The organism is Sphingopyxis sp. CR5 (assembly GCF_059693785.1).
Window position 1 is genome coordinate 1 of record NZ_JCATIE010000009.1, and the last position, 55672, is coordinate 55672.

Consider the following 55672-nt stretch of genomic DNA (forward strand, 5'->3'; position numbering starts at 1 on the left):
TGTTCAACAAACTCAAGAATTGGCGCAGGGTCGCCACCCGCTACGACAAAACCAAGGAATCCTACCTCGGCTTCGTCGCGCTCGCCTCAGTTAAACTCTGGATACCCTTTGTCCACGAAGCCTAGATTGAAAATCTTTGTCGTCGTGCGTCGTAAATAGAGTATGGCCCGCATCAGTGCGGTTATTATCGTTATCTATAATACCAAGGAATTTCAAGGTGTTGATAACATATCCCTCGTTGCTGGGAGCTATTCCGAGTTTCTTGAGCGTCCCGGCATCGACGCTGGGCGGAATTGATTTTCGAAATTGGTTAATCGCCTGCTGAAAAATCCCGCCACTTGGCAAATAAGGATAGGCCATCCTAACTCTCTCCCTCTTTCAATTAATGATTCAACAGTCTTTCCAATCTGTCAAATGCCCCGTCCTAGCGATAACTTACTAAATCCCCACACCATGCTACACTCCCACCCATGCGCGCCCGGAACCCCCTCTACATCATGGCCAAGCCGCCGCCGGAGGTTCAGGCGGCGATCGCCGCGCTGCCGCGCAACGATCCCCGGCGCGGCCCCGACCTGCTCCATGTCACGCTCATCTCGCTCTATGACTTGCATTATGCGCCGCCCGGGTGGCTGCCCGCGACCATCGCCGCGCTGGACGGCTTCGCCGCAGCGCCCTTTCCGCTGCGTTTCGACCGGATCGAGAACCGCAAGGCGGTGACCTTGCGCACCCGCGATCCGCTGGCCGAGGCGCGGGCGTTCCAGAAGGCACTCGTCAACCATCTGCTGCGCGAAAAGGCGCCGATCATGGACGGCACCACCCCCGAACCGCACATCACGATCAACTATCGCGGCGACCGGCTGGGTTCGCAGACATTCGGCGCGCTGAAACGGCCGCCGATCGGCTGGACGGTGGACGAGATCATCCTGACCGAAAGCATCGTCGGCCGGACCACCCATGTCGAACACGGCCGCTGGCCGCTCCGCGCCGGCGCCTGAGTCCGGGCGCGCTTCTCCGCGGCTAACTCGCCAGCGCCATCCGGTCGCGGCCGCCGTCCTTCGCCGCATAGAGCGCGGCGTCCGCGCGCGAGAGCAGGGCGTCGAGCCCTTCGCCCGCCTGTGCCACCGCGACGCCGAAACTGCACGTCATGCGGTGCAGCCCGGCCGCGGCGGGGACGGGCATGTGCGCCAGGTCGTCGGCGATGCGCGCGACCAGCGCCGCCGCGTCGGTTTCGGCGGGAACCAGCAGCGCGAATTCCTCGCCGCCGATCCGCGCCACCAGCCCGCCCTCGGGCGCGGCGCGCGCCAGGACGGCGGCGGCGTGGGTCAGCGCCAGGTCGCCCGCGGCATGGCCCATGCTGTCGTTGATCCGCTTGAAATGGTCGATGTCGGCAATCAGCAGCTGCACCGGCGCGCCCGCCGCCAGCCGCTCGCGCGCCGCCTCGACAAAGGCGCGGCGGTTCGCCAGCCCGGTCATCGCGTCGCACCGCGCCAGCGTCTCCAGCGTCGCATTCGCCCGGTGCAATCGCCAGCTCAGCCACGCAATCCAGCCATAGGCGGGGGGCGCCACCAGCAACGGCACGATCGCCGCCGCCCACATCGCGTGGGAATATTCAAGGTCGCCGAACTGCGTAAAACTCAGGTGGGTGAACAGCATCGACGCCGCGACCGAAAAGCCGACGACCAGCAGCCCGCCCAGGATCAGGCGCAGGGCGGGGTTGACACGGCGGGCGGCGCGATGCGGCATGGCCCGGTTATAACGGCGCCCGGTAAAAACATCTTAAGCAAAATGCCGCCGATGACGCGCATCCCCGCCTTGGCGCCGTGCTATCGCCCGCAGCGGTCCGGCAGACCGAAGGCGGCGCGCGCCGCGGCGGATAGCACCGGAATGCACGCGATCGCGGTGGCCTTCGCGGCGCGGCGGCCTATGATCGCGCGCGGTGGCCGGCCGCCAGGGCAAAGGGGAGGAACGAATGTTCGAGGAAATGGCATCCCATGACGACGATCGCGGCGCGCTGGCCGACTTCGTCGCGCGGGTTTTCGACCTGATCGCCGCGATCGCGTACGACGAATATTTCGAACGCTTCGAATATCCGGGCGACCCGATCCGCTTCGAGGACGACGATCTGGCGCTGTACCGCGCCGCGGTCGACGAGTTTCGGGACAGCGGCTATCTCGACCGGCTGTTCGGCCTGATCGCCGAAATGTCGACCGACGTCATCGTGCTGCACGGGCTGGGCGGGCGGCAGTTGCAGGCAAAGCGGGTGATGGTGCAGCGCGGCGAGCAACGCTTTCTCGCGCGGCCGTCGGGGCGGCTGTTCCGCCGCTTCCTCCAGGGGATCGACGTGCTGCTCGACAGCCTGCTCAGCGCGGTACCCGCGGGGACCGCGCTCAGCGAGCTCAAGGACATGGCCGGGCTGTTGCCGCGCGGCGATTGACCGCTGCCGCAGGGGCACCGGGCGTGAGGAGCGGGGAGCGGCGCGCGGTCAGCGCGCCCCCTGCTCCGGCTCGGGCGGACACAGCGCGACCGTCCGCGTGCGCTGGTCGATCAACAGCGCGACACGCTGCAGCGCGTGGGCGCCGACCAGCAGCTCGGGATAGCGGTCGGACACGCGCACCTCGACGTCGGACAGGGTCGCCGCGCCGATGCGAACCGGGCCGGCCAGCGTCGCGCGGCCCATCTCGATGCGCCCATTGGTCAGCCGCGCGCTGCCCGCCGCCTCGACCGCCGCGCCGCCGCCGACGCGGTCGAACAGCGGCTGCGGCACGACGAAGGCGATATTCGCACCGGTGTCCAGATGGCCCTCGGTCTCGACCCGCCCGATCGCGACCGGGACGCGAAAGGCGCGGTTATAGGTCAGCACGCCGTCGGCGCCGCGTGCCAGCCCGGAGCGCCGCGTGAAGCTCAGCCGGCGGTGCGGATAGTCGATGACGAGCAGGCCGTCGGCAAAGAAGCCGCGCCCGACGATGCCCGCGAACCTCGCCTCCGGCGCCGCCTTGCCGCTATAGTCGCGGGCGATGACCTCCAGGTCGCGGCGCACGAAGCCGCCGAGGTCGATCGACTCGATCCTGACCGTGTCGGCGATCGCGGTCGTGACCCCGTCCGACGTCTCGCGCGTCCCGTGGACGGACAGGCCGAGCGCGGCGACCAGGCTTGCGTCGGCGCGGCCCATGCCGCTCGCGCCGGTGTCGACGGCAAAGGTGAAGGGGCCGGCGCCGTTCACCCGGGCCTCGACATAGATGCGCCCGTCGACGGTGCGGAACGGCACGCTGAACAGCGCGCCTGCGGGTGCGCGCGCGACAAGATCGCAGACCGCCGGAGCGGCGGGCGGGGGGACGGGCGCAGCAGCGTGCGCGCCGACGGGAAGGGCGGCGAAGGTGGCGGCCGACGCCGCGGCGATCGCGGCGGCGCAGGCGCGCCCGGCGGTGTCGGACATGTGGAATCCCCTGGCTAACTGTATTATATCAATAATACAGACCGGTGAGGACCGATGTCAACCGCCGCGCGCGCGCCGGCTCAGCGCTCGTCCTTGTAAAAGGGCCGGTCGCCCGCGATCGTCACCCGCTCCATGCGCCGCACCGCGGGGAAATAGTCCGACGCCGCATAATGCTGCGCGGCGCGATTGTCCCAGAAGGCGATCGAATTCGCCTCCCAGCGAAAGCGGCACTGATATTCGGGCACCGCGGCCTGCGCATAGAGATGTTGCAGCAGCGCCGCGCTCTCCGTCGCGCTCAGCCCGTCGATGTGGCTGGTGAAGGCGGTGTTGACATAGAGCGCCTGTTCGCCCGTTTCGGGGTGGGTCCGCACGACGGGGTGCGACTGCGGCGGATATGTGTCGTGCAACTCTTCGGGCCGTTTGCCGAGCCGCTTGGCAAAGACGCGCGCGATGTCGTGCGTCGCGGTCAGGCTGCGACACCATGTCTGCATCGCCGGCGACAGGCCGCGGAACGCCGCGCCCATGTCGGCGAACAGCGTGTCGCCGCCGACGGGGGGCACCTCGACCGCGCGCAAGATCGACCCGAGCGACGGCTCGGCGCGCCAGGTGACGTCCGAATGCCAGAAATTCTCCTGCCCCTTCGATGCGGGACCGTGCGCGATGTGCAGCACCTCGCGATGTGGCTGATCCTGCGGTGTCGCGGGGTGGATCTCCAGCGTGCCGAATCGCCGGGCAAAGGCGATATGCTGCTCCGCGGTCAGCGGCTGGTCGCGAAAGAAGATGACCTTGTGCGCCAACAGCGCGGCGCGGATTTCGGCGATCGTGTCGTCGTCCTGCTCCTCGCGCAGGTCGACCCCCGCGATTTCGGCGCCGATCTGCGGCGTCATCGGTGCGACCTGCAGCCGCGTGAAACTCGCCTGCGCTGCGGCAATATTCATGGCATCGCTCTCCTGCGTCTCTTTTGCGCGGACATTAGGAGGCCGCGGATGCCGCGAGTCAAGCGCCGCCCTCGATCTCGGCGGTCGCGGCCCGCTCGATCGCGGTGCGCCAGTGCGGCCGCACGGCAAGGCCGAAATGCTCGGACAGCGCCGCCTCTATCCCGTCGGCGGTCAGATAGCGGCGCTCGCTCGCCCCGTCGGCGCGCCGGATCGTCAGGCGGTTGTCGCGCAGCGCATAGCGCGCACCAGCGGTGGTTCGCGCGGCGATCAGGCGATGGCGGAAATGCGAGGCGGGGTGGGTCGCGGTGTACCAGTTGGCCACCTCGTAATCGATCGCGGGCGGCGGCGCGTCGTCGATCACATAGACGGGCCGCCATTCGCCGTCGACGTCGGCCCGCACCGACCATTGCGCGCCGTGCCGCGCGATCCGATAGGCTTCGTGCGCGGTCGGCTGCGCCGCCTCGCTGTCCATCGCGAGCGGCTGGGGCGGCACCGCCGAGCCGAAACCGACGTCGACCAGCCAGGGGCGGCCGTCGAGCCGCACCCGGATCACCATATGGCTGCGCGGTCCCGGCGGGGCGTCGGGCGGCTGCATCCAGCGCACCCGACCGAGCAGCCCCTCGGCCGCAAAGCCGATCGCGCGCAAGACCCGCAGAAACAGCCCGTTCTGTTCGAAGCAATAGCCGCCGCGGCGTTCGCCGATCAGCTTCGCCGCCACCGCGTCGGCGCCGATATCGACATGGCCATCGACCAGCGCGTCGAACGTCTCGAACGGGATGGCGGCGATATGGGCCGCCTGTAGCGCGCGCAGCACCGCCAGGCTCGGCTCGACCGGCCCCGCATGGCCGACGCGCGCGAAATACCGCGGCAGCAGCGCGTCGTCGGCGGCGGGCCCGGGGCCGGGCGCAGCCGGGAAGGCGTCGGAAATCGGGCGATACAACATGGGCAGCTCTCCGTCTGGCGACTCGTCTGCCCCGCTTATGAAAGCTCGACCTTGGTTGAGGTCAAGCGGCGATGGCAGGGGAACCCCACCGCCGCTCGCGGGTCTATACACCAGATGGTTTCGACCCAGGAGAACAGACATGACCCGCTTGCTCATCGCCCCGCTCGCCGCCGCCACCCTGCTCGCGGGCGGCTGCGCCTCGACCGGCTATGGCTATGGCGACGGCTATCGCGACGATTATCGCAGCGGCGGAGGCTGGTACGCCGACGATCATTATCGCGACGGCAATTATCGCGAACGGCGGGTCAATCGCGACGAGCGGATTTATCGCGGCCGCGACGGGCGCTATTATTGCAAGCGGTCCGATGGCACCACCGGTCTGATCATCGGCGGTATCGCCGGCGGCGCGCTAGGCAATGTGATCGCACCGGGCGATTCCAAGACGCTGGGCACCGTGCTCGGCGCGATCGGCGGCGCGGTTGCGGGCCGGGCGATCGACAAGGGCGGCGACGACGACGTCCGCTGCCGCTGACGCCCGCCCGAACGGGCTTTCGACACTGCGGCGGCCGTGGCATGATATCCGGCGAAGGGAGATTGCCATGACCGACCGCCATTCGCCCCGCACCCTGCTGCTCGGCGCCGCCTTGCTGCTGGCGGCGTGCGGCCAACAGGCCAGTGACCGCGCAGACGATGCAAAGCCGCAGCCTGCACAGGCCGCGGGTGGCGCGACCGAACAACCGGCCGCGGACACCGGGCTCGCCGCCTATGCCGGCAAATATCCGTTCGATAAGGTAAACGGCGTCGCGTGGAACGATCATCCCGCGGTCAAGTCGGGCATTGCCGCGACGGTCACCGATGCAAAGATCCGCACGACAATCGAGACGACGGCCGGCCCCGCGGCGCCGATCGAGGAGTGGCAGGGCAGGATGATGGCGTGGGCGTGCGAGGCGCATAATTGCGGTCCGCACCAATGGGCGGTGCTGATCGCCCCGGCGGGGGGCGCCGCCGACGTCTGCTATTATGACGAGAGCGTCGACACGGGTCGCGCCCACTGGTTCCTCGCCGCGGGCAAGGAGGAATGGCGCGACGGCAATTGCCAGCTTGGGCAGGGCGAAAGCTGATCCGCCGCGGCGCGGAGGCGCGCCCTGGGGCCGACCCTGAAGCCTGACCTGTTTCGGTGGAATAAAGCCCCTCCCCTTCAGGGGAGGGGTTGGGGGTGGGGCCATCGGCCTTGCTCAAGGTTTCGAGCCCTCAACCGCTCCCTTGAAGGGGAAGGGGTTTAAAATGGCTCAGCCTGAACAGGCCAGACTCTCTAGTTTTCCAGGCTGTGGTCGAGCGTGATCTCGCAGTTCAGCAGCTTCGAAATCGGGCAATTCGCTTTCGCCCCGGCCGCGATCGCCGCAAATTCGTCGGCTTCGATACCCGAGACGCGGGCGGTGAGTGTCAGCGCCGATCTGGTGACGGTAAAGCCGTCGCCATCCTTGTCCAGCGTCACGTCGGCGGCGGTATCGAGCTGGCCGTCGGCGTGCCCCGCTGCCGCAAGCGCGAAGGACAGCGCCATGGTAAAGCAGGCGGCGTGTGCGGCGGCGATCAGTTCCTCGGGATTGGTGCCCGGACCGTCCTCGAAGCGCGAGGCAAACCCATAGGGCTGCGCGTCCAGCGCGCCTCGCTTGGTCCAGATATGTCCCTTGCCGTCCTTGCCGAATCCTTCGTAGCGGGCGCGGGCGCTGTTTACCGTCATGCTCTGTCTCCTTGTCTCGATATGCTTGCCGGGGGCTCTGACCTTAACGGCAGGGGGCGCTCCCCGGTTCCGTTCAGGCCAGCGCCGGCGCGGCCGGCCCCGCCGCGCCGGCGCGCGCCCACGCGCGTTCGTGGAAGAAAAAGGCCACCGCGTTGACGCACGGTTCGACCAGCGCAATGCCGCCCGCGACATGCGCCGACCCGGTCATCGCATAGGCAACGCCGAACCCGATCGTCAGGTGCAGCGACAAATAGGTCAGGGTCTTGGTCAAATCACGCGGCATCGCCCGTCTCCATCAGCGAACAGGCGTCTTTATTAAGAATGATTCGCAACAATCGCCAGCGCAGCGTATCGCTTACTCTGATCGATTCCGGGCCTCGTTACCTTCCGCGCGCGACCCCGGCGCGGTCGAGCTCGGGACCCAGCCGCCCGGTCAGCCACAGCGCCCACATCCTGAAATCGGCGGCCAGGCTCCACAGCGGATAGGTGAAGGTCGCGGGCCGGTTCTTTTCGACCCCGAAATGCGCGACCCAGGCAAAGGCATAGCCCGCCACGGGCAGCGCCGCGAGCCACCACCAGCGCCCGGTCGCGATCGCCGCAACCGCGATCGCCACGACCAGGCTGGTCCCGACATAATGCAGCGCCCGCGTCCGCACCTTGCTGTGCTCGCGCAGGTAAAAGGGCCAGAAATCGGCGAAACTCGTATAGGCGCGCGCCATGCGCCGACGATGCGCCCGGCGTGCTTTCGCGTCAAGACCGGCGCCCGTCCGCGCCGCCTTCGACGGTCCCGCTGGCGGGACGCGCCCTATCCGAAGCCCACGCGCCCACCCTGTCTCCCTGGGTATGTCGGCCAGATCCCGGCCTTCGCCGGGATGACGATGGCTAGCGCGTCTCCGCCGCCAGCCGCGACATCAGGATGGCCGCGCGCGTCGCCTGCCGCGCGATGCTCGGCAATTCGACGGTTTCCTCGGGGCCGTGGTCGCCGGTCGAATAGGTGCCGAGTCCCGCGAGCGCGTCGATGTCGGGCGCGACGAAGCTGATGTCGGCGGCGCCGCGCTTGATCGGGTCGAGCGCCGCCATCTCGGGCAGGCCGAGGTCGCGGTTCACCGCGTTGAGCCGCGTCAGCAGCGCGCGATTGCCTGTCGTCGGCGCCATCGCGGGATAGCCGCCGGGATCGAATGCCAGCGCCGCGTCGGTGCCCGGCGCATGGTCGGCGACGATCGCCGTCATCTTCGCCTTTACCCGCGCCGCCTGCTCGCCCGACAGCGTGCGCAGGTCGCCGCGCGCGATCGCGATCGCGGCGACGATGTTGGTCTTGCCGCTCGCGGTCGCGCGGATCTTGCCCTCGTCGAGGCTCGCCTGCTCGCCGCCCGCGATCAGCCCGACGTTGAAGGTCAGGTTCGGCTCGGGCAGTTCGGTGCGGAAGCGATGGAGGATGCGCGCGAGTTCATAGATTGCGCCGTCGCCCTGTTCGGGGGTGAAGATGCCCGAACTATGCCCGGTCTTGCCGCTCGCGGTGACGGTCCAGCTTTCGGACGAGCGCCGCGCGACCGAACTCATGTCGGCGCCGCCGTCGCGCACCAGCCCCTCGAAGCCGAGCGCGACGTCGCTGCGCTTGCCCGCGGCGATCAGCGCGGCGCGCGCCGTTTCGATCGGGTCGCCCGCATCCTCCTCGTCGCCGGTCAGGTGGATTTCGATATTCGCGCCCTCGAGCGTCCCGGCCGCCTTCATCGCGCGCAGCGCCGCGACGATCACCGTCATCCCGCCCTTGTCGTCGCCCGCCCCCGGTCCCTTCGCCTTGTCGCCCATGCGCTCGAAGCGCTGGAAGGGCGAATCGGGTTCGAACACCGTGTCGAGATGGCCGATGAGGAGCAGCCGCTTGGCGTCGGCCCGGCCCTTGTGCACCGCGACCAGATGCCCCGCGCGGCCCGTCTCGGGCATCGGGGTCCAGGTGACGGCAAAGCCGAGCGGTTCGAGTTCGGCGCGCATCATCGCGCCGACCTTTTCGACGCCGGCAAGGTTCAGCGTGCCGCTGTTCTGGTTCACCAGCCGCTCGAGCAGCGCGACGTTGCGCTCCTGTTCGGCCGCGACCGTCCTGGCGATCACTTGCTCCGCGGGCGACAGTTTCGCCTGCGCCGGGAGGGCGAGGGCAAGCGGGAGAGCGAGCAGAGCGGCAAGCGATTTCATGGGCGGGGAACTCCTTTGCCTCCCTTGTGGCCGCCCGGCCGCGACGGGGCAAGCGATCAGGCTGCGTCGTCGACCGCGTCGAAATCGTCGAGCCTGTCGAGCGCCTCATAGGCGACGCGGCGAAGCTTGCCGCTGTTCACCGCGAGTCCTTCGGTATCGTGCCCCGACAATTTGTCGACGGTGAAGGCGACCCGCGTCCGGTCGGGCGCCAACTCTTCGAAGGTGAATTTCAGGCCGGTCGCCAGGGCGCCATCGTCGACGCTGTAGATCAGATGCGCCTCGCGCGGGATTTCCATCGCGACCGCGATCTTGACCTTATAGGCGTCGGGTCGCAGCTTCGGCGCGATCTGCTCGAACCCGGGCTCGCCCTTTTCGACGACCAGTTCATAAAGCCGCGTCGAGCCGCCATTGGTGACGAGCGGCAAGCTGGCGAAAGTCCCGTCATCACCGAACATCCTTGCGAACACGTCCTCGCGCGGCGCGGCGACGGTTCGGGTCTGGTTGACGAGTTCGATCGCCTTGCCGCACCCGCCGACCAACGTCAGTGCAGCGACCAGGAATAGGTGACGCAGCATGGAAAGCCCCCCAATCTGCGCCGTGTATAGCCGCTCGGACTTACCAAAGCGTAATCGACCTCCCGATGTGTGTGTCAAGAGTTCTTGACACCCCTTCGCACGGACCTGTAAAGAGCTCTTGACACAAACAGAGGTGGCAATTGGAAAATCGGGTGCGCGATCATCGGGAGGCGGCGGGCTGGAGCCAGGGCGAACTCGCCCGGCGCCTCGGCGTGTCGCGACAGACGATCAACGCGGTCGAAACCGACAAATATGACCCCAGCCTGCCGCTTGCCTTGCGGATGGCGCGCCTGTTCGGGCGCGAAGTACGCGAGCTGTTCATCGACCATTGGACCCCGGAGGATAAAGGATGATCATGGCTATGACCGAAGAGCGGACGCGCGGGTTGAAGAAAACGGCGCTGGGCGCGCTGGTCGGAATGATCGCCGGCGCCGGCGCAATGACCCTTTTCCTGAACGCGGCGGGTGACAGCCTGCTCGATGCGATGGGCGGGTCGCGGATCGCGCTGGCCGGCGTCGGAATCGTCTATTTGCTGGTCGGGCTTTTCGTCGCATTCGGTGTGGCGGCTCCCGGCGCGGGGGCACGGGTGCTGAATGTCGCCGATGCCGAGGAACTGCGCGACGGCCGCTCCAGCCTTCTGCTCTCTTCGCTGACAATGGGCTTGCTCGGCCTTGTCCTGTCCCTGCTCGCGATCGCCCGCGGTCCCGATTTCCCCGATGGGCCGGTTCCCGCTGGCGCAGCGATTGCCGCGCTGGTGCTGTTGCTTGCGGCGGGCGGGTGGATGGTGGTCCGCTATGACTCGCTGGTCGACGAACTCAATCACCAACTCGGGCTGGAGGGTGCGGCTTGGGCGTTCGGCCTCAGCTGGTTGGCGCTGACGCTGTGGGCCGCCGCCGACATGCTCGGTTTCGGGGCGAGGTTGACCGCGGTCGATGCCGTCACCGTGCCGGCCGCGATGTTGCTTGTCGGATCGTTCGTCGCGATCGGCCGGCGCGGGATGATGGTTCGCTGAAACGAAAAGGGGCGTCCGGTCCCCCCAGACCGGACGCCCCATACGCGTCGCTGATCGTTGACGATCAGGCGCTGTAGTACATGTCGAACTCGACCGGGCTCGGCGTCTGCTCAAAGGCATAGACCTCGTCCCACTTGAGTTCGATATAGGCTTCGATCTGGTCCTTCGAGAACACGTCGCCTTTCAGCAGGAAGTCGTGATCGGCGGTCAGGCTGTCGAGCGCTTCGCGAAGCGAACCGCAGACGGTCGGGACGTCGGCCAGTTCCTCGGGCGGCAGGTCATAGAGATTCTTGTCCATCGCGTCGCCGGGGTGGATCTTGTTCTGGATGCCGTCGAGACCCGCCATCAGCAGCGCGGCATAGGCGAGATAGGGGTTCGCCATCGCGTCGGGGAAGCGGAATTCGACGCGCTTCGCCTTGGCGCCCGCGCCATAGGGGATGCGGCACGAGGCCGAGCGGTTGCGGCTCGAATAGGCGAGCAGCACCGGGGCTTCGAAGCCGGGGACGAGGCGCTTGTAGCTGTTGGTCGTCGGGTTGGTGAAGGCGTTCAATGCCTTCGCATGCTTGACGACGCCGCCGATGAAATAAAGGCACATGTCCGACAGCCCGGCATAGCCGTTGCCGGCAAAGCTCGGCTTGCCCTTTTCCCAGATCGACATGTGGGTGTGCATGCCGCTGCCATTGTCGTCCTTGATCGGCTTCGGCATGAAGGTCGCGGTCTTGCCATAGGCATGGGCGACCTGGTGCACGACATATTTGTAGATCTGCATGCGGTCGGCGGTTTCGGTGAGCGTGCCGAAGGTCAGGCCCAGCTCGTGCTGCGCCGCGGCGACTTCATGGTGATGCTTGTCGCAGGGCAGGCCCATTTCGAGCATCGTCGAAACCATCTCGCCGCGGATGTCGACCGCGCTGTCGACCGGTGCGACCGGGAAGTAACCGCCCTTGGCGCGCGGACGGTGTGCAAGGTTGCCGCCTTCATAGCTGCGGCCGGTGTTGGTCGGCAGCTCGATATCGTCGATCTCGAAGCCCGACTTGTTATAGCCGGTTTCGAAGCGGACGTCGTCGAACATGAAGAATTCGGCTTCGGGCCCCACATAGACGGTGTCGCCGATGCCGGTCGAGGCCAGATAGGCCTCGGCGCGCTTCGCGGTCGTGCGCGGGTCGCGGGCATAGCCTTCGCCGGTCGAGGGCTCGACGATGTCGCAGAAGATGACGAGCATCGGCGTCGCCGAGAAGGGATCGTCGTACACCGCGTCGAGGTCGGGCTTCAGGATCATGTCGCTCTCGTTGATCGCTTTCCAGCCCGCGATCGACGAGCCGTCGAACATCAGGCCGTCCTCGAGCGCGTCCTCGTCGATGACGCCGGCGCACATCGTCAGATGCTGCCATTTGCCCTTGGGGTCGGTAAAGCGCAGATCGACCCACTCGATGTCGTTATCCTTGATCCGGGCGATGATGTCCTTGGGCTTGGTGGCCATGGTCGTAAACTTCCTTCTTGCGATGAAATCCCGGCGGTCCGGGGATGTTGAACTGGGCTGGGTCTAGAGCGCGTCTTCGTTGCGCTCGCCGGTGCGGATACGCAGCGCGGTTTCGACGGGAATGACGAAGATCTTGCCGTCGCCGATGCGGCCGGTCTGCGCCGCGGCGGCGATCGCTTCCACGACGCGTTCGGCCAGATTGTCGTCGACGATGACCTCCAGCTTCACCTTCGGCAGGAAATCGACGACATATTCGGCGCCGCGATACAGTTCGGTGTGCCCCTTCTGGCGGCCAAAGCCCTTGGCTTCGGTGACGGTGATGCCGCTCACCCCGACCTCGTGCAGCGCTTCCTTCACCTCGTCCAGCTTGAACGGTTTGATGATCGCCTCAATCTTCTTCACTTACGTCTTCCCCCTTTGGGCTCGTCACCGCGGTTCGCAGTCAATGCCGAACCAGGCGCGCCTGATCCGGTCCCCCGTCGAGTCGGTGCGGTGTGCCGCCATCTTGCATCAATCAAGAGCCGTGCCAATTGGCGAATCGCAAGCTTTCGGTAAGATTTTTGGCACGAAGTTGCGCCATTGCCCGGTCTTTGGGCAATGGCGCGACGTGCATGCTCAAAATTTAAGCAGTCATCGTCCGACGGGGGCCGCGGCGTCGGGCAGATTCTTCTTTGTCCAATTCGATCGTTCGATCACATAGGCGCGGATCGCTTCGGCGTCGGCGGGCGTCAGGACCTTGGCAAAGCTCACCATGCCGCGATCCTTCAGCGCGCCGTCGAGCAAGACGCTCTTCCACGCGTCGGCGCTTGCCAGCGTGCCCGAAACCCGCAGGTCGGGGGTGAAGCCGTTTCCGATCGCGCTATCCCCGTGACAGACCTGGCAATAGCGGCCGAAATGCGCCTTGCCCGCCGCGATCTGTGCGGGCGTCCCGATGGGCGCGGGCGGGTTCCAGGCGAGCTTGGTCGCCGGCGCCGCGGGAAGGGTAACCGCGCCGCCCAGCTTGAGCACGACGAGGCGCGGGATGTTCGGGATTTTTCGCGTCGCGCCGCCGGCGATCCCCGCTGCAAGCGGAAAGGCGCCGCCCTTGCTCGTCATGAAGGCGACATATTGCACCCCGCCGACGCGGAAGGTCGAGGGCGCGCTGACGATACCCGACTGCATGTCGAGGTCGAGGAGTTGCTTGCCGGTGTCGGCCGCATAGGCGCGGAAGCGGCCGAGGCTGGTGCCCTGGAAGACGAGGTTGCCCGCGGTCGTCATCGTGCCGCCGTTCCATGCGGCGGGATAATCGACGCTCCAGGCGACCGTGCCGGCGCGCGGATCGAAGGCGACGAGCCGGCCGGTGGTCGCCGCGATCGCGGCCTTGAACGCGGCGGCATCATCGGGAAGCATCGTACCGGCAAGCGAGGTCCCGACGTTGAAGCCGAGCACCTTTCGCTTGTCGAGTTCGGTCATGTCCTGAAGATAGCCCTGCGGGACTTGCTGCGCGGGGATATAGACGAGACCGGTATTCGGATTGTAGCTCATCGGATGCCAGTTGTGGGCGCCCAGCGCACCGGGAATCGCGATAAAGGGCTTGCCGGTCCTGTAGAAGCGCGCGTCCGGATTTTCGATCGGACGACCGGTCGCCATGTCATAGCCGGTCGCCCAGTTGATCCCGTCGACGAAGGGCTTGGCACCGAGCAGCTTGCCGGTCGTGCGGTCGATGGTGAAGAAGAAGCCGTTTTTGGGGGCATGATACAGCACCTTGGCGGGCCTGCCGTCCACCGACTGCTCGGCGAGGATGATCGGTTGCGTCGCCGTATAGTCCCAGCTTTCGGCCGGGGTTTCCTGATAGTGCCATTTATAGGCGCCGGTATTCGCATCGAGCGCGACGATCGAGGACAGGAACAAATTGTCGCCTTCGCCGTTCGACCGGGTGCCGTGGTTCCACGGGTTGCCGTTGCCGACGCCAAGATAGATCTGGTCCAGATCCTTGTCATAGACGATCGCGTCCCACACGGTGCCGCCGCCGCCCGATTCCTTCCATTCGCCCTTGTCCGACCAGGTCGCGTTCGCCTTCGACGCCAGGATATCGTCGCTGGCGGCATTGTCGGCACGGCCGTCGGGGTTGGGGACCGTGTAGAAACGCCATTTCTGCTTGCCGGTGTCGGCGTCATAGGCGGTGACATAGCCGCGAACGCCGAATTCGGCGCCGCCGCTGCCGATCAGCACCATGTCCTTCACGACGCGCGGTGCGCCGGTGATCGTATAGGGCTGGCGGACGTCGAAGGTCTGGGTCGACCAAAGCTCTTTGCCCGTTTTCTTGTCGAGCGCGATCAGCCGGCCGTCGAGCGCGCCGACGAAGACCTTGTCGCCCCACACCGCGACGCCGCGGTTGACGACGTCGCAGCAGGCATTGACCGCGCGGTCGCCCGGAACCTGCGGGTCGAACGCCCACAGCTTTTTGCCGGTCGCGACATTCCACGCGTCGACCTTTGACCAGGCATGGCTGACGTACAGGATGCCGTCGACGACCACGGGCGTCGCCTCCTGGCCGCGCGCATCGTCGAGGTCGGCGTACCAGGCGATCCCCAGATCGCCGACATTCTTGTCGTTGATGTCGGTCAGCGGGCTGAAGCGTTGCTCGTCATAGCCGTAACCGATGCCGGCCCAATCGTCGCCATTGCCGCCGGTCTTGAGCAGTGCTTCGCTGGCCTGCTCGGCGGGATCGAGGGTCGAAACGCTGCTCGCGGCGTCGCCATCGCCGCTCGTCGACGCGTTGCATGCCGCCAGCACCAGTGCCGCGCTGCCCATCAGCGCGGCGGTCCACACCCGTTTCGCCATGTCTCTCTCCCTCCGCCTTGCTTGACGTTAACGTCAAGTCTGCTCGCAAAGGGACGGGGGTGCAAGGGGGAATCGGTTCCGCCTACTGCCAGGGCGGCGCGTTCAATCCCTGCGGGCTCGCGGTGAAAATTTCGCATCCGTCCTCGGTGATGCCGATGCTGTGCTCGAACTGGGCCGACAGCGACCGGTCGCGCGTCACCGCGGTCCAGCCGTCGGAGAGCATCTTGACCGCATATTTGCCGGTGTTGATCATCGGCTCGATCGTGAAGAACATGCCGGGCTTCAGTTCCGGGCCGGTGCCCGGACGTCCGGCGTGAACGACTTCGGGCGCATCGTGGAACATTTGGCCGAGGCCGTGGCCGCAGAAGTCGCGGACCACCGAATAGCGGTGACGCTCGGCATGGGTCTGGATCGCGTGCGCGACGTCGCCCATCGTGTTGCCGGGTTTCGCCTGCTCGATGCCGAGCATCAGGCATTCATAGGTCACATCGACCAGTCGCCGCGCCTTGATCGGAACGTCGCCGACCAGATACATCCGGCTGGTGTCGCCATGCCAGCCATCGATGATGCTGGTGACGTCGACATTGACGATGTCGCCTTCGCGGAGCGGCCGATCGTCGGGAATGCCGTGGCACACGACATGGTTGATGCTGGTGCAGCAGCTATGCGTGAAGCCGCGATAGCCGAGCGTCGCGGGAATGCCGCCGCCTTCGAGCATTCGTTCGCGCACGAGGTCGTCGATCGCCCCGGTGGTGACGCCGGGCTGGATGAACGACACCAGCTCATCGAGAATGCCGGCCGACAATTGCCCAGCCTTGCGCATGCCCGCGAAGCCCGTCGCATCGTGCAGCTTGATCGTGCCGTCGCGCACGGCAGCGGGGGCGCCGGCGTCGTCGGCGGTCACGGAGATATAATTATACATGGGGGCGATATAGGCGAAGTGGCGTCGGAATGCGAGGGGCGAGGACTCCGATCGCCTTCAAGAAAAGGTGTGCTCCCGCGAAGGCGGGAGCCCATCTCCGGCCGGTGCCAGCTGCAACTGGCGGGTAATGGGTCCCCGCCTTCGCGGGGACACACATGTGCCAGAATGCCTTGAGGGGGTTACTCCGCCGCCTTCTCGGCCTTCGGCTTTGCCTTGCCTTTGCCCTTGCCGCCCTTGGGCGGAGCGGGGGTGATTTCGAAGGTCAACGGGTTGCCGACCTTGGCATCCTCGCCCGCCTTCATCTTCACCTTCACCTCGCCGCCGTGGACGAGTTTGCCGAAGAGCAGTTCCTCGGCGAGCGGCTGCTTGATCTTTTCCTGGATCAGGCGGCCCATCGGACGCGCGCCATAGAGTTTGTCATAGCCCTTCGACGTCAGCCACTGGCGTGCGGCATCGTCGAGCTGGATATGAACATTCCGATCGGCGAGTTGCAGCTCGAGTTCGAGGATGAACTTGTCGACGACGCGTGCGACGACCTCGGGCGGCAGATAGCCGAAGGGCACGATCGCATCGAGGCGGTTGCGGAATTCGGGGGTGAACATGCGCTTCACCGCTTCTTCCTGCACATCCTCGCGAGTCTGCTGGCCGAAACCGATCGATTCGCGCGCCATGTCGCTCGCGCCCGCATTGGTCGTCATGATCAGGATGACGTTGCGGAAGTCGACCGTCTTGCCGTGGTGGTCGGTCAGGCGGCCGTTGTCCATCACCTGGAGCAGGATGTTGAACAGGTCGGGATGCGCCTTCTCGATCTCGTCGAGCAGCAGCACGCAATGCGGGTTCTGGTCGATCGCATCGGTGAGCAGCCCGCCCTGGTCGTAGCCGACATAGCCCGGGGGCGCACCGATCAGGCGGCTCACCGAATGCCGCTCCATATATTCGGACATGTCGAAGCGCTGGAGCGGGATACCGAGCAGGCTTGCGAGCTGCTTCGCCACCTCGGTCTTGCCGACGCCGGTCGGGCCGCTGAACAGATAGTTGCCGATCGGCTTTTCGGGATCGCGCAGCCCTGCGCGCGACAGCTTGATCGCCGACGCGAGCACCTCGATCGCGGTATTCTGTCCGAACACCACGCGCTTGAGGTCGGTCTCGAGCGTTTCGAGCACCTTCTTGTCGTCGCTCGACACCGATTTGGGCGGGATGCGCGCCATCGTCGCGATCACCGCCTCGATCTCCTTGGCGGTGATCGTCTTGCGGCGCTTCGACGGCGGCACGAGCATCTGCATCGCGCCGACCTCGTCGATCACGTCGATCGCCTTGTCGGGCAATTTGCGGTCGTTGATATAGCGTGACGACAGCTCGACCGCCGCGTTGATCGCATCGGCGGTATATTTGACATTGTGATGGCTCTCGAAAGCTTCGCGCAGCCCGGCGAGGATCTTCTTCGTATCCTCGATACTCGGCTCGATCACGTCGATCTTCTGGAACCGTCGCAGCAGCGCACGGTCCTTTTCGAAGTGATTGCGAAACTCCTTGTACGTGGTCGATCCGATGCAGCGGATGACGCCGCCGGAGAGGGCGGGCTTGAGCAGGTTCGACGCATCCATCGCGCCGCCGCTGGTCGCGCCGGCGCCGATCACCGTATGGATCTCGTCGATGAACAAGATCGCGTGCGGCAGTCCTTCGAGTTCGGAGACGACCTGCTTCAGCCGCTCCTCGAAATCGCCGCGATAACGCGTACCGGCGAGCAGTGCGCCCATGTCGAGCGAATAGATCACCGCTTCCTTCAGAACCTCGGGCACGTCGCCCTCGACGATCTTGCGTGCGAGCCCCTCCGCGATCGCCGTCTTGCCGACGCCCGGATCGCCGACATAGAGCGGGTTGTTCTTGCTGCGGCGGCAGAGGATCTGGATCGTGCGGTCGACCTCGGCCGAGCGGCCGATCAGCGGATCGACCTTGCCGCCCTTCGCCTTTTCGTTGAGGTTGACGGTGAACTGATCGAGGGCGGTCTCTTTCTTGTTCTTGCCGTCCGACTTTTCCTTCGCCTCTTCCTTTTCCTCGGGCTCGGCCTGCGGCGAGGGCTTGCCGCCCTTGCCGACGCCGTGGCTAAGGTAGGACACCGCGTCGAGCCGCGTCAGATCCTGCTGCTGCAGGAAATAGACGGCATAGGATTCGCGTTCGGAAAACAGCGCGACGAGGACGTTGGCGCCCGTCACCTCGTCCTTGCCCGACGACTGGACGTGCAGGATCGCGCGCTGGACGACGCGCTGGAAACCGCTGGTCGGAGAGGGGTCGCTGTGGCCCTCTACCTTCAGACTGTCGAGTTCGGTGTCGAGATAGTGGACCACCGCCGATTGCAGATCGCCCAGGGCGACGCCGCACGCCCGCATCACCTCCGCGGCATGTTCGTCGTCGATCAGCGCAAAGAGCAGATGCTCGAGCGTCGCATATTCATGGTGCCGCTCCGACGCGGCTTTCAGCGCATTGTGCAGGGTCTTTTCGAGCGATTCCGAAAAGGACGGCATGGGTCGTTCTCCTTGCGGGACCCGCCGGGGAGAGGCGGCCCCCTTAGGATGACAAGGTGGCGATGCCGCCGCCTCACCGCAAGGGAAAAGCGGTCGGCCGTATGAAATTACCATGACAGCCCTGCGTCATGGTTAGGGTCAGGACCCATTAATTGTACGATCGAGGTTTGAAGCGATTTTGTTCAGTGCGAGGCGGAAAGGCGAAGGAATATGTCGATATTTCCAGTCTTTCCAACGACGCAATGGACAAAATCGGTCAAATCCCGAAGGGACGTCGAAATGGCTTCGATATCGGGCCCGCGCGGCCTTGCGGGTAGCGATGCTACCCGCTGCGCCCGCCCGAACCCGATATCTTCGCCATTTCGACGCCTCGATCGTGCAATTAATGGGTCCTGACCCTAACGGAGCGGTTGCAAAATTCTGCATCGACCGGGAGCGGCGAGATGCCCGTTCATCAAATCGAAATGATCGGCGTGGTTAAGCGCCGGCGCCCCGCTCCTCTCTCCCTACGTCTCACCGGAGCGGGGCACTCCTATCCCTTTTTGAACAGCGCCTCGGCGTTCGCCTTGAAGCTGCCGGCGGCGGCCATATGCGCCCTGGTGCGCGCCATCTCGGCGTCGAGGACCGCTATACGGTCTTTCAGCTCCTCGAGGGACAGCGGGTCGAGCGACTGCTTGGTCAGCGCGGCGAGAATATCGTCGCGGCGGCGGGGAAGGTCATCGTCGTCCATCCAAAACATCCTTTCGCGGCGCGCAACTGTTGACCCGTGCCGCCGCGCTGTCAATAAGGCGGCCCGAGTGGGATTTCGGTATATATGGGGGACTTAGCGTGACCAAGCTGCCAGCGACGATGACCGCCATCGCGATCCGCGAACCGGGCGGGCCCGAGGTGCTGGTGCCCGAGCAGCGCCCGGTGCCGCAGCCGGGGGCCGGCGAATTGCTTGTCAGGGTCGCCGCCGCAGGGGTCAACCGGCCCGACGTCCTTCAGCGCATGGGATTCTATCCGCCGCCGCCGGGGGCATCCGACCTGCCGGGACTCGAGGTTGCCGGCACGGTGGCCGCGGTCGGGCCGGGGGTCGATCCCGAATGTCTGGGCCAGTCGGTTTGCGCGCTCGTCGCGGGCGGCGGCTATGCCGAATATTGCGTCGCGCCGGCCGGCAGCGTCCTGCCGGTGCCGTCCGGCTTTTCGATGGCCGAGGCCGCGGCGCTTCCGGAAACCGTGTTCACCGTGTGGCACAATCTGTTCGAGCGAGGCTGGATCAAGGAGGGCGAAACCGCCCTTGTGCATGGCGGCACCAGCGGGATCGGGACGACCGCGATCGGCCTGTGCAAGCTGTTCGACATCCGTATCGCCGTGACCTGCGGCAGCGCGGACAAGTGCGATGCGGCGCGCGCGCTCGGCGCCGACCTTGCGATCGATTATTCGGCGGAGGATTATGTCGAGGCGGTCAAGGCCTTTACCGGCGGTGCGGGGGTCGACGTGGTCCTCGACATGGTGGGCGGCGATTATGTGCCGCGCAACCTCGCCTGCCTGGCCGACGACGGCCGCCATGTCACCATCGCCTTTCAGCGCGGTGCGACGGCGGAGGTCGACATGTCGCAGCTCATGCGTCGCCGCCTGACGATGACCGGCTCGACGCTGCGGGCGCGCAGCGCCGATTTCAAGGCGGCGCTCGCCGACGAGATCCACAAGACGCTCTGGCCCCGGCTTGGCGAAGGCGGGTGGAAGCCGGCGATGGACCAGAACTTTCCCCTCGCCGAAGCCGCCGCCGCCCACGCGCGCATGCAGGCGGGCGCCCACGTCGGAAAGATCGTGCTGACGGTCGAATGACGGCTCGCGGCCGATTGCGGACATATTCTTTATCGTCACCCCGGACTTGATCCGGGGTCCATTAGGCGCAGCGTCGGGGGAGTGGATCCCGGATCAAGTCCGGGATGACGAAAAAGGCGGACGTCCGCTCCCCATCCCAAATCGGACATCCGCCCCGAAAAAAAGCTGTCCTACATTATCCGGCTGTGCCAGCCTTCGTCCCGGCTCTTTCGACAGGCGGGAGCCGGCCCTGCCTGTTCGCCGAACGCGACCCATCGGCGGCCGCACAGGGCTGAACTTTACTGAACTTTGAAATGACAGCGCGGATCCGGCCCGCGACAGCCGAAGACGGCAAGGGCAACGGGCCACCCCGAAGGCGCCCCGCAATCCCCGCTCTTGCCCCGTTCGCCAAACCGGCATATAGCCGCCACCGATATCCGGCCGCCCCGCGAGGGGCGGCCCTTATTTTTTCCGCCCATGGAGATAGCGTCATGGCCAATGCCAATCCGACCCCGCTGATGCCGCATGCGACCGCCGCCTGGCTGGTCGACAACACCGGACTAACCTTTGTCCAGATCGCCGATTATTGCGGTATCCACATTCTGGAAGTGCAGGCGATCGCCGACGAGACCGCGGCGACCAAATATACGGGCCGCGATCCGGTCCGCGCGCACGAACTGTCGCTCGAAGAAATCGAGAAGGGCCAGAAGGATCCGAACTACAAGCTCAAGATGAGCGTGCAGGCGCAGGATACGATCCGCCGCACCCGCGGCCCGCGCTACACGCCGGTCAGCAAGCGCCAGGACAAGCCCGACGGCATCGCCTGGATCCTGAAGAACCATCCCGAAGTGTCGGACGGCGCGATCGGCAAGCTGATCGGTACCACGCGCAACACGATCGGTGCGATCCGCGACCGTAGCCACTGGAACAGTGCGAATATCGTGCCCAAGGATCCGGTGACGCTCGGCCTCTGTTCGCAGCGCGAACTCGACGCGATCGTTGCCAAGGCGGCGAAGAAGGCCGGGATCAAGGCGCCCGAGGACAGTCGCCTCGAGGGTGATCGCGAGGCGCTGCTCGAAGAGCTGCGTGCCGAGCGCACCGCGGCGGCCGAAGCCCGTGCCGCCGAGGAAGCCGCAGGCGGCGACGAGGATTGACGCATGGCTGGGGACGGCGAAGACGATGGCATTCCGGCCGGTTCGGGCTCGCCCGACGCTTCGCTGACCCAGGACGACAGCTTTACCGCGACGAGCCATGCCGGCCTGACCTACCCTTGGGGTGACTCCGCGCCCGGCGCGGGCGAGACGTTTCGGATCGCCGACGGAATCAGCTGGGCGCGCATCCCGATGCCCGGCTCGCTTGGTCACATCAACAGCTGGCTGCTCGACGACGATGGCGCGGACACGCACGGCGTCGCGGTCGTCGACACCGGGGTATGCCTGACGCTCTGTTCGGACGCGTGGAAGGCCCTGTATGCCGGTGCGCTGTCGGATGCGCGCATCACCCGGGTGATCGGCACCCACCTCCATCCCGACCATATCGGGCTCGCCGGCTGGATCGCGAAGAAGCGCGGGGTCAAGCTGTGGATGACGCGCGGCGAGATGCTCACCGCGCGCACGATCGTCGGCGACACCAGCGACACCGTGCCCGACGAGGTGCTCGTTCAGTCGCGCGCCGCCGGATGGAGCGAGGAGGCGATCGAGCGCCAGCGCAGTGAGGGCTGGGGCCGCTTCGCGGCGATGATTTTTGCTTTGCCGCGCAGCTATGTGCGGATCAAGGACGGCGACGTGCTCGACATGGGGGCGCACAAATGGCGCGTCGTTACCGGATCGGGGCACAGTCCCGAACATGCGTGCCTGTGGAACGAGCACACGGGCGTGCTGGTGTCGGGCGATCAGGTGCTGCCGCGGATCAGCTCGAACGTGTCGGTCAACATCACCGAACCCGACGCCGACCCGCTGGGCGAATGGCTGGCGTCGATCGACAAGTTGCTCGCCACCGTGCCCGCCGACGTGCTGACCTGTCCGGCGCACGGCGAACCCTTCAAGGGGCTGCATGTCCGCCTGACCGCGCTGCGCGACGAGCATCGCATGCGCCTCTATAAGCTCGCCGAAGCGGCGAGCGAGGCGCCGATGCGCGCCGTCGACACCTTTCCGTTGCTTTTCAACCGGCCGATCGGCGCGCATAATCAGGGGCTCGCGACCGGGGAGGCGCTCGCGCATCTCAAGCGGCTCGAAGTCGAGGGGCGGGTGACCAAAGAGGATCGCGACGGCGTCTGGTGGTACCGCGCCGTCGCGTGAAGACGCGAAACCAGCCTGGACGATGACGGACCCCGCGGCATCGCCCGGAAAGTTCAAACTAGCCCGCATAACAGATTCTCTTGCGGCGGCAGGGGTGGCGTTGCCGCCCAACTTATGCTTATGCGGCGCCGCATATCTCCCGTTTCCAGAGTCGAAAGGCCCGGCAGAGCTCATGAACATCCACGAATATCAGGCGAAAGAATTGCTCGCGAAACATGGCGTCGCGGTGCCCAAGGGCATTGCCGCGATGAGCGTCGAAGAGGCGGTTGCCGCCGCGAAGCAGCTTCCCGGACCGCTCTATGTCGTCAAGGCGCAGATCCACGCGGGCGGCCGCGGCAAGGGCAAATTCAAGGAACTCGGACCCGATGCAAAGGGCGGCGTGCGCCTGGCCAAGTCGATCGAAGACGTCGAAGCTGCCGCAAAGGACATGCTCGGCAACACGCTGGTGACGATTCAGACCGGCGAAGCCGGCAAGCAGGTCAACCGCCTCTACATCACCGACGGCGCGGACATCAAAAAGGAATATTATCTCGCGCTCCTCGTCGACCGTGCCACCAGCCGCATCGCGGTGGTCGCCTCGACCGAAGGCGGGATGGATATCGAGACCGTGGCGCACAATACGCCCGACAAGATCCACACGATCGTGATCGACCCCGCCACCGGGTTGATGCCGCACCATGGGCGCAGCGTTGCTGCGGCGCTCGAGCTGGAGGGCGACCTCGCCAAGCAGGCGGCAAAGGTTCTCGCGGGCCTCTACAGCGCTTTCCTCGCGACCGACGCGGAGCAGATCGAGATCAACCCCCTCGCGGTCTGCGAAGGTGCGAATGGCGACGAACTGCTCGTTCTCGACGCCAAGCTCGGCTTCGACGGAAACGCGATGTTCCGCCACAAGGACATCGCCGAACTGCGCGACCTGACCGAGGAAGACCCGGCCGAAGTCGAGGCGAGCGAATATGACCTCGCCTACATCAAGCTCGACGGTAATATCGGCTGCATGGTCAACGGCGCCGGCCTTGCGATGGCGACGATGGATATCATCAAGCTCAACGGCGCCTTCCCGGCGAACTTCCTCGACGTCGGGGGCGGCGCATCGACGGAAAAGGTGACCGCGGCGTTCAAGATCATCCTGAAGGATCCGGCGGTGCAGGGCATCCTGGTCAACATCTTCGGCGGCATCATGAAGTGCGACATCATCGCCGAGGGCATCGTCGCCGCGGCGAAGGAAGTGAACCTTTCGGTCCCGCTCGTCGTTCGCCTGGAAGGGACGAACGTCGAGCAGGGCAAGGAAATCCTGGCCAGCAGCGGCCTGGCGATCGTTCCCGCCAACGATCTGGGCGACGCGGCGAAGAAGATCGTCGCCGAGGTCGGCAAGGCCGCGTGACGAGTTTCCCTCTCGCCTTGGGGGAGAGGGTTGCGCAGACTTGCCAGCCTGCTGGCTAGTCGAAGCTGGGTGAGGGGTATGCGAGCCACAGGCTCGCGCGGAGCGCCGCTCCGCCCACCCTCATCCAAGGTCGCCTGATCGCCTTCGGCGATAAGGCTCCCTATCCTTCTCCCATCTAGGGAGAAGGGATGAACGGGTTCGATTGGTTGACGTTTACGTAAACGCCAATTATGGCGCAGTGCAACATTCTCGAGAGGAGCTGAAGAGCCATGAAAATCCTCGTCCCCGTGAAGCGGGTGCTCGATTACAACGTGAAGCCGCGGGTGAAATCCGACGGCACGGGCGTCGATCTGGCGAACGTCAAGATGTCGATGAACCCGTTCGACGAGATCGGCGTCGAAGAGGCGATTCGCCTCAAGGAAAAGGGCGTCGCGACCGAGGTCGTCGCCGTGTCCGTCGGTCCGGCAAAGGCGCAGGAAACGCTGCGCACCGCGCTGGCGATGGGCGCCGACCGCGCGATCCTCGTCCAGACCGACGATGCCGTCGAGCCGCTTGCGCTCGCGAAGATCTTCAAGGCGATCGCCGAGGCCGAGCAGCCCGGCCTCGTCATCCTCGGCAAGCAGGCGATCGACGACGACAACAACCAGACCGGCCAGATGCTCGCCGCGCTGACCGACTGGGCGCAGGGCACCTTTGCCAGCAAGGTCGAGGTCGAAGGCGAGCAGGTCAGCGTCACGCGTGAGGTCGATGGCGGGCTCGAGACGGTGAAGCTGAAGCTCCCCGCGATCGTCACCACCGACCTTCGCCTCAACGAGCCGCGCTATGCGAGCCTCCCCAACATAATGAAGGCGAAGTCGAAGCCGCTCGATACCAAGTCGCCCGCCGATTACGGCGTCGACACCAGCCCGCGCGTCAAGGTGCTCAAGGTCGGCGAACCCCCGGTTCGCCAGGCGGGCATCAAGGTCGCCGACGTCGACGAACTGGTCGCCAAGCTGAAAGCGATTGGCGTCCACAGCTGAAATATTCCACCCCCGTTCGCCCTGAGCTTGTCGAAGGGCCGTTCTTTTCGGGAACGTCACAAGAAAGGGCAGGCCCCGGATCGGGTCCGGGGTCAGCCCGAACGGAATTGAGGGACATTAGGTATGAAAACTCTGGTTTGGGTCGAACATGACGGCAGCGCCGTCAAGGACGCCACGCTCGCCGCGGTGACCGCCGCCGCGAAGCTTGGCGAAGTCCATCTGCTCGTCGCCGGCGAAGGCGTCGACGGCGTCGCCAAGGCGGCCGCGGAAATCGCGGGCGTCGGCAAGGTCCATGTCGCCGACAACGCGGCTTTTGGTCACAATTTGCCTGAAAATGTCGCGCCGATGATCGCCGAACTGATGGCGAGCCACGATGCGTTCGTTGCGCCCGCAACGACCACGGGCAAGAATATCGCGCCGCGCGTCGCCGCGCTGCTCGACGTCATGCAGATCAGCGACATTCTGTCGGTCGAGGGCGACAAGAGCTTCACCCGCCCGATCTACGCCGGCAACGCGATTGCGACCGTTGAAAGCTCGGACGCCAAGCTCGTCCTGACCGTGCGCGGCACCGCGTTTGAGAAAGCGGCGTCCAGCGGCGGCTCGGGTGCGATCGAAGCGGTGGGTGGCGGCAGCGACGCCGGCATCTCGAGCTTCGTCGGCGCCGAAATCGCCAAGTCGGAGCGCCCCGAACTCACCTCGGCAAAGATCATCGTCTCGGGCGGCCGCGCGCTCGGTTCGAGCGAAAAATATGAAGAGGTCATCGTCCCGCTCGCCGACAAGCTCGGCGCGGCGCTCGGTGCGTCGCGCGCCGCGGTCGACGCGGGCTATGTCCCCAACGACTATCAGGTCGGCCAGACCGGCAAGATCGTCGCGCCGGAAGTCTATTTCGCGATCGGCATCTCGGGCGCGATCCAGCACCTTGCGGGCATGAAGGATTCGAAGACGATCGTCGCGATCAACAAGGACGAGGATGCGCCGATCTTCCAGGTCGCCGACCTCGGCCTCGTTGCCGATCTCTTCAACGCGGTGCCCGAGCTGACCGGCAAGATCTGATCGGGTACACAGCATAAATGCGACAGAGGGCGGCCCTGCGGGGTCGCCCTTTTCGTTTGCTCGGCCGGCCAGCTTCGCGCAGAATTGCGCCGTCACGAGAAAAACGACGGGGAGAGATCATGCGCCGAACCTTTTTCGCTCTGGCGGTTGCCGCGATGCCGCTGGTCGCGGTCCCGACCGCCGCTCCCGCCAAGACGGCCGCCGCTGCCCCCGCGCTCACGATCGACAAGGCGCGCATCGACGCGACGCTCGCCGCGATGGTCGAGAGCGGGCGCGCCGCGGGCGCCTCGGCGCTCGTCTGGCAGGATGGGCGCGAGGTCTATTTTGGCGCCGCGGGCTTGGCCGACCGCGCCGCGGGCAAGCCGATGCGCCGCGACACGATCGCGCAAATCTATTCGATGACAAAGCCCGTCACCGGCGTCGCGCTGATGCAATTGTGGGAGGCGGGCAAGTTCCGGCTCGACGACCCGCTCGCCAAATATCTTCCCGAATATGCGCAGATGCGCGTCTATGCGGGGAAGGACGATGCGGGGGCGCCGCGCTACGTGCCCGCCGACCGGCCGGTGACGGTCCGTGACATCATGCGCCACACCGCGGGCTTCGCCTATGGCGCGGGACCGACGCCGGCGCACGACGCCTTCGTCGCCGCCGACCCGCTCGCACTCACCAATAGCCTGGCCGAGGCAAGCCGGCGCATCGCCGGTGTGCCGCTGCTGTTCCAGCCGGGCGCCGAGTGGAGCTATAGCGCGGCGGTCACCGTGCAGGCGGCGCTCGTCGAGAAAATCGCCGGCGAACCCTTCGCCGATTATGTCCGCGCGCATATCTTCGAGCCGCTCGGGATGACTGATACGGCGTGGCGTCAGCCCGAGGCCGGGTTCGCCCGGCTGTCGGCGATGTACATGATGAAGGATGGCAAGCTCGTTCAGCAGGACGCGGCCGAGACGCGCAAGCTCAATTTTCGGGACAATGCGCTGACCCCGGGCGGCTTCGGCCTCGCCTCGACCCTCGACGATTATCAGCGGTTCGCCCGGATGCTGCTGGGTGAAGGCGAACTCGATGGCGTCCGCATTCTCAAACCATCGACCGTGCGGCTGATGGCGACCGACCAGCTCGATCCAGCAGTCACCGAGCGATCGTTCCTGCCCGGCAAGGGCGCGATGGGCTTCGGTCTCGACTTTGCGGTCCGCAAGGCGAGGCCGCAGACGGCGCAGGAGAATCGCGGTGCGGTGGGCGAATTTTTCTGGGACGGCGCGGCCTCGACGCTGTTCTGGGTCGATCCGGTCAACCGCATGACCGCCGTCTTCTTTGTCCAGACGATGCCGTTCGACGGCACGCTGCACCACGACATACGCGCCGCGATTTACGGCCCCGACTATATGGGGCCGGCCGGCGACTGACGCGTGTCATGCCTTTGTCATCGCCGGCGCGTTGATCGCGACGATCAACCGAAGGAGGACCGCCATGACCCAGCTCGACAAGCGGGCGCTGCTCGCCGAAGGCCTCGCCACCGGCGCCGATGACGCCGTGCTTCACGCGCGGCTGGTCGCGGCGGGCGTTTCGGCGGCGACGGCAAAATATGAGGTCGCGCGACTGGCGAAAGATCCGATGGCGGCGATGCTGCGGCGCCAGGCGGCACGGATGGCGAAGCAGGGCTGGCTGCTCGCGAACCTCGACCGGCTCGCGCGCGAGGCCGATGAGGGGTTCGCGCTCGACACACTCGACGCGCCCGCGCCCGATATATTTTATTGCCACTATTACCAGATGAACCGGCCGGCGAAGCTGACGGGAATCGTCGATCATTGGCCGGCGCTGACGCGCTGGTCGCTCGACCATTTCGGCGCAACCTGCGGCGCCGCCACGGTCGAGGCGCAGGTCGGGCGCGAAAGCGATGGCGACTATGAACTCGCCAAGGATGCGCACCGGCGCCTCGTCCGCTTCGCCGAGCTGATCGACTGGCTGCGCAAGGACGAGGCGAGCAACGACATCTATCTGACCGCGTATAACAGCGGCACCAACGCCCAGGCGCTTGGCGCGCTGTGGGACGATCTGGCGCCGATCGACCTGCTCGACGCGCGCGGGGATCGCGACGGCTTCTTCTGGCTCGGTCCGCGCGGGACGCTGACCCCCTGGCACCACGACCTCACCAATAATCTGCTCGTGCAGGTGGTAGGGCGCAAGCGCGTCCGCATGGCGCCGCCGTGGGCGTTTGCACGGATGAAGAACAGCCGCCACTGTTTTTCCGACTGGGCGAACGAGCCGCTCGCCGCCGGGCCCGGCGATGTCGATACGCCGCCGGTCCTCGAAACGGTGATCGGGCCGGGCGAGGGCATATTCCTCCCCGTCGGATGGTGGCACCAGGTCGAGGCACTCGACCTGTCGGCGAGTATGAGCTTTACCAACTTCCGCCGCCCCAATGCGCATGTCGAAGATTATGCCTGTTATGGAGAAGTCGCCTGATGTCCCTTGTTCTCGTCTCGCGCGACGATGCCGTCGCCACGGTCACGCTCAATCGCCCCCAGGCGATGAATGCGCTCTCGCGCGCGCTCCGCGCCGAATTGGCCGCGGCGATGCGTGCGCTCGCCGCCGATGACGGCGTGCGCGCGATCGTCCTGACCGGGGCGGGCGAGCGGGCGTTCACCGCCGGACTCGACCTCAAGGAACTCGGCGCCGACACGAGCAATCTGGGTGCCGCCAACGCGACCGGCGCCGACGAAAATCCGGTCAAGGCGATAGAGCTGTGCCCGCAGCCGGTGATCGGCGCGATCAACGGGGTCGCGATCACCGGCGGGTTCGAGGTCGCACTCGCCTGCGACATATTGATCGCTTCGACGAACGCGCGCTTCGCCGACACCCATGCGCGCGTTGGGATCATGCCCGGCTGGGGATTGTCGCAGAAATTGGCGCGGATGATCGGCATTTCGCGCGCCAAGGAATTGTCGCTGACCGGCAATTTCCTGGGTGCGGAGGCGGCGCACGACTGGGGCCTCGTCAACCGCGTCGTCGCGCCCGATGAACTGTTGCCCGCAGCGCAGGCGCTCGCACGCGACATCGCGAGCGCCGACCCCGCGATGGTGCAGGCATACAAGCGATTGATCGACGACGGCTATGCGCTGCCCTTCGGCGACGGCCTCGCGCTGGAGCAGGCACGCTCGACCGCCGCGAACCGGGCGGTAAGTGCCGAGGAGGTCGAGGCGCGACGGCAGGCGGTGATGGCGCGCGGGCGCGAACGGGCGGGGTGAGCCTGCCCATTTGTGCTGGCGTGAGCGGTTTGGTCTTGCAGCGAGCAAAAATACTTAGCATCATTAAGTAATGACCGATCTTGCCGAACCGCTCTCCGCCTTCATGTCGCGCATAGCCGGACCCGGCACCCTGTCGAACCTTGGCCGTCTGTCGGGCGGCGCGAATATGGAGAGCTGGGCGTTCGACTGGGCGGGGCCGGCGGAAACGGGCGCTTATGTGCTGCGCCGCGCGCCCTCGGCCGAATATATGGCGGACCGTCCCTATGGCCATCCGGTCGAGGCGGCCTTGGTCAAGGCGGCGCATGCCGGCGGCGTGAAGGCACCCGAAGTGGTCGGGGTGCTGGCGGACGGCGACGGTATGGGAACGGGCTATGTGATGCGCCGCATCGTCGCCGAGGTGAACCCCGCAAAGATATTGCCCGCCCCGCCGCCGTCGCTCGTCGCCGATCTGGGGCGCGAGCTGGCGCATATCCACGCGTTGCCGCGCGCGGCGATCCCCGACGGCATCCCGGTGATGGACGCCGCGGCGGCGCTGGCGGAACTCAAGGCGCGGTTTCTGACCTATGGCGGCGACCGTCCGGCGATCGCACTCGCGGTCAAATGGTGCGAGGATCATTTGCCCGAGCCCGCCGAGCCGGTACTCGTCCACGGCGATTACCGGATGGGCAATGTGATGGTCGATGCGGGCGGTCTCGCCGCGGTGCTCGATTGGGAACTCGCGCATCTCGGCGACGCGCACGAGGACCTGGCGTTCGGCTGTATGACGGTCTGGCGCTTCGGCCAGCTCGACAAGCCCGCTTTCGGCGTCGGCAGCCTCGAGGATTATTTTGCCGCCTATGAAACCGCGGGGGGGTGCCCTGTCGACCGCGAGCGGTTCCGCTTCTGGCTCGTCTATCGCACGCTGTGGTGGGCGCTCGGCTGCCTGCAGATGGGGCAGGCGTGGCGGAGCGGCGCCGATACGACGGTCGAGCGCGTCGTCGTCGGGCGGCGCACCGCCGAGCAGGAACTCGACCTCGTTCGGCTCCTCGAAAGCGAAGCGCCCGAGGCCGAGCGCGCGCGCCGCTTGCCGCCGGCGCCCGCCATGCCCGATATGCCGGTGGGCGAACCGACGAACCGCGAGATGGTTCAGGCGGTGCGCGACTGGCTGGGCGAGGCGATCAAGCCGGGCGCCGAGGGGCACGGCAAATTCCAGGTCGTCGTCGCGATGAACGCGCTCGGCATCGTCATGCGCGACCTCGACGCCGGGGTGCGCGCCGAGGATGCGGCGCTTGCGGCGGCCCTGATGGGCGGCGAGACGACGCTGGCGGAGCCGGGGCTGCTGGCAAGGCTGCGCCGCGCCGTGCTCGACAAATGTGCGGTCGACAGCCCGAAATATGCCGCGCTTGCGCGGGCGCGGGAGGATTGGGACGGGTGATCGTCACCAACGTCGCGCATATCGACGAGATCAATATGGCCTGATATTATCAGATATGATAATTGGCGGCGGACAATGTGGAGGGAAGAGGATCAATGGATTTTGCGATTGCACCCGATTTGCAGGCCTATCTCGACGCGCTCGATGCGTTCATCGAGGCGGAGATCAAGCCGCTCGAAATGGCCGACGACAATATCCGCTTCTTCGACCATCGCCGCGAACATGCGCGCACCGACTGGGACAATCAGGGCCTGCCGCGGCACGAGTGGGAGGCGCTGCTGAAACAGGCGACGCGCAAAGCCGACGCCGCGGGGCACTGGCGCTTTTCGGCGCCGAAGAAATATGGCGGCAAGGACGGGTCGAACCTGTGGATGGCGGTGATCCGCGAGCATTTCGCGGCAAAGGGGCTGGGCCTGCACAACGACCTGCAGAACGAGCATAGCATCGTCGGCAATTTTCCCTTCGTCGAGATGTTCGAGCAGTTCGCGACCAGCGACGAGCAGAAGGCGGAGTTCATCCTTGGCGGCTTCGAGGGCAAGCGCCGGACGGCGTTCGGCCTGACCGAGCCCGAGCATGGCAGCGACGCGACGCATATGGAAACGCGCGCGGTCAGGGAAACCCGCGACGGGGTCGACGGCTGGCGGATCAACGGCGCGAAGATGTGGACGACGGGGATGCACGTCGCGACGCACTGCGCGACCTTTTGCCGTACCAGCGGCGAAGACGGCGATGCCAAAGGCATCACTTGCCTGCTTGTTCCCAACCCGTCGCCGGGCCTCAGAATCGAGGAATATCTGTGGACCTTCAACATGCCGACCGACCATCCGCGCGTCAGCTTCACCGACGTGTGGGTGCCCGACAGCGCGCGGCTGGGCCCGGAGGGCGGCGGCCTGTCGATCGCGCAGAGCTTCGTCCACCAGAACCGTATCCGCCAGGCGGCCTCGTCGCTCGGCGCCGCGGTCTATTGCATCGAAGAGAGCGTGCGCTACGCGCGGGAGCGCAAGCCCTTCGGCGAGGCGCTCGCGAAGAATCAGGCGATCCAGTTCCCGCTCGTCGAACTGGCGACGCAGGCCGAAATGCTCCGCCTCCTGATCCGCAAGACCGCGTGGGATATGGACAATACGCCGCACAAGGAGATCGAGCGCACCCTTTCCGACAAGGTGAGCATGTGCAATTACTGGGCGAACCGCCTCGTCTGCGAGGCCGCCGACCGCGCGATGCAGGTGCACGGCGGGATCGGCTATTCGCGGCACAAGCCGTTCGAGCATATCTATCGCCACCACCGCCGCTACCGGATCACCGAGGGCGCGGAAGAGATCCAGATGCGCAAAGTGGCGGCCTATCTGTTCGGCTATCTGGGGCCGCGCAGGGAGACCCTGGGGAAGATCTGATCTCCGGCGGGCGCCGGCTCCATCGTCATTGCGAGGAGCCGAAGGCGACGCGGCAATCTCCAGCTATCGTCCTGCCGGTCGATGGCTGGAGATTGCTTCGTCGCTACGCTCCTCGCAATGACGTTTTCCTGCATCACCCCGGCTTCTTGAACCGCAGCGCGAACTGGTCGGTCTTGCTGCGGATCGCGGCGTCGAAGACGTTCGCGGTGCGCGGGTCGTCGGGGTTGGCGTAGAGGTCGTTTTCGGCGTCGAGCACGAAGCCCGCCTTCGTCAGCGCGTCGACGACCGCGGCCTTGTCGATCCGGTGCAGGCTGTCCGACAGCGTCGTGCCGCTGCCGCTCGCGGCGGCGTGGTCGACGACGACGAGCGTGCCGCCGGGCTTCAGTGCCGCGAACAGCGCCGCGCTCGCCTTTGCGCCGGTGTCGGCGGGGAAGGGCTTTAGGTACAGGTCGTGGAAATTCTGCACCGTGACGATCGTGTCGAGCGGCACCGGAAAGGCGGGCGCGGCGAAGGGGCCGGCGACGGCGTCGACATTGTCGTAGGCCGCGGCGACCGTTTGCTGGTCGGTGCCGTATTGCGCCTTGAACGCGATGAATTCCTGGGGCTGAAAGGCATAGACATGGCCCTCCGGCCCGACGACGCCGGCAAGGATGCGGGTGACATAGCCGCCGCCCATCACGAAATCGCCGACGCTTTCGCCGCGCGCGACCTGCGCGAAGTCCATCAGGCGCGCCGGCATCCTGGCGGCGTCGCGCGCGCGGTCGGCGTCGGGACGTGTCGGATCGGCAAGGATCGCGGCGTAGTTTACGGCCATTGGCGCGGGCGCGGCCGAAGCGGCGGTCGCCTCGCCTTCGCCGCTGCCGGTCCCGGTGCAGCCGGCGAGCAGCGCGAGCGCCACCCCGGCGGTGAGCGTAATGCGGATCATTCGGGTCTCTCCCATCCTGTTGCCGCGCCATCATAGCGCCTTGCCGCGGCGCTGGCGCGACAATTTGCATCGCGCGATTTTGATGATAGGTTTTGCGTTGAAACCAAATACGGGAGAGAGAGATGTACGATCTGGTGATTCGCGGCGGAACCGTCGTCGACGGTTCGGGCAGCGAGCCTTTCGTGGCCGATGTGGCGGTTGAGGGCGATCGCATCGTCGCGGTGGGATCGGACATCGGCGCCGGGCGCGAAGAGATCGACGCGGCGGGCAAGATCGTCACCCCGGGCTTCGTCGACGTCCACACCCATTATGACGGGCAGGCGACGTGGGACCAGGAAATGGCGCCGTCGAGCTGGCACGGGGTCACGACCGTCGTCATGGGCAATTGCGGCGTCGGCTTTGCCCCGGCGCGGCCCGACCGCCACGACTGGCTGATCGGCCTGATGGAAGGCGTCGAGGACATTCCGGGCACCGCCCTCGCCGAAGGGATGAGCTGGGAGTGGGAGACCTTCCCCGAATATATGGACGCGCTCGACAAGCTGCCGCGCACGGTCGACGTTGCGTGTCATGTCCCGCACGGGGCGGTGCGTGCCTATGTGCTCGGCGACCGCGAGCAGCCCGGCGCGGTGCCCACCGCCGCGGACATCGCCGAAATGTCGCGCATCGTCGAGGACGGGGTACGCGCGGGCGCGCTCGGCTTTTCGACCAGCCGCACGGTGATCCACAAGTCGATCGATGGCGAGGTCGTCCCCGGAACCACCGCGACCGCCGAGGAACTGATCGAGATCGGCCGGGCGATGGGGCGCGTCGGCTATGGCGTGTTCGAAATGGCGAGCGACCTCAACCGCGAGTGGAACGAGTTCGACTGGATGGGCAAGCTGAGCCGCGAGACGGGGCTGCCGGTGACGTTCGCCGCGCTCCAGTCGATCGCCAAGGAATTGCCGCTCGACGAACAGATTGCGACGATGCGCGCCGAAAATGCGAAAGGCGCGAATATCGTCGCGCAAATCGCGCTGCGCGGCAACGGCATCATCATGGCGTGGCGCGGCACGGTGCATCCGTTCCGGTTCCGGCCATCGTGGCGTGCGATCGAGAACCTGTCGTGGGACGAACAGAAGGCAAAGCTGCTCGATCCGGCGTTCAAGGCGCAGATGCTGTCCGAGGACAATGATTTCAGCGAGGCGCCCCAGGACATCATGGGGCTGCTGATGGTCGTCGCGGGCGGCTGGCCGATGCAGTTCGAGATGGACGAGGATTTCGATTACGAGCCGGGCCCCGAGGCGAGCATCGCCGCGCGCGCCGCTGCGGCGGGGGTCGATCCCGCCGAATATGCCTATGACCTGCTCTGCCGCGACGATGCGGGCGGCTTCGCCTATCTGCCGATCCTCAACTATGCCGACGGCAACCTCGACTTCCTGGAACGGTTGCAGGATGCCGACGACACGGTGAACAGCCTGTCCGACGGCGGCGCGCATTGCGGGACGATTTGCGACGCGGCCTCGCCGACCTTCATGCTCCAGCATTGGGTGCGCGATCGCAAGCGCGGCGGCCGCATTCCGCTGGCGCGCGCGATCAAGCGCCAGTGCCGCGACACGGCGGTGCTCTATGGGCTCGAGGATCGCGGGCTCGTCGCGCCGGGCTATCTCGCCGATTTGAACGTCATCGACATGGACAAGCTGAAGCTCGGCAAGCCGTGGCTCGCGTTCGACCTGCCCGCCGGCGGCAAGCGCCTGCTGCAAAAGGCCGACGGCTATGTCGCGACGGTGAAGTCGGGGCAGGTGACCTTCAAGGGCGGTGAAGGGCAGGGCGTCTATCCCGGCGGCGTCATCCGCGGTCCGCAGCGTGTCGAAATGGCGATGGCGGCCGAATGATGCGCAGCGTCCGGCTTCGCGCCCCCGCTTCGCTCGACAATCTGATTGCCACCGACCTGTCCGACCCCGGCCAGCCGGGGCCGGGCGAGATCCGGGTGCGGCTGTCGGCCTCGTCGCTCAACTATCACGATTATGCGGTGGTCGCGGGAATGATCCCCGCCGCCGACGGGCGCATCCCGATGTCCGACGGCGCCGGGACGGTCGAGGCGGTTGGCGAGGGCGTGACCGGCTTTGCGCCGGGCGACCTCGCGGTGTCGCTCTTCTTTCCCGACTGGATCGACGGCGCGCCGCCGGCGAGCGCCTTTACCCGCGTGCCGGGCGACGGGCTTGACGGCTATGCGCGTGAGGCGGTGGTCGTGCCCGAACATTGGTTCACGCGTGTGCCGCAGGGCTATTCGGCGGCGGAGGCGGCGACGCTGGCCTGTGCCGGGCTGACCGCGTGGCGTGCGCTGTTCGTCGACGGTGACGTGCGCCCCGGATCGACGGTGCTGGTGCAGGGGTCGGGCGGGGTGTCGATCTTTGCGCTGCAATTCGCCAAGGCAGCGGGCGCGCGGGTGATCGCGACAAGCTCGTCGGACGACAAGCTCGCGCGACTGAAGGCGCTCGGCGCCGACGAGCTGATCAATTACAAGGAGGTGCCCGCGTGGGGGGCGCGGGCGATGGACCTGACCGGCGGGCGCGGGGTCGATACCGTCGTCGAAATCGGCGGCGCCGGCACGCTCGACCAGTCGATGATTGCGACGCGGGTCGGCGGCCATGTCGCGCTGATCGGCGTGCTAGCGGGGTTCGCGGGGCCGGTGCAGACGGCGTTGCTGATGGCGAAGAATCTGCGCGTGCAGGGGCTGACCGTCGGCAGCCGGGCGCAGCAGCTCGCCATGATCGCGGGGATCGAGGCGAATGCGATCAAACCGGTTATCAGCGATCATTTCGCGCTCGAAAACCTTGCCGATGCCTTTCGGCATCAGGTCGCGAACAAGCATTTCGGCAAGATCGTGGTCGATATCTAGGGTCAGGACCCTGGCCCTTGTCCTTGCGAGCGACGCGACAATCCGGAGTGGGCTTAAGCGCCCTGGATGCTTGGCTATGCTTGCAATGACGGCGAAGAGAGGGCGTTCGCCGTTCGCTCGACGTCCGCGACGCCGCTATAGGCGTGGAACGACAGCCGCATCACCGTCCCGCGAAAATCGGCCTTGATGCCGTGCGCGTCGAGCGCCGCCGCAACGCGCGGCTGGTCGGCGCCGGTGTCGATGCACAGCGTTCCGCCGATGGCGCCCGTCGGCCAGCGCCATTGCGGGGTCTTCGCCTCCAGCGCGTCGCGGAGCATCGCCTGGAGCGCGAGATTGTGCGCGCGGATTTGCTCGACGCCAAGCGCCGCGACCTCGGCGATGCCCGCGGTCGACAGGATGAAGGGCGCGACGTCGGGGGTGCCGCCCCACCAGCGCCGCGCGTCGGGGGCGTAGCGGAAATCGGCGATGTCCATCGCGAACGGGTCTTCGTGGCTCCACCAGCCACGTTCGGCGGGGGCAAGCGCGGTACGGTCGTGCGGGGCGACCCACAGCCACGCGGCGCCGGGGCCGCCGCACAGCCATTTGACGCTGGTGCCGAGCAGCGCATCGACGCCCCATAGGCCGGGCGTCACCGGCACGACGCCCACCGCCTGCGCACTGTCGGCGATGCAGCGCGCGCCCGCGGCGTGCGCGGCGGCGGCGATGCCCGCAATGTCGGCGAGCGCGCCGCTGTTCGAGCTGACGTGCATCGCGATCACCAGCGCGATCTCGTCGTCGAGCGCGGCGGCCCAGCTGTCGGGATTGCGCACGTCGGCGCCCGCGGGCAAATAGCGCGCGGTCCAGCCCTCGGCGGCGAGCCCGCTCACGACATAGCCGATCGTCGGAAAGGCGCTCGGCGCGAGCAGGATCGTGCGCCGCCGCGTCGCGTCGCCGAGCGCCGAGATATAGCGCGACAGGCCCGCGCTGACATTGGTCGCGGGGCACAGGTCGCGCGGCTCGACGCCAAGCAGGCCGGCGAGCGCGGCCCGCCAGTCGTCGATCGCCTCCAGCCAGTGCGGCCACGCCTCGCCCGTCTCGACCCAGGGCGTCAGCAGCTTGTCGCGCAGCAGCGCCTCGGCGGCGCGCGGCTGACAGCCGACGCTGTGGCTCTTGAGATAGGTGACGCCGGGCGGCAGGCGGAAGCGCCCGGCGACGCTTTCGGGCAGCAGCGCGCCGCTCACAGCCCGCTGCCGTGGCCGGGCGTGCCGTGGTGGCCCGGCGCCCCGCCGCCGCTGATGCTGTCGCGCTTGACGCCATATTCGGCGCCCCAGCGGTCGGTCATCTCGGCGCGAATGTCCCACAGCTCGGGGAAGAAGCGGTGGCGCGCCCCGGCGTTCAGCAGTTCGACCGGACGCCCCTTCAGCGACTTCGACCCCATGCCGATAGAGCGGTGGATCAGCTGGATATGGTGCGAGCGGAAGAGCTGGAACAATTCGTCGAACTCGATCAGCGCCTCGGCGACCATATAGGCGTCGTCGTGCCGGTAGCCCGTGTCGTACACGTCGGCGATGCTGCGGCCGTCGGGTTCAAGATAGGCGGCCCTGTAGCGCGCCCACAAGGGCTGCGGCAGGGTGAGGAGGAGCTGGAAGCCGGGGCTTTCCTGTCCCGAGCCGTTGCCGAGCTGGAGCCGGATCGATTGATAATCGAACGGACTCATCGTTTCGAGCAGCGCCAGCTGATCGGTCATCATCCGCATCAGCCGGTGGACGCGATCGAACAGCGTCAGCACGCGCATCGTCTCGCGCGCCGCCATATGACCGTCGATCTCGGTCAGGGTGAAGGCGATCAGCTTCATCCACAGCTCCTCGACCTGGTGGACGATCTGGAACTGCAACTCGTCGGGGGTACAGAGGTCGGCGAGCGGCTTCTGGCAACCCAGCAGGCGGTCGACGGCCAGGTAGACGCCGTAATCCTTCATCTCGGGCGTTTCGATACGGCGATGGGTCTCGGTCTTGTCGAGCATGGGGAACTCCCCTTCAAATCTGTGTGGCATGGACGATCGAAAAGGCGCGCGGGCGCGCCGGATCGTCAGCCGCGCGGGGCGACGCCCGCGGGCGGGCGGCGGGGCGAGCCCCACTGGCCGAGCCACAGGACGGCGGCGGCGCTGCTCATGGCGCGAGCAGGTCCGCGGGCAGCGTCGGCTCGCTGAGCATCAGCGAAAAGCGCCGCCAGATTTCGTCGCGGTCGGGTTTGCCGCGTTCGAGATAGTCCTTCACCATCGCCTCGCCGATAGCATAGTTGATGACGTAGCTGCGATATTGTTCGGTGAAGGCGACCGATTTTTCGGCGCGCTCGCGCGATACGAGCTGGTATTTCTGCGTGAGCGCGATCGCGGCCGGCCGGTCGATCTCGCCATCGAGATATTGCTGCGCGATCGTCAGCCGTGCGCCCTGTAGCGCCTTCATCGCGTCGAGAAGCTGCCAGTAGCGGTCGTCCTTCGGTGTCTCGATCTCGGCGAGCGGCATCAGCACGTCGCGCTCGGTGTCGGGGCGCGTCTTGCCCGGGAAGGCGAGGTCGATGCCGTAGTTGGCGCTGCCCTCGGCGATCAGGCTTTGCGGGCTGTAGAGCGGGTAGACGCTGAATTCGAGCCAGTCGCGCGCCTTTACCAGCTGTTCCTCGATCTTCATGTTGAACAGGTGATGGCCGGGATAGCCTTCGTGGCAGCCGAGATCGAGCGCGCGCGACAGGCGGATCGGCAGGTCGGTGTTGATCTCTATGATGCTCGTATAGGCGCCGACATAATGATTGTAGCCGCTCCAGCTCTTGCCGGTGACGAACTGCATCACGAAATTCTCTCCCTCGGGCATCGCCACCTGCGCCGCGGTGCGGCCGCGACAGCGCGCGATCGCGGCGTCGAACACCGTTTCGAGCCGGTCCTTGGGGATGGTGAAGCGGTCGAGCCAGGCCTCGACGCGGTCGGCGAGCGGGCCGTCGCCGGGCACGAGCGCGGCGATCTTTGCCAGCTCGGCATCATAGCTGGCGAGCGGCTTCAGCTCGGGGCGCACCCCGAACAGGCGTTCGGCCTCTTCGGCAAAGGGAAAGCGCCGGCCCTGCATCATCATCAGTCGCGTCTCGGCGGCGACGAGCTGGGCGCGCAGGAAAGCGGCGCGGCGCCGCTCGATCCGGTCGGCGAGATTCGGCGCCGCGGCGTCGAGGTTGCCGATCAGCCGCCGTGCCTCCGCCTGGAGGACGGGCACGCTGCGCGGCGAGGTCAGGGCGTCGGCGATCAGCTTGGGCGGGCCGTAATAGGCGTCGATATAGCCCTGCTCGTGCGCGCCGGCCTCGAGCGTGAGGATCAGATAGGCGGCGGCTACGTCCTTTAGCGTATCGTGCGCCGCCGTCGCGGCCGGCGTGTCGACCTTTGGTGCGGTGAGCGGCCAGTCCCGGGGCATGGCAGCGGGCGTCGCCGGCGCGGGGGCGGGCGTCGGGGCGGGATCGGCGGCGGCGGGTGACGCCGCCGCGCGTTCCCTTGCCTTCCGTTCGGCGACATAGCGCCGCATCTCGGGATCGAAGGCATAGCAGCCCGACAGCGTCGCCGCTGCCGCCGTCGCCAGCAGAAGCAGGGCCGCCGCGCGGCGCATCAGGCGGTCGCGCTTCCCTTGGCCTCCGACGTGTCGCGCACGTCGCCGTCAGCACCGATCTCACCATCGGATTCGGTCTCGACCTCATGGTGCCGCGGATGCAGCGGCGCGAACCGCAGCACCGCATAGCCGGTCAGCGCCGCGAGCAGCGATCCCATCAGGATACCGATCTTGGCTTCCTCGACCAGCAGCGGCTTGCCGGGAAAGGCGAGCCCGCCGATGAACAGGCTCATCGTGAAACCGATGCCGCAGAGCACCGCGACGCCATAGATTTGCAGCCAGGTCGCCCCGCGCAGCTTGCCCGCGATGCCCAGCTTCACGGCGAGCCATACGCTGCCGAAGATGCCGATCTGCTTGCCGAGGAACAGGCCGAGCGCGATGCCGAGCGGCAGCGGCGCGAAAATCTGCTCGGCGGTCAGGCCGCCGATGTCGACCCCGGCATTGGCGAAGCCGAACAGAGGCACGATCGCAAAGGCGACCCACGGATGCAGCGCATGTTCGAGCCGATGGAGGGGGGAGGTCGCGCTGTCGGGTGCGCCCGGCGTCTTTTCGAGCGGGATCGTCATCGCCGCGAGGACGCCGGCGATCGTCGCATGGACGCCCGAGAGCAGCATCGCATACCACAGAAGCAGGAACATCAGCAGATAGACGATCAGGCTCTTCAGCCCCATACGGTTGCACAGGAACATGACGGCGAGCATCGCCGCCGCGCCGCCGAGCGCCATCAGGTTGATCTTTGCGGTGTAGAACAGCGCGATGATGACCACCGCGCCCATGTCGTCGACGATCGCGACGGTGACGAGGAACAGCTTGAGCGAGGTCGGCGCGCGCTTGCCGAGCAGCGCGAGGACGCCGATCGCGAACGCGATGTCGGTTGCCGCCGGGATCGCCCAGCCCTGCGCGAGGCCCGGCGTGCTGCCCGCCGACGCCATGTAGAGGATCGCCGGAAGGATCATCCCCGCCGCCGCGGCGATCATCGGCAGCCGTCGCCGGTCCCAGCTGGCAAGACGGCCGTCGATGAACTCGCGCTTGATTTCGAGCCCGACGAGCAGGAAGAAAATCGCCATCAGCCCGTCATTGATCCACAGGTGGACCGTCATCGGACCGAGCTTGTCGGTCAGCACGGGGCCGGTCACCGCATGGATCGCGTCGTGATAGAGGTCGCCGAGCGCGCTGTTCGCGATCACCATCGCCAGCGCCGCCGCGGCGATCAGCAGCATGCCCCCGGCGCTCTCGCTTTCGAGGAAGTCGCGCAGGGCGGAACGGGGCGAACTGAGAGCCATGAAGTCTGTAATCCTGTCATTCTGGTTCTAATTGGTCGCCCTCTTAACGTCCCAACCGGGCTTCGTCACCTTTACAAACGGGTTTCAGCCTTTACCCCTTGGGAAGCAGATGCGGCCGGGGCGGCCGCGGTGGGGAGCGGGGGCGACCGGGTGGATCTCGCAACCGAATGGCTGCCCTGGCTGGTCCAGGGCGCGGGGCATGAGCTGATGCTGTTCGCGGCGATCGGCGTGCTGCTCGTCGGGCTCGACGACCTCCTTCTCGACGCCGTGTGGCTCGCGATGCGGCGCGGGCGGACCCCTGCTGGGACCGCCGCCGCGGCGCCGGTCGCCGGGCGCTTCGCGATCTTCGTTCCCGCCTGGTGCGAAGCGGCGGTCCTGCCGGCGATGCTGCGGCGGACGCTGGCGGCGTGGGACGGCGAGGATTTCCGGCTCTATATCGGCTGCTATCCCAACGATGTCGCGACGCTGTTCGCGGTGTCGCCCGCGGTCGCGCGCGACCCGCGGTTGCGGCTGGTGATCGGGGACAGCGACGGGCCGACGACGAAGGGCGACAATCTCAATCGCCTGTGGGCCGCGCTGGGCGAGGACGAACGCGCGGAGGGACGGCGTTATGCCGCGATCATCCTCCACGATGCCGAGGATCATGTGCATTCCGACGAGCTGGCGCTGTTCCGGGTCGAGCTGGCGCGGCATGCCATGGTCCAGATCCCGGTCATGCCGATCGCGCACGACCGGTGGGTCGGCGCGCATTATGGCGACGAGTTCGCCGAGGCGCACGGCAAGGAACTGGTCGTGCGGTCGCGGCTCGGCGTACCGCTTCCCTCCGCGGGGGTCGGCTGTGCGCTGTCGCGCGACGCGCTGACCCTGCTCGCGCTCCATCGCGGCGGCCTGCCGTTCCGGGCCGACAGCCTGACCGAAGATTATGAGGTCGGGATGCTGATCGGCGCCTATGGCCTGAGCGCGACCTTCGTCAGCGCCACCGGCGCGCGCGGCGACCGCATCGCCTCTCGCGGGGAATTTCCGGGACAGGTCGAACCCGCGGTCCGGCAGAAGGCGCGCTGGATCGCCGGGATCGCGCTCGAGGCGTGGGACCATCTCGGCTGGCTCGACCTTGCCGAGCGCGGCGCATCGGCGCGGGGCTGCGCGGCGCGGTGGATGCTGTGGCGTGATCGCCGCGCGCCGCTGGCGGCGCTGGTCGTCCTTGCCTCCTATCTGGCGCTGGTGCTGACCGGCATCGGATGGCTGGGACAGACGTGGCTTGGCTGGCCGATGCCCCCGATGAGCGATGCGTTGCGCCTGCTGCTCGGCGTCGACGCGGCGCTGCTGCTCTGGCGGCTCGGGATGCGCAGCCATTTCACCGCGCGCTGGTACGGGCTGCGCGCGGGGGCGATGGCGATTCCGCGCGCCTTCGTCGCCAATGTAATCGCCATTCTTGCCGCGTGGCGCGCGGTCGGCCTGTACAGCCGGATGCTGCGGTCGGGCGAAGTCGTGTGGGACAAGACCGAGCATGGCGTCGGCGACGTCGAGGCGCGGCCGGTATCGATCATGGTGCCGCTGCCATGATGATACGGGCATCGGGCGCGCGCGCGCATCGCGAGGCGCCGGCGCTGCGCTTCCTGCTTTTCTGCCTCGGCGGCTGGGCGCTGCTGCGGGTGATCGCGACATGGGGGGCGGGCGCGCCGCCGCCGATGCGGCCGCCGGCCCCCTGGGGTTTGCCGCCTGTCGCCATATCCGCGGAGGTCGGCGATCTTTCCCTCCTCGCGTCGGCCATACCCGGGCGCGGGTGGGAGCGGCCCGGCCCGTCGCATCGCAAGAGCGTGCATCGCCCCCCGGTCGCGTCCGACACTGGCGGTAGCGCCCGCCATATAATGCGGCTCGCGCTGCTCGACCGGCTGCTCGCGCCGATCGCGGCGAGCCGGCCCGTCGCCGCGCTGCCGCCCTCGTCGGCGCACTGGCGCCTGCCGAAACGCGCGGATACGGCGGTGCCCGCCGCGGGCGCACCCTATTGGATACGGCGCGACTTTGCCGGATGGCAGGCGTCGGGGTGGGTCTATCTGCGCCCGCGCGGGGGCGGAGCGCCCGACGGGATCGCGGCGGCGGGACAGATCGGCGGCAGCCAGGCGGGGTTGCGCATCGCGCGCGGACTGGCGGCGAACGGACGGCTGCGCGCCTATGGCCGGGCGACGCTGGCGCTCGGTCGTCCGCGGGAGCGCGACGTCGCCTTTGGCGCCGCCTTTGCTCCCTTCGCCGGCGTGCCAGTCGATGTGGCGATCGAACAGCGCCTCGCAGCCGGGCCGGGCGGGCGCACCGCCCTCGCCGCGATGGTCGCGGGCGGGGTGGGCGGCGTCGCGCTGCCCGCCGGCTTCCGGCTCGAAGCCTATGGCCAGGCCGGCGTCGTCGGGACCCATCGGCGCGACGGGTTCGCCGACGGCGCGGTGGTGGTCGATCGCCGCATCGGCCCGCGCGAGGTGTCGCCGCTGCGCCTTGGGGCGCTGGCCGCAGGGGCGGTGCAGCCGGGCGCCGCGCGCGTCGATGTCGGTCCGCGGCTGACGCTGCGCCTGCCCGATGTCGGACAGGGCGGCCGGATCGCGCTCGACTGGCGGCAGCGCGTCGCGGGCGATGCGCTGCCCGAAAGCGGGGTCGCGGTCACGCTGGCGGCTGATTTCTGAGTTTCGGCCGGATCCGGCCCGTGCGCGATTCCCCGCCCCGTCAAAATCGTCTAGGGTCGCGCGGAATCGGTGCCGTCCGGGTGCCGCGGATCATCTGGGGCCCATGGATCTTTACCTTCCCGTCGCCAACCTCTCGGTCAATGCGCTGGTCATCGTGCTGCTCGGCGGCGGGGTCGGATTCCTCTCAGGCATGTTCGGCGTCGGCGGCGGATTCCTGACGACGCCGCTGCTGATCTTCTATGGCATCCCGCCGACGGTGGCCGCGGCATCGGCCGCGACGCAGGTGACCGGGGCGAGCGTGTCGGGCGCGATGGCCTATCTCGAGCGCGACGGGGTCGACTTGCGGATGGGTGCGGTGCTCGTCACCGGCGGCATGATCGGTTCGCTGATCGGCGCCGGCCTGTTCGAGCTGCTGACCGCGTGGGGCCAGATCGATACGGTGATCTCGATCCTCTATGTCGTGCTGATGGGATCGGTAGGCACGATCATGGGGCGCGAGGCGTGGGGAGCGCTGCGCTCGATGCGCGCGGGGCTGCCCGCACCGGCGCGCAAGCGGCGGCATCACCCGATGGTCGCCAACCTGCCGATGCGCTGGCGCTTCTATCGCTCGGGCCTCTATATTTCGCCGCTCGCGCCGTTGCTGCTCGGCATGGGGGTCGGGGTCATCACGATGCTGCTCGGCGTCGGCGGCGGCTTCATCATGGTGCCGGCGATGGTCTATCTGCTCGGCATGGGGACACAGGTCGTCGTCGGCACCTCGCTGTTCCAGACGCTGTTCGTGACGATCGCGACGACGATGGTCCATGCGCTGACGACCGGGGCGGTCGACCTGGTGCTCGCGGCGCTGTTGCTCGTCGGCAGCGTGACCGGGGCCCAGATCGGCGCGCGCTTCGCGCAGACGGTGCGGCCCGAATATCTGCGCGCGATCCTGGCGGCGATCGTGCTCCTCGTCGCGCTGCGCATGGCGGTCGGCCTCTTCATCCGGCCCGACGAAATCTATACGGTGCAATGACGCGCGCGGCGCTCCTGCTGCTCGGGCTGTTCGCGGCGCTGGGCTGGGCCGCCGGCGCGCGCGCCGCCGATCCGCGGCTGGTGCCCGACGTGTCGAGCCGGGCGATCGACATCCAGTACAGCTTTACCGGAGAGGAGCTGCTGCTGTTCGGCGCGATCCTCTATCCCGGACAGCGGCTCCCCGACGACCGCGCCGATATTGTGGTCGTGCTGAAAGGGCCGGTGCGGCCGATCATCTTGCGCGAAAAGCGGCGCGTGGCGGGGATGTGGGTCAATGCCGACAGTATTCGCCTGCGCACCTCTCCCGGCTTTTACGCGATCGGGTCTTCGCGCCCGATCGACGAGCTGGTCGACGAACGCACCGCGGCGATCTTTGAACTGGGGCTCAGCAACCTGTCGATGTCGCCGACGGGCTTTTCGGAAACCAAGGCGCTGTCGCGCTTTGAAAACGGATTGATCGACCTCTATCGCCGGCAAGGGCTTTTCTATGAGGACCCCAAGGCGGTCGAGATCACCGAAGGGGTGCTCTATCGCGCGCGCATCCCCGTGCCGGCGCGTGTCCCGGTCGGCAATTATCGCGCCGAAACCTATCTGATCAGCAAGGGACGCGTGATCGCGGTGGCGTCGCGCGATGTCGAGATCCGCAAGGCGGGGTTCGAGCGGTTCGTCGCGCTCGCGGCGCAGCGGCACGGCTTTCTCTATGGCCTGACCGCGGTGCTGTTGTCGGTCGCGCTCGGCTATGCCGCCTCGGCCGTCTTCCGGCGGCGCTAGCGGCCGGAAAATCAGCATAAGCGCTTTCTTTACCAACTGCTGCGATACCTGTTCCCGGGACCACAATAGGCGGGGCGTTTGAATGGATATGCAGGGCAGCGGCCTGGGAGCCGGCGAGGCGATGGCCGCGCAGCACGTGCGGCTGGCCGGGGGCGGAACGGCGGCACCGGTCGCCCCGGTCACCGCGCACCATCGCGACGAACTGCTCGTCGGCGAAGTGATCGACATTTCGGGGTCGGCCTCGCGAATCCTGCTCGATACCGAAGCGCTGCACCGCCTGTCGGCGTCGACCGACGCCGCGGTGGCGATGGCGGGGCAGGTCGGGGCGCAGGTCAAGGTGCGCGTCGGCAACGTCTGGCTGCTCGCCAGCATTCGCGACCAGCAGCTTCACCAGGGCGCCGACGGGCTCATCCTCGCATCGGTCGATTTCCTGGGCGAAGGCGACGAGGAAAAGCTGACCGGTCGCATCCACAATTTCCGCCGCGGCGTGACGCGCTACCCGATCCCCGGGAGCCAAGTCTATGCCGCGACGAGCGCCGACCTCAAGCAAATCTATGCCGCCGACGAACGCGCGCATGTCGAGATCGGGACGGTCTATCCGACCAAGGATATCCGCGGCTCGCTCTATGTCGATGCGATGCTCGGCAAGCATTTCGCCCTGCTCGGATCGACGGGTACGGGCAAGTCGACCAGCGCCGCGCTGATCCTTCACAAGATCTGCGAGCTCGCGCCGCAGGGTCATATCGTGATGGTCGACCCGCACGGCGAATATTCGGCGGCGTTCAAGGGCACCGGCGCGCTGTTCGATGTCGACAATCTCGCCATGCCCTATTGGTTGATGAACTTCGAGGAGCATTGCGAAGTCTTCGTCACCAGCGAGGGGCGCGACCGGCAGGGCGATTGCGACGTGCTCGCCAAATGCCTGCTCCAGGCGCGGCAGAAGAACCGGCTCGCCGAAGGGATGAGCAAGATAACGGTCGATTCGCCGATCCCCTATCTGCTGTCCGACCTGCTCAACATCCTGACCAACGAGATGGGCAAGCTCGACAAGGCGACCTCGTCGGCGCCGTTCATGCGGATCAAGGGCAAGATCGAGGAAATGCGCGCCGACCCTCGTTATAATTTCATGTTCTCGGGCATGCTCGTCGCCGACACGATGGCGAGCTTTCTCGGCAAGATATTTCGCCTGCCGTCGGACGGCCGGCCGATCTCGATCATCGACGTCTCGGGTGTGCCCTCGGACATCACTGGGGTCGTCGTAGCGGTGCTGTCGCGCCTGACCTTCGACTATGCGATCTGGTCGCGCGGCGAGCCGCAGCGCCCGATCCTGCTCGTGTGCGAGGAAGCCCACCGCTACATTCCGTCGAAGGATACGGGGCAGGGCCAGGCGGTGCGCAAGATCCTGGAACGGATCGCCAAGGAAGGCCGTAAATACGGCGTTTCGCTCGGCCTGATTACCCAGCGCCCGTCGGACCTTGCCGAAGGCGTGCTGTCGCAGTGCGGCACGATCATCTCGATGCGCCTGAACAACGAACGCGACCAGCATTTCGTCAAGGCGGCGATGCCCGAAGGCGCGCGCGGTTTCATCGATTCGATCCCGGCGCTGCGCAACCGCGAATGTATCGTCTGCGGCGAGGGCGTTTCGATCCCGATCCGCGTCTATCTCGACACGCTCGAAGAGGATAAACGTCCGGCATCGAGCGACCCGCTCTTCTCGAAACTGTGGCGCGAAACCGGCGGCGAAGTCGAAATCCTCGACCGCGTGGTCAAGCGCTGGCGCAGCCAGGGACGGTGATTTTCTTCGCCTGACGGCGAAGCGGCACCGGCCCGCTCCCCCGCCCGGCCTCCCCGACGATAGTAGCCTGTGGGAGGCCGGGCGGGGGAGCGGGCCGGTGCCGCACTCTCACGAAGCCGCCGGTTCCCACAGCTCGATCGGGTTTCCTTCGGGGTCGTGGACGCGTGCGAAGCGGCCGACCGTCGGGTCGTTCCATTCGTCCTTGGTGATCACCTCTTCGCCTGCCGCGCGAAAGGGGGCGAGGACCGCGTCGAGATCGTCGACGCGCAGGTTGAGCATATATTGGCGGTCGGCAGGGAAATAGTCGCTGTCGGCCTTGAACGGCGAAAAGACCAGCGGCCCCGCGGTGACGTTCCAGACCCACTCGTTCGGCGGCACGCTGTCGTCGGCGCTGCATCCGCCGCCCACGCCCAGCCGGTCGCGATACCAGTCGCTGAGCGCCGCGGGATCCTTTGCGCGGAAAAAGAGCCCGCCGATACCTTTTACATGCCCCATGATCCGTCTCCCGATTGCGTTTCGTCCCGCGAATTCGCGTGCCATCTGTCATAGATCGGCTGCACTTAGGTTAAAGACAAGCCCGTCGGTTTGCGTCTCGTTGCCAGTCAACCAGAGGCCCGACCAAAAGGGCGCATTCGAGACATGTATGGGCGCATGCTGTCGTTCAATTCAACGCCCTGCCGCAAAGGACCTGGCATCGAGATTTTCTGCCAGCGCGTTGCTGCTAACAACCAGCCCATCAGAGCCCGACAGTTTCCGTTGTGAGGTTTCAAATGAATCCAGCCATTTAAGACGCCGGGAAATCCCGGACGTGATAGATTCCCTGGTCTTCCTTATCGTGATGCGACGAAGTTTCATCCCCGGTCCGAACACGGCGGCCAGCTGCCCCGGCACCACCCGTTCGATGCTTTTCGGGTCATTTTCATCGCGAAATGTGACAAGCATCGGCGTCGGTTCGTCGATCTTGGGCTGGGTCGTCAGCTGCGGATGGGGCCAAAGCTCGATAGGGCCGGCCCTGTCGCTAGGCCGGAGTTCATTAAACATGAAATATATGCTGCGATCGCCGAAATCCGCCTCCCCATCTGCCCCGGGCAAGATTGCGTAAAGCCTCTTGCTCGGGGTGATGTCCACGGCGACCGCCTCGCCAGTCAAGGCCCATCGGGGGCGGCTTTCGCCCAGCATGGGAATTTTGGGTGGGGTATAGTGCCTTATCTCGCGGACGGCAGAACCGGATTTGAGACCCTCTGGGGTCTCGACTTCGACGGTCATCTTGTACCGGAATTTTTCGACCGAACCGCAGGCGGCGACCGACAGGATCAGCAACACCGCCAGTGCTGTCTTGACGAGGGCTCTCGACATATTTCCCCTTGGCGTTTGGTTGCGCCGCGCTTGCGGCCTGCACCGCAGAGGCGTGGCAGGAGGTTCCGGATCAATCCCGCCGGATCACCGAATCCACTCCCCGCTGTTCTGAAATTCGTCGCGGATCTGGCCCGACTGGTTGAGGCGGGGATCGGTGTAGGTCGGGGCGGGGGCTGCCGGCTGTGCGCCGGGGACGGGGCTGCCGATGTCGCGGTTGGTCTGGGCCATCGCGTTCGGCATCGGGGCGGGGGCGACGTCGGGCAGCGGCGCGGTCACGCTGCCGCTGCCTTCGGGAAGCAGCGCCGTCGGTGCGGCGCCCTTTGCCCGCGCGGCGAGCTGGTCGGAGACCGGCAGGTACGGGCCCGGAACAGGCTCGCGGCCCAGATAGGGAACCCGGAACGCATCGGGCATCCCCCAGCGGCCGCGCCAGCGGTGAAAGATATGCGCGCCGACGATATTGGTCATCACCAGGCTCTTGCCCCAGCGCGGCCAGATCGCGGTTGTGTGGTAATGCGTCGCGAGTCCGACGCCGGGAAAGACCGCACCGCCGAGCGCGGCCGAGGCGACGCGGCTCGCACGCAGCCAGCCGGCGCGGTTCGGCGCGCGCGCCATCGCGCCGTCGCAGGCGAAGGTGAACTGGCACACGCCGGCGCGTTGCGATCCCTGGAAAACGACGCCGCACACGCTGTTCGGGAAGCTGGGGTGGCGAACGCGGTTGAGCACCGTCTGGGCAACCCCGCGCATCCCGTCGTCGCTTTCTGACGCCGCTTCGTAATAGATGGCGGCGGTCAGGCAATAATGGGCGCGTTCGCGATCGGTCGCGCTCGCGCCGCGAAAGACATAGGACTTGGCGGGCGGGCCGACGAACGCCTCGTCGCGCAGCTCGGCGGGATCGGCGGGCGGCAGGGCGGTCGCGTCGGCATAATCGATGCTGCGCGGATCGGGCAGCGAAGGGTCGATCTTCAGCGCGTCGGTATAGCTGTCCGCATTCATGATCGCCCAGCGTTCGGGGTCATACGGCTTGAAGGCGAGCGGAACGCTGACGCTGTACGGCCCGAAGCCGCGCGGCCGCACCTGCCCCGATGCGAGCAGCATCGCCAGGCAGGCGACGACCACCGCGGCGATCAGCCCGGCCCAGAAATTGCGCCCCGGCCCCGCCGGCCGCACCGGTGCCGCATCGCGCCAGTTGGGCCGGCCGATCTGTTGGGTCAGGTGCAGTTCGGGCTTCATGCGCGCGCTATAATCCAATTGCATCGCCAGGCGAATGATTCGCGGGCGAAACCGTCCCCTTTCCTTATGCCGCGAGTTGCGAACAAAAGATTGAGCGCCGTTTGTGCTGTCCCGCAGCGGGACAGGCCCTAGCTCTCGATATCGGCGTGATACCAGTCGCCGCGTCGGCGCACCGCGATTGGCAGGTCGAACAGCGCGCTGAGCGCCTCGCCGGTCAGCAGGTCGGCTTTCGCCCCGTCGCGCACGAGGCGGCCGCCGCGCAGCATCACGATGCGGTCGATCTCCGGCAATATTTCCTCGATATGATGGGTGATCAGCAGCAAGGCGGTGCCGCCGCGCGCGACGTCGCGCAGCATGTCGAGGAAATGGTGGCGCGCCGCCGGGTCGAGCCCGGCACAGGGTTCGTCGAGCAGCAGCGCGCGCGGCCGGTGCGCGAGCGCGCGGGCGATGAGGACGCGGCGCGCTTCGCCGGTCGACAGGCTTGCCATGCTGCGCCCGACCAGATGCGCTGCGCCGACCTCTTCGAGCGCCGCGCGCGAGACGTCGATCATCTCCTGCGTATAGTGCTGGTGCGCCCACAGCCCGCGCGAGGCGAAGAAGCCCGACACGACGCAGTCGAGCACCTCGAGCGGGGGCTCGGCGTCGAAATCGAGCTGCATCGTCGACGATATGATGCCGAGCAGCTTGCGCAGGTCGAAGACGTTCCAGCTGTCCTGCCCGAAAATGCGGACGTCGGCGCCCCACACCGGATAGAGCTGGCGCGCGATCAGCTTGACCAGCGTCGACTTGCCCGAGCCGTTGGCGCCGAGGATCGCGGCGCTTTCGCCGGCGCCGATCGCCAGCGCGGGAAGGTCGAGGATGCACGTCTCGTCGGCCATGACGCGCACGCCGGACAGGGTGAGGAGGGGAGGGTCGTCGGTCATCGCCGCGCCCATCAGCATGGCGCGGGGCAAGAGGGAAGCGAAAAATGCGTGCGGGCGACCCCCTGCGGGCTGGTGTGCGTCCGGGTCAGTCCGGTCTTGCCACCCCCGCCGCGCCGGGCGAAAAAGGGGTATGACGCTGACCACCCAGCTTGCGCTCGCCACCCTGATCGTCGCGGCGACCGTGATCGTCCACCTGGCGGGGATCGCCCTGTTGCTCGCGGTGCTGCGCCGCTATCGCCGCGCGTCGCGACGAGCGCTGGTGGTGCTGATGAACGGCGCGGCGATCCTGGTTGCGGCCTTTGGCCTGTTCGCGCTTCATTCGGTGGAAATCTGGATCTGGGCCGGGGTGTTCCAGGGGCTCGGCGCCTTCTCGGATTTCGAACATGCGCTCTATTTTTCGACCTCGACCTATGTCACGATCGGCTATGGCGACATCGTGCTGCCGCAGGGCATGCGGATATTGGGCGCGATCGAGGGTGCTAGCGGGATCATCCTGATCGGCTGGTCGACCGCTTTCTTCTTTTCGATCGTCGACCGGATGAAGCTGCTCGAACGCCATTTCGACAGCGACCACTTGCGTTAAGCGGTCCCGACCCTATGGTCTGCCGGTCTGAAATGGGGAGATCGGTGCGGTTGGCCCGGTCCTCGTGCCGCGAGCCCAGACCTTCGCACCGTGCGATGAGTCCCAAGACCTCTAGGGCCGGTGCACATGCGCATCGGCGAGCCAAAGGACTTGGACAGATGAAACAGCAAATTTCGGTGGTTACGCTCGGCGTGTCGGACCTTTCTCGGTCCCGGGCCTTTTATGTCGACGGCTTCGGCTGGCGACCCGTTTTCGAGAATGACGAGATCATATTCTATCAGATGAACGGCCTGGTTTTTGGCACCTGGCTTGCCGAGAAGTTGGCCGAAGACATGCAGCGCCCGATCGGAAGCACGGCATCTCCGTTCGCCCTCGCGCATAACGTATCGAGTCGGGAAGGGGTCGAGCCGCTCGTGCAGCGGCTGGTCGCGCATGGAGGAACCCTGCTTCGCGACGCGGATGCTCCGGCGCATGGTGGATTCCGCGGCTATGTCGCCGACCCGGACGGACATGGCTGGGAGATCGCGTTCAACCCGTCATGGCGCATCGACGACGATGGCCATGTGGAATTCGCTCTCTGATCTTGCGCCGGGCGGTGGGGGCGCGGCGCGATGGCCGGCTCCCCGCTCCTGAAATCAATAGGCGAGGGCGCAGCCGTCGGCGCGCATCTCGCTGGCCGCGGCATAGACGCGCGTGTCGCCGTCCATCCGGTGTTCGACGCATTGATACCGGCCGAAGCCGCCGTCGGGGCCCTCGATCGCCCAGCCGAGCCGCGCCAGCTCGGCACGGGTCGCGTCGGGGACGCCGCTTTCCAGCCGCAGCCGGCCGGTCGGGCCAAGGCCCGGCGCATCCTCGCCCATCGATTCGGACGAGCCTTCGTGGTGCCAGCGCGGCGAATCGCCCGCCGCCTGGATTTCGAGTCCATAGTCGACGCGGTTGACGATGATCTGGGTCTGCCCCTGCGGCTGCATGTCGCCGCCCATCACGCCGAAACTCATCCACGGCGTTTCGCCGTGCGCGGCGAAGCCGGGGATGATCGTCTGGAACGGTCGCTTGCCGGGGGCATAGATGTTGGGATGGCCGTCTTGAAGGCTGAAGAGCTGGCCGCGGTCCTGGAACATGAAGCCCAGCCCGTCGGCGACGAGCCCCGATCCCATGCCGCGGAAATTCGACTGGATCATGGACACCATCATGCCGTCGGCATCGGCGCAACTGAAATAAGTGGTGTCGCCGTGGCTCGGGGCCTGCCCGGGATGGACCGGGGTCAGGATGCGGTCGGGGCCGATCAGTTCGGCGCGCTTTGCCGCATAGTCCTTCGAGATCAGCCATTCGACCGGCACGTTCGAAAAATGCGGATCGGCATAATAGCGCGCGCGATCCTCGTAGGCGAGGCGCTTGGCCTCGGCTTGGAGGTGGATCGACAGCGACGACTGGAACCCCGCATCGCGCAGGTCGAAATTTTCGAGGATGTTGAGCATCTGCAAGGTCGCGATGCCCTGTGTATTCGCGCCGAGCGCATAGACGTCGGTGCCGCGATAGGATGTGCGATGCGGTTCGATCCATTCGGAGCGGTGCGCCTTCAGGTCGTCATAGCGCAGCCAGCCGCCGATGCGCCGAAAATAGGCGTCGATGGTGCGCGCGATGTCGCCTTCGTAAAAGGCATCGCGGCCGCCCTCGGCGATCAGGCGCAGCGTGTTGGCAAGATCGGGGTTGCGGAAGACCTGGCCCGCCTGCGGCCCCCGGCCGTCGGCGAGGCCATAGGTGCGGATCGCATTGTCGACCTCTTCGATCCCGCGGCCCGGCTGGCGGAAGCCGGCGAGGCTGCGGCGGATGTACCAGGCGATCATGTCGGGCACCGGCGCCCCGGCTTCGGCATGGGCGATCGCGGGCTCGAACAGGCTCTTCCACGGCAGCTTCCCATAGCGCTGGTGCATCGTCCACCAGGCGTCGACCGTACCGGGCACCGAGACCGCAATCGCGCCATAAGCTGGAATCGTCCCGTTCCTGGCCCGCGACCGGACGGTCGCGAGGTCGAGCGCGCGCGGGCTCTTGCCCGACCCGGCGAGGCCGACGACCTGTCGCTGCTTCGGGTCCCATATCATCGCATAGGCATCGCCGCCGATCCCGTTCGATGTCGGCTCGAGCAGGCCGAGGCAGGCGTTGGTCGCGATCGCCGCATCGACCGCCGATCCGCCGCGGCGCAGGATGTCGATCCCCGCCTGGGTCGCGAGCGGGTGCGCGGTACCAACCGCGCCGCTGAGGCCATAGACGGCGGTGCGCGAGGCAAAGCTGGCCCCGACCGGACGGTCGCCGCCGTGGACGTCGGGGCGCAGGAAGCGATCCTCGCCCTTCTCCCACATCGGCGGCTGCGCCGGGTCCGCGCGGCGGGCCGCCGGGTGTGCGGCGCCCTGTGCGCGGGCGGCAGCCGGGAGCAGCGCGACGGCGGGCGCTGCGGCAAGGAGGGTGCGGCGATCCATGATGATGTCCCCTAGCAAAACGCCAGTCTTGCGGTAGGGGGGTACCGATGCAAGGGGCGATTTGGGACGCGCCCGGACGAGGCGCGATCCGCGCTCGGATTTCCCCGCGCATTCCCCCTTGCCGCGCGGCGCCAACGCGCCTATATGCACGCTCACTCCTAGACATGGTTAGCCAGTTGGGACGTCGGGGCCGCGGGCCGCGGCGGCCACAAGCGCATGGCTTTCCGGTCTGCAACCTTGGGACGAGCATTTGGTCGATTTCGACGCCCTCAACGCGATCATCGCGCCCGAAGCCGAGGCGAGGGGGCTGGCGCTCGTGCGCGTCGCCTTCTTTGGCGGCGACAGCGATCCGACCTTGCAGGTGATGGCCGAGCGGCCCGATACGCGCCAGCTGACGATCGACGATTGCGCCGACCTGTCGCGCCGCATCTCGGAAAAACTCGATGCGCTCGAGGAAGCGGGCCAGGATCCGGTGGACGGCGCCTACCGGCTCGAAGTGTCGTCGCCCGGCATCGACCGGCCGCTGACGCGGCGCGCCGACTTTGCCGACTGGGCAGGGCACGAAGCGAAGATCGCGCTCAAGGAAAAGATGGACGGGCGCCAGCGTTTCAACGGCACGCTCGTCGGCATCGACGGCGACACCGTCACGATTTCGGACAAGGAAGAGGTCGAGCACAAGCTGCCGTTCGACGCGATCGACACGGCGAAGCTCGTCCTCACCGACAGATTGATAGCCGCAACCGTCCCGCTTTCGATGGAAGGCGCCGACGACATGGAAGAAGAAGGACAGGACTGATGGCCACTGCCATTTCCGCCAACAAGGCCGAGCTGCTCGCGATTGCCAATTCGGTCGCCAGCGAGAAGATGATCGACAAGGGCATCGTCATCGAGGCGATCGAGGAAGCGATCCAGCGCGCCGCCCGCGCCCGCTATGGCGCCGAGAACGACATTCGTGCGAAGCTCGACCCGCAGACCGGCGACCTGCGCCTGTGGCGCGTCGTCGAAGTGGTCGAGGCGGTCGACGATTACTTCAAGCAGGTCGATCTTGCCGCCGCTCAGAAGCTGCAGAAGGATGCGAAGATCGGCGACTTCATCGTCGATCCGCTCCCCGCGGTCGATCTCGGCCGCATCGATGCGCAGTCGGCGAAGCAGGTCATCTTCCAGAAGGTGCGCGAAGCCGACCGCGAGCGTCAGTTCGAAGAATATAAGGACCGCGGCGGCGAGATCATCACCGGCGTCGTCAAGTCGGTCGAGTTCGGCCATATCGTCGTCAACCTGGGCCGCGCCGAGGGCGTGATCCGCCGCGACCAGCAGATCCCGCGCGAACTGATGCGCGTCGGCGATCGCGTCCGCGCGATCATCCTGTCGGTGCGCCGCGAGAATCGCGGGCCGCAGATCTTCCTCAGCCGCGCGCACCCCGACTTCATGAAGAAGCTGTTCGCGCAGGAGGTGCCCGAAATCTATGACGGCATCATCGAGATCAAGGCGGCGGCGCGCGACCCCGGCAGCCGCGCCAAGATCGGCGTGATCAGCTATGACGGTTCGATCGACCCCGTCGGCGCTTGCGTCGGCATGAAGGGCAGCCGCGTTCAGGCGGTCGTGCAGGAAATGCAGGGCGAAAAGATCGACATCATCCCCTGGTCCGAAGACACCGCGACCTTCGTCGTCAACGCGCTCCAGCCGGCGACGGTGCAGCGCGTCGTGATCGACGAAGAGGATGGCCGCATCGAAGTCGTCGTCCCCGACGACCAGCTCAGCCTCGCGATCGGTCGCCGCGGCCAGAATGTTCGCCTGGCGAGCCAGCTGACCGCCAAGCAGATCGACATCATGACCGAGGCCGATGCGAGCGAGAAGCGTCAGCGCGAATTCGTCGAGCGGTCGACGATGTTCCAGGAAGAACTCGACGTCGACGAGACGCTCGCGCAGCTGCTCGTCGCCGAGGGCTTCGGCGAGCTCGAGGAAGTCGCCTATGTTC

At 66.8% G+C, this 55672-nt stretch carries 54 protein-coding genes and 1 pseudogene (1 of these 55 cut by a window edge); 30 read left to right on the top strand and 25 right to left on the bottom strand.

Translation table 11 applies throughout. The features are described 5' to 3' along the window. The 3 genes and pseudogenes from AC58D2_RS14180 to AC58D2_RS14190 form a co-directional block, all read left to right on the top strand. A pseudogene (locus AC58D2_RS14180) lies at positions 1–125 on the top strand (IS5 family transposase); the annotation flags it as partial. Between the two features lie 37 nt (positions 126–162). After that, entirely contained in the window at positions 163–297 is a 135-nt protein-coding gene (locus AC58D2_RS14185; protein ID WP_497391418.1) for a hypothetical protein, read from the top strand. A gap of 173 nt (positions 298–470) precedes the next feature. Beyond that, a complete protein-coding gene (locus AC58D2_RS14190) occupies positions 471–995 on the top strand; it encodes a 2'-5' RNA ligase family protein (protein ID WP_497391420.1) in 525 nt (174 codons plus the stop codon). Positions 996–1017: 22 nt separating this feature from the next. Here AC58D2_RS14190 and AC58D2_RS14195 read toward each other — a convergent pair whose 3' ends face one another. After that, positions 1018–1743 carry a GGDEF domain-containing protein gene (locus AC58D2_RS14195; protein ID WP_497391422.1) on the bottom strand — a complete coding sequence of 242 codons (726 nt, stop codon included), beginning with the start codon at positions 1741–1743 and terminating at the stop codon, positions 1018–1020. A gap of 226 nt (positions 1744–1969) precedes the next feature. Here AC58D2_RS14195 and AC58D2_RS14200 point away from each other — a divergent pair, with 226 nt between their 5' ends. Continuing rightward, positions 1970–2434, top strand: coding sequence for a hypothetical protein (locus tag AC58D2_RS14200; RefSeq protein ID WP_497391424.1), 465 nt, complete (start codon positions 1970–1972; stop codon positions 2432–2434). 48 nt (positions 2435–2482) lie between these two features. Here AC58D2_RS14200 and AC58D2_RS14205 read toward each other — a convergent pair whose 3' ends face one another. The 3 genes from AC58D2_RS14205 to AC58D2_RS14215 all read right to left on the bottom strand — a co-directional run bounded on the left by AC58D2_RS14205 (position 2483) and on the right by AC58D2_RS14215 (position 5314). Continuing rightward, on the bottom strand, positions 2483–3433 hold the full coding sequence (locus AC58D2_RS14205; RefSeq protein WP_497391425.1) for an aspartyl protease family protein: 951 nt from the start codon (positions 3431–3433) through the stop codon (positions 2483–2485). 80 nt (positions 3434–3513) lie between these two features. Next, a complete protein-coding gene (locus AC58D2_RS14210; RefSeq protein WP_497391427.1) occupies positions 3514–4371 on the bottom strand; it encodes a TauD/TfdA dioxygenase family protein in 858 nt (285 codons plus the stop codon). A 58-nt stretch (positions 4372–4429) separates the two neighbouring features. Continuing rightward, positions 4430–5314: an arylamine N-acetyltransferase family protein gene (locus tag AC58D2_RS14215; RefSeq protein WP_497391429.1), complete on the bottom strand. Its 885-nt coding sequence runs from the start codon at positions 5312–5314 to the stop codon at positions 4430–4432. A gap of 139 nt (positions 5315–5453) precedes the next feature. Between AC58D2_RS14215 and AC58D2_RS14220 the strand changes: the two genes are divergently transcribed. Continuing rightward, positions 5454–5846 carry a glycine zipper 2TM domain-containing protein gene (locus AC58D2_RS14220; protein WP_497391431.1) on the top strand — a complete coding sequence of 131 codons (393 nt, stop codon included), beginning with the start codon at positions 5454–5456 and terminating at the stop codon, positions 5844–5846. Between the two features lie 67 nt (positions 5847–5913). Next, positions 5914–6435 carry a hypothetical protein gene (locus AC58D2_RS14225; RefSeq protein WP_497391433.1) on the top strand — a complete coding sequence of 174 codons (522 nt, stop codon included), beginning with the start codon at positions 5914–5916 and terminating at the stop codon, positions 6433–6435. A 191-nt stretch (positions 6436–6626) separates the two neighbouring features. Here AC58D2_RS14225 and AC58D2_RS14230 read toward each other — a convergent pair whose 3' ends face one another. The 5 genes from AC58D2_RS14230 to AC58D2_RS14250 all read right to left on the bottom strand — a co-directional run bounded on the left by AC58D2_RS14230 (position 6627) and on the right by AC58D2_RS14250 (position 9817). Beyond that, positions 6627–7055, bottom strand: a complete 429-nt coding sequence (locus AC58D2_RS14230) for an OsmC family protein (RefSeq protein WP_497391434.1) — start codon at positions 7053–7055, stop codon at positions 6627–6629. 73 nt (positions 7056–7128) lie between these two features. Continuing rightward, positions 7129–7338 (bottom strand): DUF2061 domain-containing protein, encoded by a 210-nt coding sequence (locus AC58D2_RS14235; protein WP_497391436.1) that lies wholly within the window; start codon positions 7336–7338, stop codon positions 7129–7131. Positions 7339–7435: 97 nt separating this feature from the next. Beyond that, positions 7436–7774 carry an Mpo1-like protein gene (locus AC58D2_RS14240; protein WP_497391438.1) on the bottom strand — a complete coding sequence of 113 codons (339 nt, stop codon included), beginning with the start codon at positions 7772–7774 and terminating at the stop codon, positions 7436–7438. A gap of 163 nt (positions 7775–7937) precedes the next feature. Continuing rightward, entirely contained in the window at positions 7938–9242 is a 1305-nt protein-coding gene (locus AC58D2_RS14245; protein ID WP_497391440.1) for a M20/M25/M40 family metallo-hydrolase, read from the bottom strand. Positions 9243–9298: 56 nt separating this feature from the next. Continuing rightward, positions 9299–9817 carry a hypothetical protein gene (locus AC58D2_RS14250; RefSeq protein ID WP_497391442.1) on the bottom strand — a complete coding sequence of 173 codons (519 nt, stop codon included), beginning with the start codon at positions 9815–9817 and terminating at the stop codon, positions 9299–9301. 140 nt (positions 9818–9957) lie between these two features. Here AC58D2_RS14250 and AC58D2_RS14255 point away from each other — a divergent pair, with 140 nt between their 5' ends. Both AC58D2_RS14255 and AC58D2_RS14260 read left to right on the top strand, forming a co-directional pair. Further along, positions 9958–10170, top strand: a complete 213-nt coding sequence (locus AC58D2_RS14255; protein ID WP_497391444.1) for a helix-turn-helix transcriptional regulator — start codon at positions 9958–9960, stop codon at positions 10168–10170. Between the two features lie 2 nt (positions 10171–10172). Then, positions 10173–10829, top strand: coding sequence for a hypothetical protein (locus tag AC58D2_RS14260; protein WP_497391446.1), 657 nt, complete (start codon positions 10173–10175; stop codon positions 10827–10829). 64 nt (positions 10830–10893) lie between these two features. On the opposite strand, the gene glnA is transcribed toward AC58D2_RS14260, so the two are convergent. The 6 genes from glnA to AC58D2_RS14290 form a co-directional block, all read right to left on the bottom strand. After that, positions 10894–12306, bottom strand: coding sequence for a type I glutamate--ammonia ligase (gene glnA, locus AC58D2_RS14265; protein WP_497391448.1), 1413 nt, complete (start codon positions 12304–12306; stop codon positions 10894–10896). A gap of 63 nt (positions 12307–12369) precedes the next feature. Next, the gene (locus AC58D2_RS14270; protein WP_497391450.1) at positions 12370–12708 is read right to left on the bottom strand and encodes a P-II family nitrogen regulator; all 339 of its coding nucleotides are present in this window, start codon (positions 12706–12708) and stop codon (positions 12370–12372) included. Between the two features lie 228 nt (positions 12709–12936). Next, positions 12937–15129 (bottom strand): PQQ-dependent dehydrogenase, methanol/ethanol family, encoded by a 2193-nt coding sequence (locus tag AC58D2_RS14275; RefSeq protein WP_497391452.1) that lies wholly within the window; start codon positions 15127–15129, stop codon positions 12937–12939. A gap of 82 nt (positions 15130–15211) precedes the next feature. Next, the gene (gene map / locus AC58D2_RS14280) at positions 15212–16051 is read right to left on the bottom strand and encodes a type I methionyl aminopeptidase (protein WP_497391454.1); all 840 of its coding nucleotides are present in this window, start codon (positions 16049–16051) and stop codon (positions 15212–15214) included. Positions 16052–16230: 179 nt separating this feature from the next. Further along, the gene (gene clpA / locus AC58D2_RS14285; protein ID WP_497391456.1) at positions 16231–18573 is read right to left on the bottom strand and encodes an ATP-dependent Clp protease ATP-binding subunit ClpA; all 2343 of its coding nucleotides are present in this window, start codon (positions 18571–18573) and stop codon (positions 16231–16233) included. Positions 18574–19105: 532 nt separating this feature from the next. Beyond that, a complete protein-coding gene (locus AC58D2_RS14290; protein WP_497391458.1) occupies positions 19106–19303 on the bottom strand; it encodes a DUF1192 family protein in 198 nt (65 codons plus the stop codon). A gap of 98 nt (positions 19304–19401) precedes the next feature. Here AC58D2_RS14290 and AC58D2_RS14295 point away from each other — a divergent pair, with 98 nt between their 5' ends. The 11 genes from AC58D2_RS14295 (at position 19402) to AC58D2_RS14345 (ending at position 32176) form a co-directional block, all read left to right on the top strand. Continuing rightward, entirely contained in the window at positions 19402–20403 is a 1002-nt protein-coding gene (locus AC58D2_RS14295; RefSeq protein ID WP_497391460.1) for an NAD(P)H-quinone oxidoreductase, read from the top strand. Between the two features lie 470 nt (positions 20404–20873). Then, positions 20874–21536 (top strand): cell cycle transcriptional regulator TrcR, encoded by a 663-nt coding sequence (locus AC58D2_RS14300; protein ID WP_497391462.1) that lies wholly within the window; start codon positions 20874–20876, stop codon positions 21534–21536. 3 nt (positions 21537–21539) lie between these two features. Next, on the top strand, positions 21540–22679 hold the full coding sequence (locus AC58D2_RS14305; RefSeq protein ID WP_497391464.1) for an MBL fold metallo-hydrolase: 1140 nt from the start codon (positions 21540–21542) through the stop codon (positions 22677–22679). A gap of 172 nt (positions 22680–22851) precedes the next feature. After that, positions 22852–24060: an ADP-forming succinate--CoA ligase subunit beta gene (sucC, locus tag AC58D2_RS14310; protein WP_497391466.1), complete on the top strand. Its 1209-nt coding sequence runs from the start codon at positions 22852–22854 to the stop codon at positions 24058–24060. Between the two features lie 269 nt (positions 24061–24329). Further along, positions 24330–25079: an electron transfer flavoprotein subunit beta/FixA family protein gene (locus tag AC58D2_RS14315; protein ID WP_497391468.1), complete on the top strand. Its 750-nt coding sequence runs from the start codon at positions 24330–24332 to the stop codon at positions 25077–25079. A 123-nt stretch (positions 25080–25202) separates the two neighbouring features. Then, positions 25203–26132 carry an electron transfer flavoprotein subunit alpha/FixB family protein gene (locus AC58D2_RS14320; RefSeq protein WP_497391470.1) on the top strand — a complete coding sequence of 310 codons (930 nt, stop codon included), beginning with the start codon at positions 25203–25205 and terminating at the stop codon, positions 26130–26132. A gap of 119 nt (positions 26133–26251) precedes the next feature. Next, positions 26252–27529, top strand: coding sequence for a serine hydrolase domain-containing protein (locus AC58D2_RS14325; protein WP_497391472.1), 1278 nt, complete (start codon positions 26252–26254; stop codon positions 27527–27529). A gap of 64 nt (positions 27530–27593) precedes the next feature. After that, positions 27594–28589, top strand: coding sequence for a cupin-like domain-containing protein (locus tag AC58D2_RS14330; RefSeq protein ID WP_497391474.1), 996 nt, complete (start codon positions 27594–27596; stop codon positions 28587–28589). Further along, on the top strand, positions 28589–29371 hold the full coding sequence (locus AC58D2_RS14335) for an enoyl-CoA hydratase (RefSeq protein WP_497391476.1): 783 nt from the start codon (positions 28589–28591) through the stop codon (positions 29369–29371). Before AC58D2_RS14330 ends, AC58D2_RS14335 begins: the two co-directional genes overlap by 1 nt. A 70-nt stretch (positions 29372–29441) precedes the next feature. Continuing rightward, positions 29442–30785, top strand: coding sequence for a phosphotransferase (locus AC58D2_RS14340; protein ID WP_497391478.1), 1344 nt, complete (start codon positions 29442–29444; stop codon positions 30783–30785). 95 nt (positions 30786–30880) lie between these two features. Beyond that, on the top strand, positions 30881–32176 hold the full coding sequence (locus tag AC58D2_RS14345; RefSeq protein WP_497391480.1) for an acyl-CoA dehydrogenase family protein: 1296 nt from the start codon (positions 30881–30883) through the stop codon (positions 32174–32176). Positions 32177–32309: 133 nt separating this feature from the next. Here the strand turns inward: AC58D2_RS14345 and AC58D2_RS14350 are convergent, their stop codons facing one another. Further along, positions 32310–33101: a class I SAM-dependent methyltransferase gene (locus AC58D2_RS14350; protein ID WP_497391482.1), complete on the bottom strand. Its 792-nt coding sequence runs from the start codon at positions 33099–33101 to the stop codon at positions 32310–32312. A gap of 122 nt (positions 33102–33223) precedes the next feature. Here AC58D2_RS14350 and AC58D2_RS14355 point away from each other — a divergent pair, with 122 nt between their 5' ends. Both AC58D2_RS14355 and AC58D2_RS14360 read left to right on the top strand, forming a co-directional pair. Next, the gene (locus AC58D2_RS14355; RefSeq protein WP_497391484.1) at positions 33224–34972 is read left to right on the top strand and encodes an N-acyl-D-amino-acid deacylase family protein; all 1749 of its coding nucleotides are present in this window, start codon (positions 33224–33226) and stop codon (positions 34970–34972) included. Continuing rightward, complete coding sequence (locus tag AC58D2_RS14360) at positions 34972–35979, top strand: zinc-dependent alcohol dehydrogenase family protein (protein WP_497391783.1); 1008 nt, start codon at positions 34972–34974, stop codon at positions 35977–35979. Before AC58D2_RS14355 ends, AC58D2_RS14360 begins: the two co-directional genes overlap by 1 nt. A gap of 74 nt (positions 35980–36053) precedes the next feature. Here AC58D2_RS14360 and AC58D2_RS14365 read toward each other — a convergent pair whose 3' ends face one another. From AC58D2_RS14365 to nhaA, 4 genes are all read right to left on the bottom strand, one after another. After that, positions 36054–37199, bottom strand: coding sequence for an aminotransferase class V-fold PLP-dependent enzyme (locus AC58D2_RS14365; RefSeq protein WP_497391486.1), 1146 nt, complete (start codon positions 37197–37199; stop codon positions 36054–36056). Then, positions 37196–37981 carry a tryptophan 2,3-dioxygenase family protein gene (locus AC58D2_RS14370; RefSeq protein WP_497391488.1) on the bottom strand — a complete coding sequence of 262 codons (786 nt, stop codon included), beginning with the start codon at positions 37979–37981 and terminating at the stop codon, positions 37196–37198. Before AC58D2_RS14370 ends, AC58D2_RS14365 begins: the two co-directional genes overlap by 4 nt. Before the next feature lie 145 nt (positions 37982–38126). After that, positions 38127–39599 carry a hypothetical protein gene (locus AC58D2_RS14375; RefSeq protein ID WP_497391490.1) on the bottom strand — a complete coding sequence of 491 codons (1473 nt, stop codon included), beginning with the start codon at positions 39597–39599 and terminating at the stop codon, positions 38127–38129. Further along, complete coding sequence (gene nhaA, locus AC58D2_RS14380; RefSeq protein WP_497391491.1) at positions 39599–40882, bottom strand: Na+/H+ antiporter NhaA; 1284 nt, start codon at positions 40880–40882, stop codon at positions 39599–39601. Before nhaA ends, AC58D2_RS14375 begins: the two co-directional genes overlap by 1 nt. A 150-nt stretch (positions 40883–41032) precedes the next feature. Between nhaA and AC58D2_RS14385 the strand changes: the two genes are divergently transcribed. The 5 genes from AC58D2_RS14385 (at position 41033) to AC58D2_RS14405 (ending at position 47128) form a co-directional block, all read left to right on the top strand. Beyond that, positions 41033–42445: a glycosyl transferase family protein gene (locus AC58D2_RS14385; protein ID WP_497391493.1), complete on the top strand. Its 1413-nt coding sequence runs from the start codon at positions 41033–41035 to the stop codon at positions 42443–42445. Further along, entirely contained in the window at positions 42442–43551 is a 1110-nt protein-coding gene (locus AC58D2_RS14390; RefSeq protein WP_497391495.1) for a hypothetical protein, read from the top strand. The genes AC58D2_RS14385 and AC58D2_RS14390 overlap by 4 nt, the downstream gene beginning before the upstream one ends. 103 nt (positions 43552–43654) lie before the next feature. After that, positions 43655–44563, top strand: a complete 909-nt coding sequence (locus AC58D2_RS14395; RefSeq protein WP_497391497.1) for a sulfite exporter TauE/SafE family protein — start codon at positions 43655–43657, stop codon at positions 44561–44563. Next, positions 44560–45333, top strand: a complete 774-nt coding sequence (locus AC58D2_RS14400) for a TIGR02186 family protein (RefSeq protein ID WP_497391499.1) — start codon at positions 44560–44562, stop codon at positions 45331–45333. The genes AC58D2_RS14395 and AC58D2_RS14400 overlap by 4 nt, the downstream gene beginning before the upstream one ends. Before the next feature lie 82 nt (positions 45334–45415). Further along, positions 45416–47128: an ATP-binding protein gene (locus AC58D2_RS14405; protein ID WP_497391500.1), complete on the top strand. Its 1713-nt coding sequence runs from the start codon at positions 45416–45418 to the stop codon at positions 47126–47128. Between the two features lie 108 nt (positions 47129–47236). Here the strand turns inward: AC58D2_RS14405 and AC58D2_RS14410 are convergent, their stop codons facing one another. From AC58D2_RS14410 to AC58D2_RS14425, 4 genes are all read right to left on the bottom strand, one after another. Next, complete coding sequence (locus tag AC58D2_RS14410; protein ID WP_497391502.1) at positions 47237–47668, bottom strand: VOC family protein; 432 nt, start codon at positions 47666–47668, stop codon at positions 47237–47239. Positions 47669–47794: 126 nt separating this feature from the next. Then, entirely contained in the window at positions 47795–48484 is a 690-nt protein-coding gene (locus AC58D2_RS14415; RefSeq protein ID WP_497391504.1) for a hypothetical protein, read from the bottom strand. Between the two features lie 84 nt (positions 48485–48568). After that, entirely contained in the window at positions 48569–49714 is a 1146-nt protein-coding gene (locus AC58D2_RS14420) for a cell wall hydrolase (RefSeq protein ID WP_497391506.1), read from the bottom strand. A gap of 128 nt (positions 49715–49842) precedes the next feature. Further along, on the bottom strand, positions 49843–50655 hold the full coding sequence (locus AC58D2_RS14425; protein ID WP_497391508.1) for an ABC transporter ATP-binding protein: 813 nt from the start codon (positions 50653–50655) through the stop codon (positions 49843–49845). A gap of 112 nt (positions 50656–50767) precedes the next feature. Here AC58D2_RS14425 and AC58D2_RS14430 point away from each other — a divergent pair, with 112 nt between their 5' ends. After that, complete coding sequence (locus tag AC58D2_RS14430; protein WP_497391510.1) at positions 50768–51220, top strand: ion channel; 453 nt, start codon at positions 50768–50770, stop codon at positions 51218–51220. Positions 51221–51378: 158 nt separating this feature from the next. Beyond that, entirely contained in the window at positions 51379–51801 is a 423-nt protein-coding gene (locus AC58D2_RS14435; protein ID WP_497391512.1) for a VOC family protein, read from the top strand. A 54-nt stretch (positions 51802–51855) separates the two neighbouring features. Here the strand turns inward: AC58D2_RS14435 and AC58D2_RS14440 are convergent, their stop codons facing one another. Then, the gene (locus AC58D2_RS14440) at positions 51856–53697 is read right to left on the bottom strand and encodes a gamma-glutamyltransferase family protein (protein ID WP_497391514.1); all 1842 of its coding nucleotides are present in this window, start codon (positions 53695–53697) and stop codon (positions 51856–51858) included. Between the two features lie 250 nt (positions 53698–53947). Here AC58D2_RS14440 and rimP point away from each other — a divergent pair, with 250 nt between their 5' ends. Together rimP and nusA are read left to right on the top strand one after the other, a co-directional pair. After that, positions 53948–54493: a ribosome maturation protein RimP gene (rimP, locus tag AC58D2_RS14445; RefSeq protein ID WP_497391516.1), complete on the top strand. Its 546-nt coding sequence runs from the start codon at positions 53948–53950 to the stop codon at positions 54491–54493. Continuing rightward, positions 54493–55672 carry the 5' portion of a transcription termination factor NusA gene (gene nusA / locus AC58D2_RS14450; RefSeq protein ID WP_497391518.1) on the top strand. The gene runs 470 nt beyond the window's last position, so 1180 of the gene's 1650 nt are visible here — the first part of the coding sequence; the start codon lies at positions 54493–54495; the stop codon falls past the right edge of the window. The genes rimP and nusA overlap by 1 nt, the downstream gene beginning before the upstream one ends.

Excerpts from the sequence above, each read along its gene's own strand:
- AC58D2_RS14185 (WP_497391418.1), top strand. The coding sequence starts at position 163 with ATGGCCCGCATCAGTGCGGTTATTATCGTTATCTATAATACCAAGGAA.
- AC58D2_RS14190 (WP_497391420.1), top strand. The coding sequence starts at position 471 with ATGCGCGCCCGGAACCCCCTCTACATCATGGCCAAGCCGCCGCCGGAG.
- AC58D2_RS14195 (WP_497391422.1), bottom strand. The coding sequence starts at position 1,743 with ATGCCGCATCGCGCCGCCCGCCGTGTCAACCCCGCCCTGCGCCTGATC.
- AC58D2_RS14200 (WP_497391424.1), top strand. The coding sequence starts at position 1,970 with ATGTTCGAGGAAATGGCATCCCATGACGACGATCGCGGCGCGCTGGCC.
- AC58D2_RS14205 (WP_497391425.1), bottom strand. The coding sequence starts at position 3,433 with ATGTCCGACACCGCCGGGCGCGCCTGCGCCGCCGCGATCGCCGCGGCG.
- AC58D2_RS14210 (WP_497391427.1), bottom strand. The coding sequence starts at position 4,371 with ATGAATATTGCCGCAGCGCAGGCGAGTTTCACGCGGCTGCAGGTCGCA.
- AC58D2_RS14215 (WP_497391429.1), bottom strand. The coding sequence starts at position 5,314 with ATGTTGTATCGCCCGATTTCCGACGCCTTCCCGGCTGCGCCCGGCCCC.
- AC58D2_RS14220 (WP_497391431.1), top strand. The coding sequence starts at position 5,454 with ATGACCCGCTTGCTCATCGCCCCGCTCGCCGCCGCCACCCTGCTCGCG.
- AC58D2_RS14225 (WP_497391433.1), top strand. The coding sequence starts at position 5,914 with ATGACCGACCGCCATTCGCCCCGCACCCTGCTGCTCGGCGCCGCCTTG.
- AC58D2_RS14230 (WP_497391434.1), bottom strand. The coding sequence starts at position 7,055 with ATGACGGTAAACAGCGCCCGCGCCCGCTACGAAGGATTCGGCAAGGAC.
- AC58D2_RS14235 (WP_497391436.1), bottom strand. The coding sequence starts at position 7,338 with ATGCCGCGTGATTTGACCAAGACCCTGACCTATTTGTCGCTGCACCTG.
- AC58D2_RS14240 (WP_497391438.1), bottom strand. The coding sequence starts at position 7,774 with ATGGCGCGCGCCTATACGAGTTTCGCCGATTTCTGGCCCTTTTACCTG.
- AC58D2_RS14245 (WP_497391440.1), bottom strand. The coding sequence starts at position 9,242 with ATGAAATCGCTTGCCGCTCTGCTCGCTCTCCCGCTTGCCCTCGCCCTC.
- AC58D2_RS14250 (WP_497391442.1), bottom strand. The coding sequence starts at position 9,817 with ATGCTGCGTCACCTATTCCTGGTCGCTGCACTGACGTTGGTCGGCGGG.
- AC58D2_RS14260 (WP_497391446.1), top strand. The coding sequence starts at position 10,173 with ATGGCTATGACCGAAGAGCGGACGCGCGGGTTGAAGAAAACGGCGCTG.
- glnA (WP_497391448.1), bottom strand. The coding sequence starts at position 12,306 with ATGGCCACCAAGCCCAAGGACATCATCGCCCGGATCAAGGATAACGAC.
- AC58D2_RS14275 (WP_497391452.1), bottom strand. The coding sequence starts at position 15,129 with ATGGCGAAACGGGTGTGGACCGCCGCGCTGATGGGCAGCGCGGCACTG.
- map (WP_497391454.1), bottom strand. The coding sequence starts at position 16,051 with ATGTATAATTATATCTCCGTGACCGCCGACGACGCCGGCGCCCCCGCT.
- clpA (WP_497391456.1), bottom strand. The coding sequence starts at position 18,573 with ATGCCGTCCTTTTCGGAATCGCTCGAAAAGACCCTGCACAATGCGCTG.
- AC58D2_RS14290 (WP_497391458.1), bottom strand. The coding sequence starts at position 19,303 with ATGGACGACGATGACCTTCCCCGCCGCCGCGACGATATTCTCGCCGCG.
- AC58D2_RS14300 (WP_497391462.1), top strand. The coding sequence starts at position 20,874 with ATGGCCAATGCCAATCCGACCCCGCTGATGCCGCATGCGACCGCCGCC.
- AC58D2_RS14305 (WP_497391464.1), top strand. The coding sequence starts at position 21,540 with ATGGCTGGGGACGGCGAAGACGATGGCATTCCGGCCGGTTCGGGCTCG.
- sucC (WP_497391466.1), top strand. The coding sequence starts at position 22,852 with ATGAACATCCACGAATATCAGGCGAAAGAATTGCTCGCGAAACATGGC.
- AC58D2_RS14315 (WP_497391468.1), top strand. The coding sequence starts at position 24,330 with ATGAAAATCCTCGTCCCCGTGAAGCGGGTGCTCGATTACAACGTGAAG.
- AC58D2_RS14320 (WP_497391470.1), top strand. The coding sequence starts at position 25,203 with ATGAAAACTCTGGTTTGGGTCGAACATGACGGCAGCGCCGTCAAGGAC.
- AC58D2_RS14325 (WP_497391472.1), top strand. The coding sequence starts at position 26,252 with ATGCGCCGAACCTTTTTCGCTCTGGCGGTTGCCGCGATGCCGCTGGTC.
- AC58D2_RS14330 (WP_497391474.1), top strand. The coding sequence starts at position 27,594 with ATGACCCAGCTCGACAAGCGGGCGCTGCTCGCCGAAGGCCTCGCCACC.
- AC58D2_RS14335 (WP_497391476.1), top strand. The coding sequence starts at position 28,589 with ATGTCCCTTGTTCTCGTCTCGCGCGACGATGCCGTCGCCACGGTCACG.
- AC58D2_RS14340 (WP_497391478.1), top strand. The coding sequence starts at position 29,442 with ATGACCGATCTTGCCGAACCGCTCTCCGCCTTCATGTCGCGCATAGCC.
- AC58D2_RS14345 (WP_497391480.1), top strand. The coding sequence starts at position 30,881 with ATGGATTTTGCGATTGCACCCGATTTGCAGGCCTATCTCGACGCGCTC.
- AC58D2_RS14350 (WP_497391482.1), bottom strand. The coding sequence starts at position 33,101 with ATGATCCGCATTACGCTCACCGCCGGGGTGGCGCTCGCGCTGCTCGCC.
- AC58D2_RS14355 (WP_497391484.1), top strand. The coding sequence starts at position 33,224 with ATGTACGATCTGGTGATTCGCGGCGGAACCGTCGTCGACGGTTCGGGC.
- AC58D2_RS14360 (WP_497391783.1), top strand. The coding sequence starts at position 34,972 with ATGCGCAGCGTCCGGCTTCGCGCCCCCGCTTCGCTCGACAATCTGATT.
- AC58D2_RS14370 (WP_497391488.1), bottom strand. The coding sequence starts at position 37,981 with ATGCTCGACAAGACCGAGACCCATCGCCGTATCGAAACGCCCGAGATG.
- AC58D2_RS14375 (WP_497391490.1), bottom strand. The coding sequence starts at position 39,599 with ATGCGCCGCGCGGCGGCCCTGCTTCTGCTGGCGACGGCGGCAGCGGCG.
- nhaA (WP_497391491.1), bottom strand. The coding sequence starts at position 40,882 with ATGGCTCTCAGTTCGCCCCGTTCCGCCCTGCGCGACTTCCTCGAAAGC.
- AC58D2_RS14390 (WP_497391495.1), top strand. The coding sequence starts at position 42,442 with ATGATGATACGGGCATCGGGCGCGCGCGCGCATCGCGAGGCGCCGGCG.
- AC58D2_RS14395 (WP_497391497.1), top strand. The coding sequence starts at position 43,655 with ATGGATCTTTACCTTCCCGTCGCCAACCTCTCGGTCAATGCGCTGGTC.
- AC58D2_RS14400 (WP_497391499.1), top strand. The coding sequence starts at position 44,560 with ATGACGCGCGCGGCGCTCCTGCTGCTCGGGCTGTTCGCGGCGCTGGGC.
- AC58D2_RS14405 (WP_497391500.1), top strand. The coding sequence starts at position 45,416 with ATGGATATGCAGGGCAGCGGCCTGGGAGCCGGCGAGGCGATGGCCGCG.
- AC58D2_RS14410 (WP_497391502.1), bottom strand. The coding sequence starts at position 47,668 with ATGGCACGCGAATTCGCGGGACGAAACGCAATCGGGAGACGGATCATG.
- AC58D2_RS14415 (WP_497391504.1), bottom strand. The coding sequence starts at position 48,484 with ATGTCGAGAGCCCTCGTCAAGACAGCACTGGCGGTGTTGCTGATCCTG.
- AC58D2_RS14420 (WP_497391506.1), bottom strand. The coding sequence starts at position 49,714 with ATGAAGCCCGAACTGCACCTGACCCAACAGATCGGCCGGCCCAACTGG.
- AC58D2_RS14425 (WP_497391508.1), bottom strand. The coding sequence starts at position 50,655 with ATGCTGATGGGCGCGGCGATGACCGACGACCCTCCCCTCCTCACCCTG.
- AC58D2_RS14430 (WP_497391510.1), top strand. The coding sequence starts at position 50,768 with ATGACGCTGACCACCCAGCTTGCGCTCGCCACCCTGATCGTCGCGGCG.
- AC58D2_RS14435 (WP_497391512.1), top strand. The coding sequence starts at position 51,379 with ATGAAACAGCAAATTTCGGTGGTTACGCTCGGCGTGTCGGACCTTTCT.
- AC58D2_RS14440 (WP_497391514.1), bottom strand. The coding sequence starts at position 53,697 with ATGGATCGCCGCACCCTCCTTGCCGCAGCGCCCGCCGTCGCGCTGCTC.